This is a genomic window from Pseudomonas sp. FG47 (assembly GCF_057809115.1).
In genome coordinates this window covers 224,833-275,615 of the sequence record NZ_JBMDJI010000002.1, presented here as the reverse complement: position 1 = coordinate 275,615, position 50,783 = coordinate 224,833, and the positions used below count along the sequence as shown (strand labels likewise).

The window sequence follows — 50,783 nt, the reverse complement described above, 5'->3', positions numbered from 1 at the left end:
GCACGCCCATCGCCTGGTGGCTGGCGCGCACCCGCTCCTGGCTGCGCGGGCCGATCGGCGCGGTGGTGGCCCTGCCCCTGGTGCTGCCGCCGACGGTGATCGGCTTCTACCTGCTGCTTGCCCTCGGGCCCCATGGCTGGATCGGCCAGGCAACCCAGGCCCTGGGCCTGGGCAGCGTGGTGTTCAGTTTCACCGGCCTGGTAATCGGCTCGGTGGTGTACTCCATGCCGTTCGTGGTGCAACCGCTGCAGAACGCCTTCGGCGCCATCGGCCAGCGCCCGCTGGAAGTGGCCGCCACCTTGCGCGCCAGCCCTTGGGACAGCTTCATCCACGTGGTCCTGCCGCTGGCCCGCCCCGGCTTCGTCACTGCCAGCATCCTCGGCTTCGCCCATACCGTGGGCGAGTTCGGGGTGGTGCTGATGATCGGTGGCAATATCCCCGACAAGACCCGTGTAGTCTCGGTGCAGATCTTCGATCACGTCGAGGCCATGGAATACGCCCAGGCCCATTGGCTGGCCGGGGCCATGCTGGTGTTCTCCTTCCTGGTGCTGCTGATGCTCTACGCTGGCCGCCGCAGCAAGGCTGGCTGGAGCTGAGATGAGTGCATCGATACAGGCGCGGCTGAAACTGGCGCGCGACGACTTCACCCTGGATGTCGACCTGCAACTGCCGGGACGCGGCATCAGCGCGCTGTTCGGCCACTCCGGCTCGGGCAAGACTTCCTGCCTGCGCTGCCTGGCAGGCCTGGAGCGCGCCGCCAGTGCCTACATCGAGGTCAACGGCGAGGTCTGGGAAGACAGCGCCCGCGGGTTTTTCCTGGCCCCGCACAAGCGCCCGGTGGGCTATGTGTTCCAGGAGGCCAGCCTGTTCCCGCACCTGTCGGTGCGCGGCAATCTGGAATTTGGCTGGCGCCGCGTCGCGCCCGAGGCGCGCAAGATCAGCCAGGAACACGCCTGCCAGCTACTGGGGATCGGCCACCTGCTGGCGCGCAAGCCGGCCACGTTGTCTGGCGGCGAGGCGCAACGGGTCGGCATCGCCCGGGCCCTGCTCAGCAGCCCGCGCCTGCTGTTGATGGACGAACCCCTGGCGGCCCTGGACAGCGCCCGCAAGCGCGAGATCCTGCCGTACCTGGAGCGCCTGCACGACGAGCTGGACATTCCGCTGATCTACGTCAGCCATGCCCAGGATGAAGTGGCCCGCCTGGCCGACCACCTGGTGCTGCTGGAGCAAGGCCAGGCCCTGGCCAGCGGGCCGATCGGCCAGACCCTGGCCCGCCTCGACCTGTCGCTGGCCCAGGGCGAGGACGCCGGCGTGGTGCTCGAAGGCGTGGTGGTCGGCCATGACCCGCACTACGGGCTGTTCGACCTGCGCCTGCCCGGCAGCGAGGGCCCACTGCTGCGCATCGCCCACCCCAAGCTGCATGTCGGCAGCACCCTGCGGCTCAAGGTCCAGGCCCGCGACGTCAGCCTGGCGCTGACCGCGGACACCGCCTCGAGCATCCTCAACCGCCTGCCGGTTCGGGTGCGCGAGTGCCGCGCCGCGGACAACCCAGCCCATGTCCTGGTGAGCCTGGAGGCCAACGGCAATGCCCTGCTGGCGCGCATCACCCGCTACTCGGCTGAGCAGCTCGGCGTGCAGCCCGGCCAGCGGCTGTGGGCGCAGATCAAATCGGTGGCGCTGCTCGGCTGAGCAACAACGAGGCGGCTGTTGTCCATTGCAGCACCACCACTGCCTGGATCGCGCCCATGCCCGACTGCCCGCTGCCCGCCGCGCTGCACTATGTCGATGACACCCAGCCTGGGCTCAGCCGGCGGCGCTGGCGTGAGCACTTCCATTACTACGACGCCCAGGGCCAACGGGTACGCGACGCGCAGACCCTGGCCCGCATCGCCGCCCTGGTGATCCCCCCGGCCTATACCGATGTGTGGATCTGCGCCGACCCGCAAGGTCATCTGCAGGCCACCGGGCGCGACGCCCGCGGGCGCAAGCAGTACCGCTACCATGAGCAATGGCGCACGCTGCGCGACCAGCACAAGTACGGGCGCATGCTGGCGTTCGCCGAGGCCCTGCCGACACTGCGCAGGCAGTTGGACGCCCACCTCGCCCGCCCCGGCCTGGACCGCGAGAAAGTCATGGCGCTGGTGATCAGCCTGCTCGACAGCACCCTGATTCGCATCGGCAACCGCCAGTACCTGCGCGATAACCGCTCCTATGGGCTGACCACCCTCAATACCCGCCATGTGCAGGTCAAGGGCAGCACCCTGCGCTTCCAGTTCCGTGGCAAGCGCGGGGTCGAGCACAACGTCACCCTGCGCGACCGGCGCCTGGCCGGGCTGGTCAAGCGCTGCATGGAATTGCCCGGCCAAGCGCTGTTCCAGTACCTCGACGAACAGGGGCAGCGTCACAGCGTCGGCTCCACCGAGGTCAACCAGTTCCTGCAGCAACTCACCGGCGCCGACTTCACCGCCAAGGACTACCGCACCTGGGCCGGCAGCAGCCTGGCGTTGGCGCTGCTGACGCCGCTGGCCTGGCAACCGGACAGCGAGGCCAGGCGCCAGGTCGCCGCGACCGTGCGGCAAGTGGCCGCGCACCTGGGCAACACCCCAGCGGTGTGCCGGCGCAGCTACATCCACCCGGCCGTCCTCGAGCACTTTCACCTGGGGCGCCTGGCCGGGCTGCCCCGCGCCCGCCAGCGCCAGCGCCTGGAACGCGAGGAGGTGGCGCTGCTGCGCTTCCTGCAAGCGCTGGAGCCCTGAACGATCATTGACGCCGACTATTTACCCCATCGAGCAGAGAAATTTCCCATATGAGGCCAAGCCCCCTATCCTTGCCACCGAGCACCTTCGCCGACGGCCATCGCCGCATGTCGTTCGGCCCCTGCGACTAAAGACCGGCTACAGAATTTGTCTGCCGGGGAATTACTATCCGCCGAAAGCGTCTTTAATGAGAAGGAAGAGGGACAGGCTCCCACCGTTGGGCACAATGGCCCCGCGGTTTTCTACACCACCAAGGAGAACTACATGCTGATACTCACCCGCAAGGTTGGCGAAAGCATCGTCATCGACGATGACATCAAAGTCACCATTCTGGGCGTCAAGGGGATGCAAGTGAGGATCGGTATCGATGCACCCAAGGATGTCCAGGTGCACCGTGAAGAGATCTACAAGCGAATCCAGGCCGGCAGCCCCGCGCCAGAGAAAGGCAACGACGAGCAACACTGAAGCCTGCCGCATCATGCCGCACGGATGCGCCTGATCCCTTGCCCGCCCACGCGGGGTGCCACTTCGAGCCTCAGCGCTCCAGCAATTCCCGCACCGTGGCGATCATCCGATCGATGTCGAACGGCTTGTCGAACACCGCCGCGAACGCGTCTGGGCTGACCCGCCCCTGGCTGGCCTGGGCGCCGCTCATGAGAATGACTGGCAGGTCTTTGAGCCGCGCGTCACCGCGGATCGATTGCAGCAGTTCTTCGCCGTTCTTCCTGGGCATCATGTAGTCGGTGATCACCAGGTCCACATGCTTTTCCGCCAACGCCTCCAGGGCTTTTTCCCCATCACCGGCCTTTTCCACCAGGTAGCCTGCGTCCTCCAGGGCGAAGCCGAGGATATCGACTATCAGGTACTCGTCGTCGACGATCAGGATGGTGTTCATCCCATCAGCGATCTCCTTGAGTGGTCGCCGAACCGCTGAGCACCCCGCTGGCACCGTCGAACGCCCTGGCAAGGCTGATGCCCGTTGCGCCCAGGTTCAATGCCTGCAAGGCCGGGTCGTGGTCACTGTCACGCACCTTGACGATCGACAACGCCCGGTGCAGTTGCGCGTCGAGCTCGGCGAAGCGCATCAACACCAGGTTGTCGACGATACTGGACAGGTCCGGGGCCGGCGCGGTGATTTCCGCACCGAAGATATCGCGCATTTCCCAAGTCAGCAGCACAGTGACGCCGCGGCCACGCAACTCGCCGGTCAGCGCACGGAAGAACGCGTTCAGCCGTGCCGGCTCCATGGCCAGGCGGCCGAATGCGCCAAGGCTGTCGATCACCACGCGCCTGGCGCCCATTGCGCTCACCTGTTCCAGCAGCCGAGCAGCGACCTGGTCCAGCAGCCCCTCGGTGGTCGGCTGCCAGCTCAACTGCGCTATGCCTCGGTTTTCCAGAGCGGCCAGGTCGTAGCCCAGGGCCGAGGCCTTCAGGCGCAAGCGCGCAGGTGTTTCGTAAAAACCGAAATGCAAGCCTGGCGCCGCCTCGCTGGAGGCTGCAAGAAAAGCGATGCCCAGCGCCGTCTTGCCTACCCCCGACGGCCCCATCAACAGGGTCACCGAGGCTTCGGCCAGGCCACCACCGAGCATGGCATCCAGGTCGGGCACACCGCTGGCGACCCGGTTCAGGGTCTGCGCGCCCAACTGGCTTGGCCGGCTGTAGAGCGCTTCCAGGCGCGGATACACCTGCAGCCCGGCATCGTCGATCAGGCATTCGTGACGCCCCGACAGCGCCGCGCTGCCCCGCGTCTTGCGCAACTGCAGCTGACGCAGCGCAGTGCTGCCGAGCAACTGTTCGCTCAACTCGATCACCCCGTCGACCATGGTGTGCTCCGGGCTGCCCTCCTCCAGCCGTGCGCTGGTCAGCAACAGCAGGGTACAGCCGGCGAAGGCGGCGTGGCCTTGCAGTTCGGAGACGAACTTCTTGGTGTCGAGGCTGGTTTCAGCGCGCGAACGAGCATTGAGCAGGCCATCGACCACCAGCAACGTCGCCTGCTGCCGGGCGATCTCCTGGCGCAACAAGCGCACCACGGCATCCAGGCCCTCCTGCTCCAGCGTGTCGAAGGCACTGACGAACTGGATGCTGTCGCCGACCAGCGTCGGGTCGAAGAAGCTCAACGTCGACAGGTACTGGAACAGGCGCTCATGGGACTCGCTGAGCAGCGTCGCCACCAGTACCCGTCCGCCATCGCGCACATGATTGCAGGCCAGCTGGTTGGCGAGGATGGTCTTGCCCGCGCCTGGAGGGCCCTGGACGATATACGAGGCGCCCGCGACCAGGCCGCCCTTGAGCAGCGCATCGAGCCCTTCGATTCCGGTGGGCAGGCGTTTGAGAGGCTCTACCATGGCGGTCTATTCCTCAGTCGCCAGCGGGTCGGCACACGCTGGCAGGTACAGGCTCATGCAGGTGCCGACTCCAGGCTGGCTGGTCACGCCAATGGCACCCAGGCTTTGCCGGGCGAAACCATAGGCCTGGCTCAGGCCCAGGCCGGTGCCTTTGCCAAAGGCCTTGGTGGTGAAGAAGGGTTCGAATATTCGCGGCAACACCTGGGGGTCGATGCCCTGGCCATCGTCATGCACTTCGAAACGCACGAAGCGCCCCTGCAGGCCTTCCACCTGCCCGGCCAACTCCACGCACTCGACCACCAGGTGGATGCACCCTGCGCCCTCGATCGCATCACGGGCGTTGAACATCAGGTTGAGCAGGACCATCTGCAACTGCCCGGCGTCCACCTCAATCATCGGCAGGTTATCCGCGACCTGCTGTTGCAGTTCGATATCCCGGGGCAAGGCATGCTCGAGCAAGCCGCAGGTCGCGACAATGACCTCGGCCGGTGCCAGTCGGGTGACGCTCAACTGACGATGGCGGGCGAAGCTGAGCAATTGCCAGGTCAGTTGCGTGCCGCGCTGGCCGGCGTCGAGGACATGTTCAAGCAAACGCCGGATGCGCGCCGGGTCCTGGCTGTTGAGCGCCAGCCGCGCGGAACTGAGGATAATGGTCAACAGGTTGTTGAAGTCGTGGGCCAGGCCACCAGTCAACTGCCCCAGGGCCTCGAGTTTCTGCGCCTGGAACAGCTGGGCGCGCATGGCATCGAGTTGCAATGCCGACTCACGGCGATCGGTGATGTCGCGGGTGACCTTGGCCAAGCCAATGACCTGGCCCTGGCCGTCGCGAATGACATCGAGCGCCGCCAAGGCCCAGAACTGCGTGCCATCCTTGCGCACCCGCCAGCCCTCATCCTGGGCTCCGCCCTGGTCGAGGGCCTGCTGCAACAAGCGTTGTGGGCGCCCATCGGCGCAGTCCTGGGCGGTAAAGAACAGCGAGAAATGTCGCCCGATCACCTCATCGGCGCGATAGCCCTTGATACGCTCGGCGCCCGCGTTCCATGACACCACATGGCCAGAGGGGTCGAGCATGTAGATAGCGTAGTCGACCACCGCCTGAACCAGCTGTTCATAGCGCGCCTCGGACATGACCGATGGGGAGGTGCGGCCTGTTGCAACCATGCGAGCTCCGCAAGCACCGCGAAAGGACATATTGAGCGTAGTCAAAAAGTCCCGCCAAGGCCGGGTGTCAGGCGACGACCGTCAGTTATCGCGCTCTATCAGCGATGGCATCAGGCGCCGCGGCATCGCCACTTTCAGCAACCACAGGCCAATCAGCATGATCAGCCCGCCACCGCCCAGGGCCATGAAGCGCTGTGGCTCGGGGTGCTGCGGGTCGAAGCCCAGCATCAGCAGGTAAGCGCCCAGGCTCATGAAACCGGCATACAGGAACGCCCCCACCAGGCACACCTGGATGAACAGCAGTCGCCAGAACAACTTGGGACGCACGGTGCGCCCGGCGGAATTGGAGGGAGTCCCTGACATGGTGGCACGCTCAATTGGATCCAATGGCCCAACAGTGGCGCAATGGCAGCAATGTGTCAATTGGCCTATAGTGCCCCGCCTCATGCACCCCGGAACCCGAGATGATGTCGAACCTTCGCATGCAAGGCCTGCAGGACGACCTGCTGCGCACCGCCAGCGAACTGGACGAGCTGTGCCAAGCCCTGGACGGACATACCCAGTACCTGCGCCACTCGGTGCACCAGGCGGATGCCACGGCCATGCACAGCCATGCCCAGGACCTGCGCCACAGCGCCGACGACATGCGCCAGATCGCCGACGCCATCGAGCCCTGAAGTCGGCGAGCGGTTGACGCTTCTATAACAATGGGTTATAAAGCCGCCTTGATTTGCAGGCCCTTCTGCCCATGAAGCGCAGCGGTCAAACGTGCGAGTGTGGTGGAATTGGTATACACAGCAGACTTAAAATCTGTCGGCGTGAGCCTTGCGGGTTCGAGTCCCGCCACTCGCACCATCTTTTGTCGATGAAGGCGCCTTGTCAGGCGCCTTTTTCGTAGGCGAATCTATTGCGTGAGCCGACCTGCAAGCAATGCGCCATGTAGCTGCTAGAGTGGACAATGTCCCTGTCCACCGGAGCGCCGCCATGCGCTATACCCTGCTCGAAGGTCAACGCGACCTTATCCTCCTGCTTGCCCGCATCCTGCTGATGATCCTGTTCGTGGTGTCCGGCTGGGGCAAGCTGACCGGCTTCGAAGGCACGGTCGGCTACATGACCTCGCTTGGCGCGCCGGCGCCAACGCTGGCGGCAGGCGTGGCGGTGATCATGGAGTTCGCGGTCGGCATCCTGCTGATTCTCGGCTTCTATACCCGCCCACTGGCCCTGCTGTTCGCCCTGTTCGTGCTCGGCACTGCGCTGCTCGGCCACCCGTTCTGGAGCATGGTCGACCCCGAGCGCAGCGCCAACATGACCCAGTTCCTGAAGAACCTGAGCATCGTCGGCGGGCTGCTGGCCCTGGCGGTTTCCGGCGCTGGGCGCTTCTCCCTCGACCGCCGTTGAGCGGCTGCCCACGCACGATGGCCGCGACCTTAGGGCCTGTATGACATGTTTCTGCGCGAAGGCCAGACAAGGCGAAACGTGGGAGCCAGCGCAGTGTACTGGCGTACATGAGCATTCCCAGCCCCGTTTCAACTCAGCATGGGCGAGTGCAGATACATTTCGTACAGAGTCTAGTCGTCGCAGTCGTCGTGCCAGGCCGGGTGCTCATCATCATCGAAGTCGTCGAGCAGCTCCTCGTCTTCTTCCACATCATCCATCGCACCGTGGGCATCCGCCTCAGGATCGAAATGGTCGTGGAATTCGTGATCGAGCAAATGGTCGTGCTCAGGTTCGGGCAGCTCGTCTTCGTCGCGCATCGCAGGCTCCAGTAACAACAGCCCGCCTGTATAGGCCGTTCGGCATGCCCGGTCAATCTTTCCCACCGTTAACCCTGACTTAACCGACAAGGCGCAGGTTAGAGGCTCTCCCTTCAAAACGTTCTTGCCCGCCACTGCGGCGGGCTTTTTTCTGTGCCCGTCAACCCCCTGTCGGCCCGCCACGGCTTTCCTTGAACTTGGTCCCCCTTCCCGGGGCTCGCACAAGAGCAGGACTTCTTAACAAGGAGAAACAGCAATGGCCGTGAACATCGACAACCTGACCATCACCACCCCGGTCGCCAAATCAGCCACCAACCCCGTCGCCCTAGAACTGACAGGCGCCCAGGCCCTGACGACCTTGCCGCAGGTGGTCAAGCGCCTGGCCGATGGCACTGTGCGCCTGATGGCGCCGACCCGTGGCGCCGCAAGCAAGAGCACCCACCGCACCCGCTGCGAATGGAAAGAACCCATCTACTGGGCCCTGGGCAGTGCCAGGCGCCACCACAACCACCAACGCATGCTGTTGCAGCAGGTCAACACCGCGCAGAAGGTGGTGATCGCGCAGATGCACGTGAAAGACGACGACAGCCCGGCGATCAAGGTGTTCTGGAACAAGGGCAAGATCACCCTCGGCTTTCGCCAGGACTACAACCAGGTGACACCAGTCAACAGCACCCTGCTCGCCGAAGTGCCGCTGGGCGCCCCGTTCGATATCACCATCGACGTGAGCGCGGCAGGCGCGGCTACAGTGACAACCGCCTGCAATGGCCGTAGCGCCAGCACCGGCGGCTTGCAGTTGGCGCCGAGCTGGAGCGGTCGCACCTTCAATTTTCACGGTGGGGTGTACAACCAGATGGACTTCAGCGATAGCACGCCTGCCGAGGACGCTTCGGCATGCGTGATCAGCCAGCTTGACTTGACTCATCAGTAAGTGAATTGGCCCACTCCTTGGCGCGGGCACGATCAGCGACTGCGGGTCGATCAACCACCAGGCCATGCTCGGAAGAGATCGACCCACGGTAATACGCCATGGAAAAGCGCAAGAACGATGAAAAATTCAGTAACGGTTATTGAGGCCTGAAAGCCATGGCCTTCACGAAATTCTGACATTCATGAAGGCAGACTGGCCTGGCTTCGATACGTTCTGTTCAACCCGCCACCTTGGCGGGTTTTCTTTTTTCTGCTGTTTTGTTCTTGAAATGTCTGCGCGTTGACAACTTTTTCACCTGGGCCATGGCATGGTGAAAGCTCATCCGTGAAACACTTGGCCCGCCCTCCCCAGCGGGCCTTTTCTTGCCCGTTGCATAGCCCCTAGTCGAATGCCCCCTCGAGCACTTCGTAAATAAGGCCAGTCGCGACCGCGACCAGAATCAGGTCGACACCTACCTGCATCCACTCATACCCTTGATAACGCGGCAACTGACCCAGCAGCCGGCCATCCAGCTTTTTGGCGATACCGGGCGGCAACGGTTTGCCGCGCGCGAGGTTTTTCTGGATGCCAGGCGGCAGTGCCGGGCTCGAGCCCCAGTAGCCACGATGGCCATTGAGGATGTCAAACACATGGCCCCGATCAATCGAAGGGCCGCCGTTGCGGGTGTGGCTACCAGCATCGTGCTTTCCACCTGAATTACCATGCTGTTGCTGACCTTGGCCATGGCCCTTGCCATTACCGGGGTCGGCAAACGACAAGCAAGGGGTCAGCGCCAGCAATATCACGGTCGTGCATGCAACAATTGTCTGATTTCGGCTCATGCTCTGATCCTTGGCCACAGAGAGATAGCTTGCACTGTAGACCACGGCGAGTGCTGCTACGCTCATCCGGGTATGTCGCTCATCAGGGAGAAGGTCATGAGCTTCGACTGGCACGCGGGGCCGATCACCCGCACAACACCGCTGGACAAGCACTATCGCAACACGCAAAAGGTCAGGCGGTTTCTCATCGGCGAATGCGGCGAGGCCTTCAAGTTCGACCGTGCTTTCATGGCGTGGATCAAGAGCGGGGCAGCGACCACCATGGGCGAGGTTGCTGATCACTGGCTACACACGCACAGTTGACGCGTGCCGGTCCGCGAATGCTTGGCATAGCGTGTAATGAATGCTGAACCACAACATGGGCAACTTGGCTCAACTGCCCTGGCACTGGAAATTCGGGTAAAGCCCGAAGGGCGATCACCAAGCCTAAGCGCAAGCGCGAATAAGGCTTGTCGGATACGCTACAATCTTTCGCTTATTTTCTCTTTGCAGCCTGGTTCATCGATAACGCTCTGGCAGCTGGTCGAGCAGCCACTAAGTGCCTGACGCCCCTCTTCAACTGCTCTGAACAAGGCGGCCGAGTACGCTTGAACTCAACGATAGATTCAGTTTTACCAAGGATTTGCTCTGTGTTTTCCGTCCCCAGCATCAATGCATTATTCACCGACCGAACGACAGTACAGGAAGCAGCAGATAGCATAGCCAGCCTGTACCGAGTGCCGTTGCTCGCTTTTGCCGTTCGCCCAGCGCTGATTGGCGCGGCCATGGCTGCGATCCTGTGGTTTCCCTTCGGTGTTGCCGGCATCGCCGGAGGCATGCTGCCTATAGCACCTTTTACCTGGATCCACTATCGGCGATTCAGCAAATCACGCAAGGCCGTTGAGGCAGAGATGGTGGGCCGGCTGCTGCTGGGCCTGAAAGCGCTGGATATCCCGCAGGGAGCAGCCGAGGCCATGATAGGCCTGTGGCTGAACAACACGCGTCGCGGGTTTACCTTCGATATCGATAGGGAGATTCGCCTGTACGATGCAACCCTATCGCCAGAAGCCATTGCCCGCCGAGAAGCAGAAGCAAGTGTGCGTCGTAATGAATAGCCGGTGGTCCCAGCCAACATCAATACCTGCTGGCGCCCCCTAATTCGCGGCGTTTTTGGGCCGTATTGGCAAACACCACACCAGGCAATAATAAAAGACCTCGGCGAACACCGAGGCCTGATCCCTGTCACGAGAAAGCAGGGCAAGAACGAGTGGCTGCTAACACCGGTCTTCGCGGTTTAAGGCAACAGATCGTAGGTGACGCAAGCGCGACTTGGGGCGCCACCGTTTGCAGTAATCCAGAGCCCATACCCAGCAGGAATTTGCACCTGATAGGGGAGCTGCTGAACAGCGCCAGGCCCAAGTGTCACAAGAACAGGTTTTCCGACGGTATCGGTGGCGCTTTTAGGAGCCACAGTGCCTGTAACAAGACCGGCCCAGCTCGCCCCAGTAAGCGAGCAAGTGCGAATAACAGCGCCAGCTACGTTGTCAGCAGGCTTGATGATCGCGTCAATGCCATACACATCGGTAGCGTAGGACTTTGCACCAACAGTTACTACTTCCATTCTTTCACCTTTTAAGTCGACTGATTTTGCGGAAAATTCCGCTTCCATGTCGCTCAAAGGCGATCGCTTTTTGCTTTTCCACGGAGAACCCAGGACGACGTCAGAGAACGCACACCTGCAGCTACCGAGACAGGCGTATAATCTCATCAATACACTGTACATGCAACCAGTGTTTTAATTCCTGATCGCTACCTGCTGGCCAGCCAAGGTTGCGTCGGAAATCGAAAAAGAGATCACGAAACGCGTTTACAGGCGCGTCGAGGAGATTGTCAGCCCTACAAAGTAACAGCTGATGCGGAAACGATGACTGATTATGCGGAAACGATCTGCTTTTCTCGGCGCAAAGAAAAACCCCGCAGACCTAGATCTGCGGGGTTTCGAATAGTGGAGGCCGAGGTCGGAATCGAACCGGCGTAGACGGATTTGCAATCCGAGACTAATTTTCTTTATTTTCAGTGACTTAGACTAAAATCGATTCCGCACTAAAGCTATACCTGTGCGCCTGGAAGCCTTTAAATTCAAGGCGCACAAATCTAGTTGCGGAACTGTTTTTCACCCCTCCTCCGGCGTTCTGCCGACCACGATCCGTCCTAGCTCGTCCCTCTCCCACTCCTCTGCAGATTCATACCTGAGCAGGCCGATGGCCCATGCCTCCTCGTGCTCCAGCAGCGCCCAGGTCCTTGCCGCCTCGGCAAGCTCCAGCATGTCGGACAGCGGGCCAGCATCGACCTCTCGCCTGCGGCTGGCCGCATAGGCCATTTCGTTGAGCACTGCTGCCTTCACTGGTGATCCGGTAGGTATCCACCGCTACCTCCAGAAGGCCGTCGCGACCAGGCAGTACAAAACAGTAATGGCACTTCGACACTGCGCAAGTTTAAGATCTGTCGGCGACAGTAATCTCACAAGGAAATGCGTTTTGAAGAAGTTCATCTGCTCCCTGGCCTTGATCGGCATGACCTCCCACGTAGCTGCTTCCGAGGCTACCCCATCGCAATTTACCGTCCCTGGCTCCTCCGATCATGATTTCGCGGTGGCTTGCTGGGATCAGGGAAAAGCCACCTTCACGATCAACAAAAGTAAGAACAACGATTACAGGAATGCTCGCAACATCGTATTCACCGACATGAGTGGCGGGCGGGTAGCTATTAGCCTGCTGCACGGGTTTGGAAATGCCGACAAGCCGAGCACCTACCTCACGTCTTCGACTGAACGGTGCGAGGCCTATCAACAATAAACATGCGCTGGACTTGGTCGAGAGGACCATGGTGGCGCGGCTTACTGCCAACTCGGATTCAACGACAGGCTGAAGCCGCCGCCTCCAGCTGCTTCTCGTATCCGATCCGCTGCCGACGCTCAGTAGCCGTTCGCCGTGAATGCGAAGTTCGCAAGACATAGCAGCAAAGCGGTGCATCCCAAAAGCGTATCGATAATGCATCGACGCCTCAGTCGTTCACCTTGCTCACGAAGGGTAGCGTCCGCCAACCCTTGATAACGGCGCTTGTACAAAAATGACATCATCTTGAACTCGACGCCCGTCTTGAAATAGACGGGCCCCTTGGTCCCAGGCAGGAACTCGGGACAGCGCGAGGTCAAGTCGCCCAGATACTTTCTGAAGCAGTACTGCGTGATCAGCGCCCTGATGAACCCGACTGCAAACACCAGCAACATCAGAACACGAGTCCAAACGGCCAAATCCTTCACAGCTCACCCTCCTCTACCCGGCTGGCCTTGTCAGGCCATTATAGGACGCTTCACAGGCCAGGCCGGCTATTCGACTGCGCTCAAGCGCTTTCGCGAAGACTCCCGCCATTCGGTCAGCATCTTCAAGCAATCCCCCAAGCACTCCGGCGGCAGAGGTTCCTGCCTCGCGCTGCTGGGCAGCAATGGTATCGCAGGTGGCTCGATGGCCGGCGCGCAGTCGGGCGATTTCACCGCGCAGCCCGCCAGCAGCAGACTCAGCAGCAGCGGCGCGGCCTTGGGCCAACTCCAGTTTTTGTCGTGCACTCTCACCCTCCTCGTCCGCCACAGCTTGGCGGCGCTGTTCTTCAGTTCTGGCCTGGGCTGTCGCGCGCCGATCTCGCTCGGTCACCTGCAGGCGGTAGCCGGCCAACTCAGCGCGTGCTGCGCTGGCATCAGATTTCCCCGCTCCCACTCGAATTTCCTGGCCTCCAGCGACCAGTACCAGGGCGATCAGCCACCAGCACCAGACAGGCACCGCGTCAAGCCAGTTCACGCCAGCACCCGCACAGCTAGGTCATAAAGCGCTTTCCGCTCAGCTGCGCCATGCGGCACACGGCCAGGCTGGCCGGTATTGATGATGCTGCCGATATCGCTGAAGCGGCCGGCGTCGGCCAGTTCGTTCAGGCCATGGGTGGCCCACCACCAGGCAGCAGAGTTGGCGGCGTGCTCGGGCTGCTCGAGAAGTTCCGGTTGCTCGAGCAGTGGCAGGCCTAAGCCCTGGGCCGCGGCGCGGTAGTTGTCCCGGCCGGTGAGCTGGATCAGGCCTCGACCCCGGTACCGCCAGCCATCGCCGGAGGCCTCGAGGCCGTTGCCCATGCGCCCGCCGTAAACGCGGTTCGCGATTTTCTCAGGCGTCCGGGCGTAAGTGCCGGCGGTCTGCGCGGTGAACCGGGTGGGCCAGGTCTTCACTAGGGCCTCTGCGCTGTAGTTCAGGTTCTCGATCAGGGTGCGCAGCTGGCCTGATTCATGGCCTACCTGGGCCAGGAAGGCCGCCTGCCGCACTGGGCTATTGATCTTCCAGCGCGCCATGGCGCGGTTCAACGCGGGTACAAAAATGCCCGCGACTGGGCGGGCATTCGGGAGGATCTGCAGCAGCTGCTGCTCTGTGATCGGCATGCGGGTTTTCTCCAGGCAAAAAAATACCGCCTCTGGGGCGGTCGGGGTCTGGTTCGGGTCGGTTACGCGGGGCGCACGGGCCGGTGGGCGCTGTCGGGCCAGCCTTCGGCGCCTTCCTTCCAGCGGCGCAGCGCGATCCGGTACTGCCGCCAGTCGTCGATTGTGCCGGGCGGTGCGTCGGGGTCAGCGTCTTCGATCATGAGGAGGATCTCGGCGATTTTCGAATACTCTTCGTCTCGCAACTTCGCCTCTACGGCGGACGGATCAGGGGCGTAGGCGCGCTGTAGGTAATCGATAACCTCCTCGTCGGTCATAACTTCCATTCCGTCTTTCAGAAATTCATCATGCGGACGCTGCCTGCTGAAGGCGAAGATGAAGTCGGTACCGTTCCAGTTAGCCGGCTTGTAGTAAACCATGTCCGGATCCGGCCGAGTTTGATCCCAGTTTGAATTTTCCACGAAATTTACCTCAGCTCAGATACGTCAGGACCAATGAATGCCCCTGGCTGGTTTGCGGTCAAAACATAGTTCGCACCAGCCGGAATGGTCGCGACAAGACTGATAACTCGACCCGCGCCAGTTGCATGCCCAGAATACACCGTGCCATCACCTGTCCCGGTAATGAATAGCTGGATCAGCATACCGTCAGCACCCGCAACGCACGCGAACGACAGGATAATTGCCCTTCCTGTATCGTTGGTGTAGGTAACATCGCGCAGCCTTGTGACTTTCGTGTAGGTCTGCCCGATACCAAGCGGCATGGTATTAGCCCAGGCTCTCCATACGCCTCCTTCCTTAAACCTGATTCCAATTCCGCCGCGGGTGGCGCTGGATATGGCGATCTGAGAAGCCTCACCTGGTCCACGGCTCATCGTTAAGATGGAGCCCGCCACGATCCATAAAGGCTTGTTCGTGGTAGAGGCGTTGAACGATTGAACGCTGCCAGGTGTTGCGGTGTTAGCGTCGGAAAGAAGGCCGGCACTCTCGGCACCCATGCCCATGAAGCCAGACTGGAGCACCTTTCCTGCTGTCGTGTCGTACGGCCCGGACACAACATCCTTGGTCGCTGCGCTGCCAAGGCCCAGGTTGGTGCGGGCGGCTGGAGCAGCATCGGCACCGGTGCCGCCCTTTGCAACGGGCACAATGTTCTCGGTTGCGACAGAACCAAGACTTGCAAGCGTTTCCCCCCACTGCTCTACGATCTGCCGCAGCCGGTCAGCCGACTCCTTCACGTAGCCTTGCATCGGCGCCAGCCCGAAGGAGCCTGCCGCCACAGTGGCCCCCTGATAGGCTGGAAGGATGCTCAGCACAGTTGCGCTGGCGATGTTCGCGACTTCGTACCACCTGCCATCAGGGCCTTGGAACGCATCCCCTACCCTGGCATTTAGTGCGAAATCGGTGGAGGTACCCGAAACAGTGGTTTGGCCGGTCGTTACCGAGACCGTACCCGATCTATACCAAGGCATTAGAGTTTCCTTAAAGGGGTTTCATGGGGCGGGAGGCAAATAGCGTTCTGCCATTGGCAGTTAGGGGGTTTATCCCAGAGGCGTTATCGCAATACATCTGAACAATTGCGCGATTGCCTGGCAGAAAACCTCCGAAGTTCGCGCGAAAAGGCTGAGTCGTAGCGGCGATGTTTGTAACTGAAAAGAGTGCATTGGCGAGAACGTAGTCGGCAAAGCTACCGGTCCATCCCATCTGCTGGCTCGGAGCGTAATACCCAGAAGGACCAGTTATAGGTGGACCGGCAGAAATGAACTCATTGGTTGCTGGCTGGCTGTTGAGTAGCGACAAATTTGCTGTAGTGACAAACGTACGGTTACCCGAAGCATCTCTAACAGATGCTCCATATGCATCAACCGCCGTATTTGGTGCCATGTAGCTAGCACAGAACCATCTGATCTGCATGTAATCATATGCGGCACTACCATGGACTTGCGGCTGCGACCACTGCCTTAGGCGGAATCCTGTCCAGTTGCCTGGTCCGCCCTTGATTGATAAATTCCCAACCATCATGTAATCGACCGCATTCAAAAATATTAGCGGGCGCTCATAAGTCGTAATTGGTGAGGGGAACGTAACGTCCCCCCATCGAATTTCTTGAGCCTGCTGACCTGGCCGCCAATAGATGCCAATCTGAAATGATCCGTTGTAACGAACCGAAAGAATCTTATTAATGGAGTCGATCTGCGTCCGCACATCGTTATTAAATGTACGGATACCATAACTTCCCGGCGCAGAGAATGGCTCGCCGCCTTGAGACAGGATCATCACTTGCCAGGTTCTGGTCTGAGGCTGACGCAGTTGCAGTTGACCAGTGGAGTACCAGGCTTGCGGCGACCAGGTGCTCTCGCCCAGGTCCTGCAGCGTATCAACGACAACGAATGATTGCGCCTGAATCTCGGGGATTGCGATGTACTGATCGAAAGCCCCGTTGCCGGTCACCTGCATCATCTTCAACGAGCGGATCGGCGTGACCGTTGTATCAAGAGTGATGGCCCCGGACGCATCACGTGTTCGGAGCCCATACTGCGCACTCATGCAGTCATCCTCCCAAGCGCAGCACGCTCGATGTAGTTCAGGTCGTAGACGTAGATGCCTCCGTTGTTGATCAGCGTCGAGCCGCTGCCGTCCTGGCCGCGCAATGTGAAGGTTCCGGTCACCATGTTCATCTCGATCAGCGGCCGGCCTTGAGAGTCGACCGCCTGGGAGCGAAGTGTCATCCCGAGAATGAGCTGCTGAATGAAGGCGGTATTGATGAAGGCGGTGTTGACGAACATCTGCCCATCCTGGAACACAAACAGGTTGGCCTCAGGACCGCTCAGGCCGTTGGCGATGACGACCTGGTCGGCAGACATAATGATCTGGCCAACACTGCCGTCACTGCCCTGAACGATGCCCGTGGCCACCTTCTTGCCGTTGACATTGGTCTCGGTCTTCCAGGAGGAGATCGCGGACACCTTGCCGTCGATGCCAGCAACGACTTCATCAGTTCTCTGGATAGACGACTTGGCCTCACCCACCTGAGCAGTCAGGGTTTCCGTGCTGCGAGCGAGGGCCTGGGTTTCGGTTGTCCGAACCTGGGACTCGCGAACGATCGCCGCTGTTGAGGTCCACAGCTTGATTGCGCCAGCGAGCTCGCCCTCGGCGTCATCATCGCGCGACGAGGCCCGTAGAACCTGAACGCTTTCCGCCGTAGACGTAGCCTTGCCGCCCACCTCTTCTATCTTGGCCGTGTTGGTCTGTACCTGCTGAGCCAGGCCGTTGGCCGTCTCAATAGACTGGCCAACGTCGATCCAGAACGCCACGTTTGGCGGGGCATTGGCGCCGCTTGGGTCCGCCGGCACGGCATGCACTGCCTGATAGATACGGCCGTCGCCCACGACCATCTGGCCTTCCTCGTAGGCCTCTTCCTTGTTGTAGGCCTTCAGGCCATCCAGCGCGTCGATCTGGTCCTGCAGGCCATCGATCTCTTCACCCAGTACGGGCCCAATCTGCCCTCGCTCAATCTTCCCTTTGAGCGCCTCGAGCATCGTGCTCACGTCGGTCGAGGTCGATGCGGAGATCTTCAAGTACCCGCTCACACCGTAGGCGTTCCTGGCCCTGATGAAGTAGTAGTAGTTGGTGAAGAAGGCCAGGCCGGTGTGCGTCAGGCTCAGGCCCTGCCCCAGATACTCAGCCTGCGATACCGGCGCCTGCGGGTCCATGGTGTAGAAGTACTCGTAGGTGCCGCCGTTCAGGCCGTGCTGCACGTTGCTAGGCGCCAGGTTGATGCTCTCGATTGTCGATGTCACCACGCAGGCTTCAGGCACGGGCGGGCCGTCGATGTTGACGGTGATGCTCGCCTCGCCCGAGCGCGCCAGCGGCCCAACTGCGGCAACACTCATGGTGTAGTTGCCGGACGGCAGGCCGGATAAGGGCAGCTGCAGCGTAGTCTCCGGCACCTGGTGGGCCTGCACCGCAGCACCAGCCTGACGCACAGTCACAGCGAACCCTGTCACGATCCCAAGTGGACGATCCCAACTGAGCACACCCTGGCTAATCTCGGCGGTTTCGTCCTGGGTCCACGCCAGATTGGTGGGAGAACCAAGGCCGCCAGCCGGCATGTTGATGAAGCCGATCGGGTTGTAGGGCTTGCCAACGGCATCGTCGAAGATGGCAGGGTCATAGACCTGCAGCGATGCAGTACAGCCCTCGCTTGTGCCCATGGACCAGCCAGTGACAATGAATTCGCCAAGGATGTTCAGCGAAGGCAGGTTCGCGCGCACCGCTCGCCCCGGACGGCAGTTGTAGCCCAGCAAGTTGAGCGGGACGTTGATTTCTCCGCCCGCACGGCGCCGGCGAAGCTCGATATTGGCCAGGCGCTGGGCCTGGTATGGGTTGGTGACGTAGGAAAAGGCCAGGGTTTCGGCCGCCTCTCCACCATCTGCAACCACCCACTCGGCAACGCTGACTTCGGGGTAGTCGGTCTCGGTCCAGGACTGGGTGGTGTCGGTGAAGGTGCCGCGGATGGTGTTCACCGCAGCGTCATTGGTCGGTTCGGTGCTGCCAGTGATAGTGCCGATCACCATGTCCTCGGTGATCTCGAAGTCCCACGGGCCGTAGTAGGCACCGGCCTGGAACATCCAGCGGCCGCCCACTCGGATGACCTTGCCACCGCACGCCGCCTCCAACTTCTGCAGAACGTTGGTGCGCTGCTCGTCGGCGCCGATAACGCAGCTGCTGCGGTAGCGCGGGCTGGTAGTGCCGTCAGGGTTAGCCACCGACTCGTCGCACACGTTCGCGCCGCTGGCGAAGGTCTCGAAGACGATCTCATCGTCAGGCACGCCGCAGCGATTGCGCAGGAACCACAGGATATGCAGTGCGGTATTCTCGCTGTAACCGGACATGCCGGTGCGCGGGTCGTAGAGGTCGTTTCGCCCGCGCACGACGAAGCGTGCATCAGGGATGCCCGAGGGGAACTTCTCGGCGTTGTACCGCAGGGACAGGCGCACGAACGACAGACCGCGCCCGATCTGCTCGTCCTTCCAGTCTGGGCAGTTGGCCTTGAGGAAAGCGTTCACCTGGGTCGGATTGACCACCAGTTCGTAGGTAGCGTCCGAGCCGTAGGTGTTGATGAGCTCCTCGCCGAGATAGATCTCCTCAAGACCATCGACGGCTCCTTCACAGAGCACGTACACCAGGTGCAGCCATTCCCCATCTCGCTGGGTGCCGGCCTCTTCCTGCGCCCAGACCAGAACACCACCGGTGCTGACTTTGCCCAGAATGAAGCGTGCCGGCGCCTTGGACGAGCGCACGGTCTGCGCCGAAGGTTCGTTATCGCGCAGCGGCGACTTGGTGTTGAGCTTCTCCTGCTGTTCCGAGGCATAGAACGCCAAGCCGGCGCCGATAGCTGCGCCAATTGGGCCGCCCTGGGCGAAGCCGATAACTGCGCCTACGGCGATCTGTGCAATCTTCCTGACGCCACCGGACATTATTCAACTCTCCAGACTGCAAGCGGTTCGCACACCACGCGGGCCACCCCGTCGTCAGTGGTCGCCCAGAATTCGTTTGCCCAGTACACGGCCATGGACCGGCCTCCGGGCGCCTCGTACATGGCGATGTCGCCGCGCTGGATGAACGCCGGCGCCACCCGGGTGAAGCAGGCATCCCAAGCCGCCTCAAGGCTGCCGTGGTTCTTCTTCAGCGCTCGCTTCGCCCCGGCCTCGGTCCTGTACTTGCCCCGGTACGCCGTAGCCGGATCAACCCCGCAAACAGCGATTGCGCAGTCCGCCGCGAACAGGCAGCAGTCGAATTCACCCCATGAAAAAGGCCGCTCGGAGGCGGCCTTGATCACTTCGGTAAGACGTATCGTCCAGTCTCGATTGCGCATCGCTATTTCTCGTAGTTGAAGGTCGGCGCGTCCTTGCTGGAGCCCCAGTAGATCGGCCACTCGGACAGCTGAGCGACGGCGTAGAAGAAGCGGTCACCCTGATGCCGGGCGCGGTGGTTCTCGTCGGTGAAGCGCTCGGTGCCTGTTCGACTCCACTCCGCCATCCGGTCCACGATGGGGACCATGATCTTGTTGCCGTCCTCGCCGTTGCCGGCGTAGGAGAAGGTGGCCGCGTCCATGCGCCCGGAGAACAGGATGTCGACGGCGTAATTGCCCGCCTCGTCGAACACCACGAACAGCAGCTTGCCCGAGCGACCACGGCAACCGCGGATGTTCGTCTCGGTGATGATGTAGCTGTCCAGGCCGTTCAGGCTCAGCTCAACGGACATCGGCGAGTTGGAGTTGTCGCTCTCCTGCGACTGGCCGACCTCGCCGAACTGGCCAACCCCGAGGTAGGTGATGCCGTCGATTACCAGGTCGCCGGTACCGGTGTGGGCGTACACAGGCCCATCCTCGAAATCCAGCTGACAGGCGTACACCGTGAGAAAACGCCCGGTGGCGATGATATCGACCACGCTCTGGCTGAAGGGGAACGACGAGGGCATCAGAAAGCCTCCCTGAACTGGTAGCTGCCGCTGGAAACGACCTGGCGCACGGTCATGGCCCAGGTGTCCTGGGTCATGCGCATTTCGGAGTACGGATTGAGGTATTCGATCGCCGCTCCCGGTGCCAGCGTGCGCCTGATCCGCTTGTTGAGCGGGACAGTGGCCTGGCCCTGGGCAGTGGCGGTGACCGGGCGCACCACTTCGAACATCTCGCCGGCAACCGTGAGGTAATCCCCTGGGGCAAACACCTGCGCACCGGGCGCGGCGCCGGCGACCTGCATCGAGCGTGACTGCGCAGTGCCGGTTACCACGGTGAGGCTGCCGACGCTGTTCGAGCGCCGCCTGGTCAGCGCCGGCATGTTGAAGGTGCCGAACATCCCATCCAGCTCACCCAAGAACGCCGAAAGCTGACGCTCCTGCGCCCGAGTGAGCAGACCGAAGGTCAAGGTGCACTGCCAGTACGCCCCAGGCTGCCCAACGATCTGCTGAGCGTTGGACAGCGTCGAGGTGAATGCCCGGCTGTTGTTGACTATTCCCCATGTCATTTCAGACACGGGCAGCGATGCCGGCCATTCGAGTGCCATGCGGTTACTCCTTGAAAATCAGTGTCTAGAGCTTGTGGTCTTCGCTGAGCGTTCCATCGGGACCGAGAAGCTCTGCAAAAGATCGCTCGAAGGCGACTTTCATATGGTCGGTGCACCTGCCTATCAGCTCACGAATATCAGGCCCGACCTCATCACCGCACTGCAGTACTGCAATGATGCGGCCCATGATTTCGGCATTGAGCTGAGCCCTTTGCCGCCAAACATGGGGCTCAACTTCTCGGTCGACGCCCTCGAAGACTACGGGAGCGATAGCAGTACTAACTGCCGCTACCAACTCCCCAACGTCCAAATCAGAAATTTTCAACGGCTTCTCCTTATTAGCTGCATTACGGCTCCATTCTGCTTGAGGTCACGCAGCACCATATCGTACCCACCTCTAGCCCCACGATTCGCGCCATCATCAGCGGCCTGTCGGAGTTGCTCCACCATCGCTTGATCTGGGCTCCCCTGGAAGTGGAAGTGCTGCTCAATGACTGGGAGATTCAGAGGTGAAGAGGATCTGCTCGCTGTGGAGGCCGCGCTTCCCTCAACCATGCCCCCGCTGGCGTACCCCTTCTTGTTGAGCCGGTCGAGGTGGTCGCGCATGCCCGGCTGGCTGACGACCTCCTTGCGAACCACGTACTCCCCGCCGTGCACGACACCCTTCGGCTCGAACTTGCCGCCGTCTCCGGTGTAGCCGCCAGCCGCGAAGCCAGACCGCGAGATCGTCTCGCTAAACCCGGTCATGGTGCCGCTGCCGGCCGCCGCCGCGCCCCCTCCTCCGCCAAGGAACCCCAAGGCCGAACCCAGGAAGCCTGCCGCGGCCTGGCGCACCTGAATCCGGATGAGGTCGGCCACCACCTGGTCAGCGAAGTCCTTGAAGGAAAGCTTGCCGGTCTTCACGAAGTTGACCACGGCGTCTTCCATGTTGCCGAAGGCGTTGCTGAACAGATTGCGAGTCTGCCCCGCCACGTCCCGGGCACTGTCCATGTAGTCCTGGAATGCGCCGCGGGCGCCGTTGCTCCAGTCGGCCTGGGCCTGGTCGATCTGTGCCCACCCTTCGCGCTGGGCAGCCACGCGCTTCTGGAGAAACTCGCGCTCGATGTCGATCTGCGCCTGCAGATCCTGCCGCTGTTTCTCACCCTGGGCGTTGGCCAGCTCGGTCTGCAGCTGCAGGATACGGTTGTTGGTGTCCTGCTCGATCCGCAGGCGCTCCTGCATGCGCGTGGCGTCCTTCTGGCCCATGCCGACGGCGTCCGCCTGCGCGGCGTACTCCATACGCTGGGTGGCCAGCTGCCGCTCCATCTGCGACCGGTACTGCTCGGCCTGGGTCAGGCCCTGGGCGCCCTTGATCGCCGCGGCATAGTTCGTCGAGGCCTGCGCCAGCGCCTTGCCGTACTCCTCCTGGCTTATCTTGCCCTTCTTGAAGGCCAGATCCAGCTGTTGCTGTTCCTTGGTCAAGGCGCGAGCGGCCTGGGACGCTGGGTCGTACTGAGCGTAGAGACGGGCGAAGGTGTTTTCGGCTTCAGCCACGCCGCGGTTTGGGTTCTTCGGAGCGTTCTTCTTCGCCTCGCGCGCCTTGATGTCGGCGATTTCCTTCTCGATGTTCTTGCGGGCAACCGCGTACTTCTTCTCTTCTTCGGCAGTAAGTCCGCCAGCCTTCACTGCGTCAGCTCTTGCCTTGTCGAGATCAACCAGTTGCTTACTCAGCTTTTCCGTCTGAGTTTGCGCACTCTTGAACGTCGAGTTGATGACGTCCACGCCTTTCTTTCCGGCGTCGTTAATGATCCGCGTCGATGTACCTTCCCAAGCTTTCCAGGAGGCGTTGGCGATCTGGCCTTGAAGCTCAGTGGCACGCCTCTGGAGCGCCGCCATGCTTTGAGGGTTTATCCCCATAAGGCTCGATGCGGCAACACCGTTCTGGGCAATGCTCTTTTGTGCGTCAGCGATTTCCTTGTAGACCTCGGCAAGCTCCTGCTCTGGGGTTTTCTTGCGGCCGACATCAAGCATCGCATCCCATGCCCGCTTTGCCCGCGACGCAAGGGAATCCCAGGCGCTCTCGAGCGACCCCAGGTTGCTCTCCATCTCGCTGGCCCTGCTTGTCAGGGTTGAGGCATATGCCTCTGTCGCCACTTTTGCGGCGTCGATGGTCTTTCCTTGCTCCTGCAGTGCAGCGATGTTCGCGTACTGGGTCGCAGTGAGGAAATTCAGCTCTTCATCCAGCTTCTTTACTGCTTCTACCGGACTCTTGGCTATATCGTTGAAAGTCTTGACCACATCCGATATGTCTGCGCCGGTTTGCTTCGACCATGCGAGAGAAGCCCTCGTGATCTGGGCGTACATCGGTGTCAGCTTGTTTCCTGCGGCAGCGAGCTGCTCCAGAACCTCGGACGCCGCTCCGACTGTCGATTGCGTTCTAGCAACCTGTTCAGCCAGGCCCGCCAGTTCGTTGTAGCTGGTTCCGGCCGCATTGCCGTTCTTGATAATGGAATCCGTTAGTCGGTCCGACTCTTCCGAGCCCTTGTAGTAGGCAAGACCAAGCGTAGCAGCGGCTGCTGCTGCTACCGTGAACGGATTCACCAGGCCAAGGACATATCCACCCAGAGCGCGTGCAGCAGGAATTGCGCCACCAAACATATCCTTGAGCTGCCCGCCCTGCTGCAGAAACACGGTGAGCGGTGCTTGGCCGCCCTGGAGGCTCACAGCAATATCGGTGAACTGCGCTGGCACTCCACGCAGCGCAGCCTGGTATGCCTTCGCGGACATGCCGGCCCTATTCATGCTCGTGGTTGTTTCACCAAGTTCGTCGCGCATCGTGTTGATACGATTGGTGTACTCAACGAAGGTATCACTCTCAACAATTCCAGCCTTCTTGTACTTGGCGAGCCTTTCCTGCATCTCGTCTAAACGACCCAGAGCTGCGACTGACGGGTTGATCTGACCGAGTAGCTGAGAAAGGGCCTTGCGCTGATCAGAAAGGCTTTCCGACACCCCTTCAGCGGACGCTGCCGCAGCATCCCCGGCCCTCTCCATTTGCTGCAGCGATCCAGTGAGGTCATCCGCATTTCGCTTCGCCCCACGCGAGTCAATGGTTACGGCAAGGCGCGATTCTTGAGCCATCACTTTCTCCAGGCACAAAAAAACCCGCCGAAGCGGGCTTTTGATTTGTTTTGCTCAGCTAGCAGCAAGCTCGCTTCCGCAATGTTTGCACTTGATCGCCTCAAACTTGACGTCTTCAGCGCAGAATGGGCAGGTTTTGGTCTGTGCCTTCACATCCGGCTGCGCAGCAGGATCGCTTGCAGGCTGAGGCGGAGCGCTAGCTGAATTCGTCTCTGGCAGCTTGAACGCCCATACCAGCGCGACAACCCACCCAAGCAGGGTCCAGCCCAGGAATAAATTCACCAAGGCAATAGACGCAATATTTGTGTGCCCACGAAGCTTCGCTTCAATGGTTGGCAACATGTAAAGAAGTGGCACGGTCACTAGGCCTGAGAACACTACAAGGTGACCGAAGGCGTTCAATTCATCACTTGGAATCGAGCCCATGCTGACGCTGTACGCCGCGAGGAATGCGAGAACCACGAACCTCAATGCAAACATTGTTCATCCCTGCTGAATGTATATGGCTTGATGCTAGCATTTCGGACCATGGCAACCAACACCATCTGCGCCAGCCGGCGCTCACCGATAAGCGCCATCCGCCCCACGCCCATTTGGTCTACCCTTACCCTCCCCAACCACTCACATGAAGGGTGCGAAGATGCCCGACGATGAGAAGCGGAGATTTGCCGAGGCGCTGGAGCACTGGGCGGAGGCTGTGGGTGCGATCCGCGCTCGGGAGCGGGCCGAGGCCATAGCCCAGGTCGAAGAGCTACGGAGCATGCACCTGATGCGGGCTTTTCACACCAGCGCGCTATGGGAGCACTATGCTTGGAGGCGCCGCGGTCAGGGGTGAGCCAGATGCAAAAAGCCCAGCGCGGGGCTGGGCTTGCCGTGACCATTAAGGATGACTACGCCCTTCAACGCTCCAACCATAAACCTCTTTTCGACAATCTACTGTCAGATCATCCAGGTGAGGCTTGATATCTAGATACCCAATCAACCTCAATAACTCTTTGGCTGAATCGCGCAAGGGCTGCCACTCGCAGTGATCAAATATAAACCAGCTGTCACAATGAAACGCATCGTCAGAGAGGCCACTGCATGAATGCCAAAGATGCTGGAGATCAGATCGAACTTCACTTGGCAAGGCGCTTCCGCACACGGTTAGCGCGTCATTCAACGGCAACATCGTCATCGACCAAGCTTCACATGCTGGGCAATACGGAATAGCCTTTCGCTGCTCGTCTGCACTCATCGCGAGAAACTCAAGCGCAGGTATCGCTTCACATACAGCGAGTACCCGCTTGTATTCCTCCTGCCCATACCACTCCCAAAGTCTCGCTGAGAACTCCGTCATGAAAGGTGCCAATCAGTCGCTATCAAAACTCGCATACCGTTCCCCCATTTAGCTTGGCGGGACTGTAGCACTGGAGGATGAGAAGCAAAAAGCCCAGCGCGGGGCTTGATCGCGCCGAGCTGAGCTTTCAGCTATGGCTTGTGAGAAATATCGACACTGAATGTGTCATCGCCTACTGGCGTCACCGAACAGCCGGCAAACACTTTGCTCCAGAATGGTCCAGCATCGTTGACCACCATCAGAGAAATTTCCATGATCCCTCGTGATCGGAGCAGTCCCACTAATTGCCTCGCTGCTGCGAAGCCTAGTCCTACATCACGATAGGGGCTGAAAATCACCAAGGCGAACAGCTCACCGGAACCTCCTCGGTAGGTGCAAAAACCTACTGCTTCCCCTGACCTCTCAACCAGGTAAACCTCCTCCCTCAGCATCGGGGCTCCAAAGCTGACCAGCCCAATACTTTTGTCAGGATCAGACGAAAGCGTTGCCTGAAGACTGGAAATTTCCGCGTCTGTCGCCAATCGGATGCTGACACATGCTGACATATCGGGCCGCTCTATTTGGAAAGAACGGCAATTTACCATTACGTCATATCAACACAATTCCACTTATACCACCTCCTGTCCGCCCATCCAGCGTGGATGGAAAGTCAGTACCTAGCTCGCACGGCGCCGTAGTAGCTTTGTGCCTCCAACGAACTGCCCCAGTCCGTTGCCGGAAAGCCCATGGACTGGGGCTCAATGCGATAGGAATTCCAATGAGCAATGACCCAAATCTTCACGCTGGCGCAGCCTCCACAATGGCTGCAGAGACAGCGATGTGTGCGCTCATAGCTGCACTCAAAGCGGGTGGCGCACTAAATACAGATATCTTCAAGGCGAAGCTAGAGGAGCTGGAGAGCATCCAGGCTGGGTGCGATAGGCTTAACCAAGCCCACTACGACAAGGTTATGAAGTTGTATGTTGCTGCCGCCGAAGGTAGGCTGCCAGCGCCTCAGCTCTAGCCACCGAAGCACAGTCGGACCTAGCATCGCTTTGCCCCCTTCGATGGCAAGCGATGCACCTGAATCCTGCCTCTTTATTATCAGTTCTGCTCATTTGCTCCCCCTGCGGCCTGGCCGCGTCAGTCGTTGCTGTTCTGCTCCGCCCAGTTGGTGCGGAATTCTTCGTCCAAGGCGAACACCACGGCTTCGAGCTCATCGCGATCGATGGCGGTCGGGTGCCTGGCCAGGTACTCGCTGACCATGCCCGCCGTGATCGGCGCCGGCGCGGCCATCATGCCGACGTACTGCCGGGACCGGCTTATCGCGTTGTAAGCGTCGAGCAACTGGTCTGTGACCGGGTCAATCTCCGGGGCCGCTGGTACCGCATCTACGCCGCTCAGGCGTTCGCGTTTCCAGCGCTTTTTTTCGTTCTCTTCGCCCGCCCAGTCGCGGCCCCATCGGTAGACGGCGAGAGCTTTCCCACCGACTCCTTGATGCGCTCCTCGACGCGGTTGGCGATGTCGACGCCGGTGCGCAGGGCGAGGAAGTAGACGCTGGGCATCTGCTCGATCAGGGCCTTGCCGAGCTCCGGGGTGTACGGCGCCGGCTCGCCCGGGCGCTCGGCTACATCGACGCCCTGCCAATCCTTGATAAGGTGGTGTGCCACCAGGTCCATGTAGAGCTCGTCGTCGACCTCGATCTCGGCCTGGGGAATCAGTGCAACGCTGAACTGCTTTGTGCCGACGCCGGCCTGGGAGTCGACTGCCGCCAGGTGTCGGTTGATCAGCGCGCGGTGCGATCGGTACACGGGGTCGGCGGCGGAGCCGACCAGGATCTTGGCGCCAGGGGCGAACTCGACCCAGCGCTGGCCGTGGAGGTCCAGCTCTGGCTTGCGAGCAATGGTGAATCCCATGGTCTTCCTCTGCGGTAAAAGGCCCGACACGCACCGCAGGGCGTGCCGGGCAATGGTTAAGCCGTGACGGTGATCGCCGCGGTGCCTTTCTTGGTGCCATCCACGGTGCTGGTGGCGGTGATGGTCGCGGTGCCGGCGGCCACGCCGGTCACGACACCGGAGGCGCTTACGGTGGCCTTGCTCACATCGGAGCTGGACCAGGTTACGGTCTGGGTCGCACCGACCGGTGCCACGCTGGCGGCCAGGTTTGTGGTAGCGGCCACTGCCACGCTGGCGGTCGACGGAGCCACGGTCACGCCGGTAGGCGCTGGCGGTGCCGGGCGGCGGGTGATGGTCGGCGACACGCGGCGGGCGGTGTAGGCCAGTTCGACCTGGATGATGTCGGTGGCGCCGCCATCCGGCCAGGACCCGCTGATTTCCATTTCGGGGATCAGAAAGTCGTAGGCGCCGTCGGCATTGCCCAGAGTGAACTCGAAGCTGATCGCGTCGCCAGTCTGCTGCTTCTTCCACAGCTCGTAGGCCGTCTTGGCCCAGCTCAGGGTGATGCTGCCCGACGGGGTGAAGGTGGTCGGGATGATGTTGCCGGCGAATGGGTTGCCGTTGCCGATGCAGCGCTGGGTCTGGACGGCGTTGTCGAACTTCAGGTTGAAGGTGTCGACGCAGACGTTGTTGTCGCCGACCTGCACCCCGTTCAGCTTCAGGCCGGAGACGTCCTTGAAGCCGTAGCGCCGCTGGAAGGCCTCGGCCACCGGCGTGAGGATGAAGTTGGTGTCGTCGTCCTTGTCCTGCCATCCGGTCGCGGCGAAGGTGGTGGTCACCTCGATCTCGCCGTCGTTCGGCACCTGGATGTTCATGGTGGCGACCTGGGCGCCGGTGGCCTTGCCGGCGATGCCGACATCCGCGGCGTAGTAGCCCAGGCTGAAGCTGATCCGGTCGTTGCCCATGGTCAGGACGTTGCTGTCCCAATCCTTGCCGAAGCAGGAGGCCATGAACTCGTCCAGCGCGCCGAAGCGCATCTTGGTGCCGACATCGCCGGCCACGTCCACGGTGGTCTGGGCGGTACCCTGCGACATGCGGTCTTCGCCGATCTCGTTGTTCTCGGCGGTGTTGTAGGTGGGCCCAACCCCAAAGCTGGTCCGTGTCAGCACGTTCCAGGGGCCCGGAGGGGTGGTGCCTGGCGTGACTTCACGAATCCAGGCGGTTGCAACCTTGGCACCACTCGACATGGCGTGTTTCTCCTATCAATAGGCGTAAAAAAACCGCCATGTGGCGGTGCATTGGTCTTGTTCGGTTCAGGCCGCATCGAGGCCCAGAGTCATCTGCAACTGGTCACGCCAGTATTCGACTTGCGCCTCAAGTGGAGGCTTTTTCCAGCGGTGCTTGGCAAGCTCTCTGCCAGCAAAGCTGCCTCGCTCGTTCTGGTCCTGCAGCGCCTTGCAGGCTCGGTCGAACTGCTGCTTTTCGTTCAGCTCGCCGCGCAGCAGGGCGTCAATGTGAAGGTCACACCAGACAGCAAACTTCAGGTCGAGCCACCGAGCAAATGCCACTGCCAGCTTCGGATGAAACCATGTGCCCCCGCCACGATCCGAGCGCGCCTTGCTCGTTTCTACAAGTGATCCAGCGTCACATGTAAGCGCCTCAGCAAGCGCATTGAGGTATTCCTTTGTCTCGCCCTGCTTCAGCCAGTCAACCGGCCGCTTGCCGAATCGCTTTGCCACATCGGTGGCATTGATCCAGCCTTCACTGTTGAATCGAACAGCTTGGCCTTGGTAGTGAAACGGAATGACGTTGCTCTCGATCATCTGTGACACCTCGTTCATCAGGTGAATAGATACGCAGCCGGGGCGGACGGATGAACGAACATCCACCGTTCGGCTGTACGGGCCTAGGCTGCGTGTTTGGTTGCCTTGCGGCAGAAATTGGCGGCCTCAGTAGGCCCGGTATGGAATGGACAGGCTGACCTGGTACCAACCGTGGCCGTCGTCGCCGATGGTGCTGGCTGATGCCGCGTAGCACTCGAATGGCCCGGTCGGGTCGCTGTAGAACTCAAAGTGCTGTACCAGCGTGTCGGCGGCCTTGGTGATGGCCAACGTGCCCTTGTAGCTGGGCACGAACAGCTGAACGATGATGATGCCGGTGCGGCGGACGCAGGGCCCGATGCCGATCTCCGGCGCGCTGGACAGGCCAGGTACATCGGCCAGCCTGGCCCAGATTGGTTTGCCGGCCGGGTCGAATGGGGCGCTGTTGTTCGGGTAGTCCACTGCGCCAGCCGGGATACCGGCCCACTGCTGCATGCGACCTATGACGATGGCGCGGATCTGTTCGAAGGTCATGAGCTGTAGGCCTGGGAAACGCCGTTGAACGACACCGCATAGACGCCGCCGGGCGCCTGCTTCGAATGACCGTCCTCCAGCGCGGTGGCGTATGGAAGGTTGTTCTGGATATAGACCTGCGTGTACGGCGCCAGGCCGCTCATCACGGATAGGCCGCGCTGGATGGTCTCTGACCCAGATGGATCGAGGTTTTCGCTACTGGCGTACACCGGCGCGCCCACGCTTACGATGTTGTTGCCACGGAACCGGCCGGTATCGACTGGTGATCGCAGCACGATTTCGTTGAGCATGGCCAAGGCAATCACGCGCACCCTCTGCGCCAGCTGATCCTCGACCACGCCCGCGAAAGCGCTCGGCGGAGTGCTCCATCCCCTGCTCTTGGCCATGGTCACTTCCTCAGCTGGATCTCGTAGTGGGCCTTGGCCGGATCGATGCCGGGGCTGACGATGCGGTATGTGGTCGGCTCGCCAGCGATCAGGTCGGGAGCCGTTATCTGGTGGCCAACCGATGGCTTGTCCGTGAGCTCATTGACCAGGCAGATCAGCAGCACGTCGCCGACCAGGATGTTCAGCCCGTCGATGCGCCGACTGTCGTAGCTGTCGAACACGCCGCGCCCGGTGTAGGTCACTGGCTGGGCCGTGGTCGTTTCGCTGACCGGGTCCCATACGCCAGGGCCCATGTAGGAGCCGGTGAAGGCCTGCACGGCATCGGCCAGATCATCGTCGAAGGCCTCGGCCAGGTCGGCCTGAATGTCGTCGCGAATACCCATGCCCTAACCCCTCGACACACGGAAAGCGAATGGATTGCTGCGCCAGGGCGTGAGTAGGGCCAGAGCCAGCTGCACACATGCAGGCTGTGCGGCCGTGCTGGTCTTGTCGATCGAGCCGAAGGTCTTGCTGGTAGATACCGACCCAGCCTTGACGGTCTTCGCCTCGAGCGAGCCTTCGGTCTGCTGCTGGTACAGCTTGCCCTGCGAGGCGCACTTGGCCAGACGGGAGCCGGCCTCCTTGACCTCGTCAGGGATGTTGTCCATATCGATGCCGACCAGGTTGAGCGCAGTCAGGTAGGCATTCGCCTCGAACACCGCCTCGTTCTTAAGGTCGTCAGTCGCCCAGCCAGCCCCGAGGATTCTATCCACGTCGGCCACGGTGATGTAGGTAGCCATCAGACCTCCGCTTGAGTAAGTGGGGCCGCAGCCCCGGTGTTACTGCTGGTTGAGCTCGGCGACCTGCTTCTGCAGCGACTCTTTCGAGGCGTTGGCGCGATAGGTGACGCCAGCGGCATCCAGCTTGGCCTTCAGCGCCTCGACCTCGGGATCGGCAGCTGCAGCTTTCAAGGCTTCGATCTGCTTCAACAGGTCGGCCTTCTCCTGCTCCAGGTGGACCACCTTCTGAACTTCGCCGTCGCGCTCACGTTGCAGGCTGGCGATGCCGACATTGACCGCATCGAGAACCTCGAACAGGCAGCCAGCGGTTTCGCCGAGTTCGCCGCCAGGTCGCTCCAGGCTCTGCGCTGCGAACGATTCGACGATCACATCGATCGACGCCAGTTCGGCGGCCAGTTGGTCGAATTCCTCCTGACTGCTGACTCCGCCAGGCTCAACCAGCACCGCCACCTGGGTCAGCTCGGGGCGAATGGTCACCTCGGGGACGTCTTTTGCCTCACCTTTCCGGTTCTCGGTCGAGTTGGCGTCCACGATGACCAGCCCGCTCTCCTTGGCTAGCGCCTTGATGTCTCCCTGGTACTGATGGAACGGGCCAGGCAGGTACCAGATGTTGTTCTTGCTCATGTTCATGTCCTCAGCGGGCCAGGCCTGAGCCCAGCCCGCCATCAGGGTTACTTGGAGGCGTCACCGATCAGAGCCACACCGGCGGTGTGCTTGATGCTGGTCGCGGTTTTGTCCCAGTTGGTGCCGGTGGCGATCTCGGCATCGGTTGGCGACTTGCCGCCGTTGGTGGTGTCCCAGGTGTAACCCTTGAGGCCCAGGCCGAAGGTGTAGTCCACCTGCAGCGTGGTCTCGATGCGCTCCTTGCCGTTGTTGGTCTGGACGTTGCTGATCAGATCCCGGCCGTCGTGCACCAAGGCGGCGCCTTGAGCCAGGGACAGGATGATCTCCTTGTTCGGCGTACCGGTCTGCATCAGCGCCGGGGCATCGGTGACCACCGAAACCTTGCCCAGGATGTCGACAACGCGGACGTTGCCGGCCTGGAACAGCTGCTCGGAGTTGGCCAGGGCCTGGCCGATCAGCTTGTGGTAGGTGGTGCCCTGCATGACCTGGGTCACCAGGTTCTGGCTGGCATCGCCGAACTTGGCGTGCGCGTTGTTCAGCGCGCCCTGCGAGATGCCGGCGGTGGCAGACACGTCGTTGACGGCAGCTGCCTGGGCGGTGATCGCAGCGACCAGGGCAGCGATGGCGGTGTTCAGCTGGTCCTTCAGAAGGATCTCGGCGAAGGCGCGCGATGCGACCTCGATGCCTTGGGCGGTAGGTCGCTCCAGCCAGGTCATCTGCGATGGCTCGTAGCGAACCGGGCCGAAACCGCCGGCCACTTTCACCGAGGAGTTTTTCAGCTCGGTCAGGTCGGTGATCGGCGCGGTGCCGTTGGCAGCGTAGCGATCGACGCGGCGCTGGGCAGCGGCCAGGGTCTGGAAGAACGACTCTTGGAGGAAGTCGCCGGTGAAGCCGTCCGGGGACAGCACGATGGCGCCGCGGCTTGCGGCGTTGAACGCAACGAGCATCTGGTCCAGCGTCTCGATGGTCGCCGGCATGATGAAGTCGTTGAAAACCTGCATTTGAGACAGGGACATGGGTGTTTTTCCTTATTTCAGTGGGAGGTCTGGGAACCGGCTGGCGATCGCCGCCGTGCGTTCCTCTTTGGTGCCGCCGATGTTTCCTTTTGCGGTCCCGCCGCCCTTTCCAGCACCCCCGGCCCCGCCGCCGGATGCCTTGCTACCAGCGATCAGTGGGCCAAAGGCCGGATCGTTGGTGAATTCTGCTTTCAGCTCGTCCAGCGTTGCCGCTGAGAGCTTGCCGGCGGTGTCCAGCACAACGACGGTTGGTTTACCGTCGCGCTGCTCTACGCTCAGCCTGCGTTCGATATGGGGAAGCAATGCCTTGGCGCTGCCAGGTACAGCCAGAGCGGTCGCGATCTCGGTGGCAGTACGCCCTACAGTCAGATCCCGGATCTGGCTTTGCAGGGTGTTACGCTCGTTTTCCAGCGCCGAACTCAGCTCGGCTTCGCGGCGGCTGTACTTCTCGGACCAGGACTTTTCGAGCTCCTCGACGTTGCCAGACTTGCGGGCGGCCTCCTCGGCCTCGGCGCGCGCCTTTTCTTCGGCCTCGCGGCGGGCTTTCTCCGCAGCCTTCTTCTCGCCCAGGAGCTCCTCCACCTTGGCCTTCAGGCCGGTGACATCCTCCTGCTGCGGCAGACCATCGATGCCAAGGACGAACTTGCCGTCCTTCTCGACATACAGGGCTGCTACCGATTCTTCGACGCCTTCGAGGCTGTCCAGTTGGAATTTCAAGGTCATTGCTGTCTCCCAGAGACGTTGAGCAGGCCCTGCCTGCGGGCATAAAAAAACCCGCCGAAGCGGGTCTGTAAATCTCATCTTTTAGCAGTCATAAACCATTCGTATAACTTCAGCAGCATCAGGTCCATATGGATGCTGGTCGCGAGCAGTCAATACCAAATCCCGCAGGCCTGCCCCGAACTGCTTGGCCAGAACATACAAGTCAGGGTATTTGACAAGAAATCTAAAGGTCGCCTTTGAATATCTATCCATTCGACCGTTGGAGATTGATTTCCGGATAGTCTTATTGAGACGCGCAAGCTGCGCCCTGGCAGCACGTGGATCTTTCGCGTCCAGAGCGCATTTGTAGTAGTAGAGACAAAGACCTAGATCGTACTCTTCTGATACGGTCGGCGCGTAAATCATGGCTACCTTCATAATCCATTATGGGGCTAGGACGATACCAAACCCGCCTTATCAAAGGCCATCGGCTCGCGCTCGCGCAGCTCTTTGAGGGTCATGGTTCTGCCTTCGTCATCAACGAATCGGTCGATGGGCAGTTCGCCCTTGCTGAACAACTCGTAGCGCGCTGGCCCGAGCACGTCCTTCTGGAACGCTACCGGCTGCCGGGCGAGCCATTCGCCATAGGTGGTCTGGCTGCTGACCTGCTCGGCACCGTCAGGGCCGACCGCTGGGCGAGTTGATCCGGGTATATCACGGGCAAACTCGTCCTTGAGCACCGGTATCTCGGAGGTCCGGCAATTCCAGTGGAATGGCGGAGACGGCGCAGTCATGGGCACCACCGTGCCGTCCAGGGCGCGGCATAGCGGCGTTGTCCTGCCATCCAGAGTGGCCACCCGGCGCTTCCCCTTGAGGATGTCGTCGTTATTGTCCATGACCTGCTGTCGGGCGGAACTGGCGATATGGTTGGTCATTGTCCGGACCAGCGCGCCAGCCTGGTCGCGCTGCTGTACGCCAAGCGACGTGAGCCGCCGGCTGATCTGCCCGGTCGTCTCGCCCAACGCCGACCCCATGCGAATCTCGCTGATGATCTCTGCGCTCTTCTTGGTGCCGTACTGGTCGAGCGCACCGGCGATGCTGATGCGCTGCCGGCCCTTGCCGACCTCCAGGTCGAGCGGATCGGACAGCGCTGCGGCGGCGACCTGCTCAATGCTCGGCTTGTTCAGCTGCACGACCGTCTTCACGACCTTGCCCAGCAGGGTCATGTTGAACTCGGCCTCATAGCCGCCGAATTCCATCAGGTCGAGCACGGCCTGCTGCTTCATCTCTCCGTAGACGCCCGCCAGCTCGCCCTGGAGCTCTTGAATCTGCTTTTCGTACCGTTGGGTGCCGTAACGGCTCAATCCTTCTGATACGCGAGATTTGGCGGTGCTGATGGCCTTGGTGATGAACTTGGCCAGGCGTTTTAGGCTGCCCCCGGCGTAGCGCTGCACGTGAACCTGGTGGCGAGTCGCTGCGTCGGACAGGTAGCCGTCACTGCTCATCCTCGACGCCTCCGGTGTCGTTGCCGGTCACCGGCGGCTGCTCTGCAATCTCGTCGTCGATCAGCTCATCAGTGCGGTCAGCCTCAAGCACGCCGCCCTGGCGCAGATTGGTGCGCAGGTCGGACTTCGCGATCAAGCCCTGCTGCCAGAGTTGAACCTGGGCCAGGATGTCCTGAGCGGTCATCGCCTCGTCGAAGAACGATTGGTTGAGCCAGAACACAGTCCCGACTTCGTCAGGCTCGCCCATCATGAAGCGCTCGGCGTCGAGGATTGCCCGCTTCAGGGCCTCAGACACGTTTCCGGCGATGGTGCCCAGCACGCTGTTGTCCGAGCTGTACCGGATGCGCACAGCCTCAGCTGTCTCGGCGCCGCCGGCCTTCTGGACGATGCGGGCGCCGATCATCAGCATCTGCTCTTCCTTGTCCTTCATCAGCGTGCGAGATAGCTGGCTCTCGCTGGCCTGGACAAGCTTCGCGTCACCGGACTTGCCGAGGTTATAGCCCCGGGTCGATCCGATGTGCATACCGTTCGGGTTCACCTTGGCGAACTCGTCGGCGCTGATGTCGGTGGTGATGAACAGCGTAGGCTGGCTGCTGATGAACCCGCTCTCCTCCACCGTGGCGCTGTTGCCGTAGTGGAGGATGTTTACGTCGGCCAGGTCTTCAAGCGGAGACTTGTCGATGCTGGCGTCGTTGTCCTCAGCCCCGTAGAAGCTGAAGAGGATGTGGTCGAATGGCTGACCGTTCTTGTCGAGCGGCTGGGTTTCGGTATAGGTCTTGCCGTCCTTCCCGTAGACGCGCTGGACGTACTTGCCATCGATCAGCAGCAGAACCCTGTACTGGGTATCCTTGGTACGGTCCAGGCTTTCCGAACTGAACTCGGATACGCACTCGAGCAGGCAGACGTAGACCAGGCGCAGCACGCCATCAATGACCTGCTCTTCCCAGTCGATGATCGAGGTAGCGCCGTAGTGGTGGATCAGCGCGCGCCGGCCCTGCATGTCGGCCATCGACGACACGCCATCCACTTCCGGGAAGTCCACCAGGAAGCCGCCGCGGCCTGTATCCAGGCACTCACCCACGGAACGCTTGGAAAGCTGCTCCAGGCTCGTGCCGTCGCCACTGGCGTTCTCCTTCAGGTACTCCACTCCGGTGGGCAGCTGCAGCTCGGCTGTCTTGCGGAACACCGCGCCCAGCAGGCCGGTACGGGTGCGCCCGGTGATGTTCAGGAACATCGCCCGCTTCTTGTACTGCTTGTACCGCGCCAGGTTCTCCGGGGACTTGTTCTCCGGGTCCGGCATCGGCAGGTATTCGTCGTGCTTGCGCACCTCGCGGGCACCGGCCACGCAGCGCTTGACCAACTGCCAGCCGGGCAAGGCCTCCGAGTACTCTGCCCGGGGTATGAAGTTCGGCATGGGTGGCCTCAGAAAGTGAACGTGATTGGTACGTGGGTGACCGGCCTGCTGATTGGGTAGTCGTGGTGGATGAAGTACCCGCCAGCGTCGTTCGCATGGTCCACGCCGGATTTCTTGTCGGGCTCACCGTTTGGCGCCCACACCTGCTGCTCCAGGCCATCCGCATAGGTAGGGCAGCGCAGCGGGTTGATCAGGTATCGACGCTCGCCATTCGCATTGCAGAACATCGCGTTCATGGCGTTGATTCGGTCCTTCACCGGCGGGTTGGCATCGGGCGCGATCACAGCGAATCCGGCCTGCCGGAGAATGGCAATGTCCGTCTCGCTGGCATTCACTGACTTGCGCGACCCGCCCGAGGCATCGGGGTAGATCCTGATTTCGCAGGTCTTCTCGTAGTCGCGCCCATTGTGCCGCCAGTATCGCTCCTTGATTCGCCGGATCATGTCCGGGGTATCGAAGCCGTCGATCAGCTCATCCACCGCCCTGGGCTTGCCGTCAGCACGCTTGACGTGCGTGATTGCCGCCATCTTGCCGACGTTGAAGTCCATGCCGATGAACAAGGGCTCGCCTGGCTCGACGGTGTCAAAGCAGGAATTCAGCTTACGGTCGTAGGCGTGGTAGATCGATCCAGCGTTCAGGTTGACGAACTGGCCATTCAGGTAGGCCAGGATCAGCTGGGCCGGGTATGACTCCATCAGCGACGGGATGTAGTCAGGCGGCAGGTTCAGTTCGTTGTCGAACGTGCTGGCTTGCACCAGGCCATACATGCCCTGCAGGGCCGGCTTCTCGCGCAGCTGCTTCACAAACTGCTGATAGACGAACTTGAACCCCTCGGGGGTCGTGGTCACGTCCACGCCATTCTTCAGCCCGGGCACGTTGTAGCGCATCCGGGCAATGATCTTGCGCCAGGCGTGCTCAGCCTTCAGCGCGGGGAGGACATCGAGCTCGTCGACCAGGGCGTGCCCGATCTTGAAGCCGACGATGGTCTGAGGCTTCTCCATCGAGCGACAGATTGTCGTGCTGCGGTACTGGCCACCGCTGTAGAACTCGACCTCCTTGTCGCTCTCCTTCGTCTTGACCTTCAGGCCCCAGTCGAAGGCGACCTCCTCGATGGTCGGGAAGAAGATGTCGCGAATCTGCGGATAGGTCGGGGCGAAGTATCCGGAGTCAATCCGAGGCCACTCCCAGACGTGCTTGCACAGTGCTGCGCAACCTACCCAGGTCTTACCCGAACCGAACCCGGCCACGAAGCCGCGAAACTTGTTCTCCATACGCAGGAAGCTGGCCTGGGGCACGTTAAGTGACGGCATCAGGCTTCCTCGCATCCACCACGTCGACCTGCACCCGGGTGGGCGGCACGTTGTCGTGGGGATTCTCGTTCTTGGTCTGGCGGTTCACGTAGACGTCGCCAACCTCTTTGGCCGCTTGCTCCAGGATCTGGAGGGCCAGGCCATAGTTGCGCATGCCTTCGACCTTCTCGACCATCCTGCCCAGCGCCCGGAGGCGGTAGGCGCGGTTTGCGATGGGAATGTCCGCCGTCTCCTCCCGGAACCGCTTGCGGGTGTCCTCGAACAGAGTCACCCAACGCTTCGCCAGGCCTTTGCCGGAGTACTTGGTGGGGTCGTGCGTCTCCACCTGCTGGCGGGTCACCGTGATGCTGAATTCTTTCTGGACGGCCTCTACCACCTGTGAAGGCGTGTCGAAGCACGCCAAGGCCTGAACGATAAAGGCCTTCACGTCACTACTGAGGGCTGCCATAGGCTTTCATCCGTCCAGAGCCTGTCCAGAATCACGCCGACTTGAGCAGACAGGTTCCGCAGGCCCTCGAAATGTTGATCTTGGCCACCTCGGGCGGCCTGCTTGCAGCGTCGATCAGCTGCTGTACGTCTTCGCTGGCACCGTAGCGCCTCACCACGCCGACGAACTCTTCGACGTCATGGCCGCGCAGGTAGAGCTTGGGAAGCCCTTCCTGGGTGAACTTGGGCGCGCCGTACTCATCCGTCGCCTGGGCGATGTGGTAAAGCTCGTGTTCGACTAGGGCGCAGAACTCAGCGTCGGTGCACTGGACGCAGTAGTCGGCAGCCAGGGTGATGAGGTAGGTCGGCTCCTCGCCGAACCACTCCCGCATCTGCTGCTCTTGCCGGGCCTTCTGCCATCCGCCAGCGCGGAACATAAGCTGCTCGGCTTGGCCAAGTACCACCCGCCCCTGCTTGGCGAACCCAGTCGATGCCCAGAGCACGCCAATGTTGGAGTCGATCAGATGGGCATGTTCGGGATTATGGATGCTACCGGTGTCGGCGAGTATCTCGCTTTGGACCCAATCCCACACACCAGCTGCCGGTTGCAGTGTGAGCCATAGGGATTCGAGCAGGTCCACTGGTGGCTTGGGCCTGCTCATAACAGTACTCCGAAGTAATAATGATCTAACTAAAATGGGGGTTTGATCTGAAGAAGATTCTCGTCAGGCTCAAAATTTTCGTCCCCCACAAACAAATAGTTACAGGTTATTTTGTTTCGAAAAACTCGGATTTTCAGGTGAGGCAATGCGGCCACTACCGCCAACGCAGCGGCGGGATCGTACTCATCAATATTCACTCGACATATCTTGTCTTCAGCATCTGAGATCGCTTTACCGATGTTTTCCCAGTGAAATGTTTCCACCAGTCGAAGACGAGTAAAAATCGGCTCCCCCCCCGGAAATGCGAAATTATCGCAATCGACACGTTCCAGATACTGTCCCGTATCTACTAACTGGTACTGCCGAACAGGGAGATCAGCTCCACCTTCGCTAACCTCGATTTCACAAACCTCGAAGTGCTTGTAGTTTTCAACAACAGTAAACTTACGAATAGATTTCCTAATCTGTTTGCTTTCCATTGTGCGACTCCATTCTAAAAGAGCACCAATGATAGCCAATTCACACCACAGGGTAAAACTTAGAGGCTGCGCCGCTTAACCTCGTCAAGCGCCTTGTCACAATGCAGGCAGTGCCCGCAATTCAGCGTCCGACATAGCCAGATCTTCACCTGCTGCCAGTACGTGACGATGAAGATGTGCCGAGCACCGGCCAGGGCCAAGAAGGCCAGCAGAGTCGTGCCAGCCACCGAGGGCACGAAGAAGATCCGATCACTGCGGGCCAGCACGGCATACCCGCTCAGCGCGATAACGGCGTAGATGATCTTGCCAATCACCCCGTCCCGCACCTTCCCACTCAGCACGCACCAGGTCGCCCAGATGGCGATCATCCCGGCTGAGGCGGCGTTGATGTATTCGAGGATCATGCACCACCTCCCCCGAACCTGGATTTGATCAGGGACCAAAGGTCGGCGGCCTTGATAGCACGGTGAATGGCGGCGATGAGGGAGCCGCCGAAGGTGCCCAAGAGGAAACCGACACCAGCAACGCTCCGAGGCTCTACGATTCCAAAATAGGCGCTGACCATTCCGGTCAGGTAGTGCGCACAGGCAGCTCCCGTGGACAAGAACAGCAACCAGGCCTTTCGGTCTGTCAAGTCATCCCGGTGCCACCAACTGGCGACGACGGCCCCGATGAGACCCGCAATAGCCCAGTCGAGTTTATCGAGCAGGCGGTGAAATAGCTCCATGCTCGCGACTCCATAAACTGGGGCAGGAGAAACACCACAAAATTGTTGTAATACCACAAATATGTTGTATACTGAGACCTTCAAGACAACAGAGACGAGGTGATGAAGTACAGCGAGTTCAGGCGATGGTTAAAGGCCCGAGGGGTGATTTTCGAAGCCGGCAAAGGAACAAGCCACTTCAAGATCTACTACAACGGCAAGCAAACGGTCTTTGCGGACCACGGCGCCAAGGAAATGAAAGAGCCAACCCGCAAAGGAATCATCAAACAGCTGGGGCTTGAATGAGCCCCAGCTCACTCGTATTCATCACCGATGACATTCAGAGAGCCGCCGAGCGGAGGGCTAGAAATGTTTGATTACCCCGTGACTATTCACGAAGACGAAAACCCAGGCGTCGCCGTAACCTGCGATGACCTGCCAGAATTCAACAGTGCAGGTGACGATCTGGCAGATGCGCTGCGTGAGTCTGTGGACGGCATCGAGACCGCCCTGTCGATCTACGTCGATCAGCGTCGTGCGATTCCGCATGCCTCAGCTCCACAGCCTGGTCAGCATGTCGTACGACTGCCGGCTGTGACTGTGGCGAAGATTGCGCTGTGGAACGAAATGATGGAGCGCGGTATGCGTAAGGCCGATCTGTGCCGGTTGCTGGGCGTGTCTCAAACCCAGGGCGATAGGCTGGTCGACTTCCTTCACACCTCAAAGATGGAGCAGCTTGAGACCGCCCTTGCAGCCCTGGGCAAGCGACTGTCCGTCACCGTCGAGGCGGCGTAAGGGCGCTGCGGCTAAGAGGCCTATTGAGGGCCTATTAAAGACGAAGCAAAAGGCTGGAAACAGTCAACCAACGCACTGTTTTTTATTACATTCATCGGCCGTTAATGGCCTGCCAAGGAGAAAGCAATGGCTGAACTACGCGCGTTTGAAATCACCTACACCAAAAACGAGGAGCGGAAGACCTTCGTGGTACAGGTTGCCAACTTCTACCAGGACGATGAGTGGCGACTGGTAGCTACTCGTTTCAAGATCCCAAATCGAGACCTAGACCAGGGACAGGAGCCAGAAACCTGGAAGTCCAAGTGCATAAGCTCCGGCTACACCGACGTCACATTTGTCGAAACCCCATAAAGAAAAACCCGGCTCAATTGGCCGGGTTCTTTTCGTCAATCATCAACACACGCAGGAGTGACAGGATGAGCAAATAATGTTGCATCGTTGCACGGGTGTCAAGCGGCATCCGCCATCAAAATGCCTTCCTCCTCAAGGACCATGCTAGACGCCGCCAACGCCTCTGCCACCATCTCGTCCAGCACATTCTCGATAGCCTTCTTCCAGCGCCAGTAGGTGGTCCGATTCAGGCCCTGCCCGTCCCAGGTGTTGATGTCGTAGAACTCGGCCGGCAGCACGATCATGTCGGTGGACCGCTTCACGTACTGCTCGCGGCGTGCCCGGTCTTCGCCATCCGCCACCGACTCGCCGGCCAGTTGCTTCCGCACGGCATCGGTAAGTGCATCAAAATCAGCGCGATCACGGGCAGATCTGCTTGCCACCTCTCGGCCGGACTGAGCCTGCACGCCCTTCACCGGCGGAATAGCCCAGGCGGTGACCGCCTTGTACCGGAACAGGTTCGGCGCCTGAGTGGCGATCAAGGGCACGAGCTTGCCGATCGCCTCCACCTTCTTGGCCTTGTGGGTCGAGAACCTGGCCGTCAGTGCATTCCAGTGCCGCGGGATCAGCTTGCTGTGGAGCCGGGCATGCACCCAGCAGTCAACCAGCATTGCCGCATCCTTCCCGGTGATCTCGCCCTTGAGCTTGGACGCCTGGATCTTCGGCTCGAAGTCTCCACCACCTACACCGCTCACGGTATCCGCCGCCAGGGCGCGAACCACTGCTGCCAAAACGCTTTGGTACTTCATTGGCCGTTCTCCTTCTTCCGGCGATTCGCGATGAGCTGGGCGCGGGTGACGCACCAGGTGGAGCTGATGAACATGGCCAGCAGGAGCAGGCCGACGATTTGTTCGGTGGTCCAGGTCATGCTGCTGCCTCCTGAGGCTGAATTCGGACGCGCACAGCGCCGCCCTTGGTCGTTTCCTTGCTCACCCTGATCTGGGTGGCGAACACGTTGTCGTCGATACCCAGGGCATCTGCCAGGCCGTCACGGCCTGCCTTGAACATCGCCAGCAGGTTGTCGTCGTCGCGCCGGCGGCGATCTGGCGGCACGAACTCGAGCATGAGCAGTGCTTCGCCCTCTGGTGCCTGGATACCCGCTCGCCTGGCCAGGAGAAAGCAGGCGTAGCGATAGGTCTTCGCCGCCTTGCTCTTCCTGGCCCAGTGCACCCTGGCGTTAGGGCTGCATGCGGCCGGCGGCCACGGTAGTGTCAGTTCCATCAAGCAGCCCCTTTCACGGTCAAAATTCCTGCCCGGATCAGGGCCTCATGAGTCTCAGCGATAGCCCGGGGCACATCGGACCAGTCCACCTCGCCTTTCCCTCGGCCGTCGAGCACGTCATGGCAGGCGCTGCAGGCGTATACCGCCACGGTGTCGAAGCCCTTCATGCCCATGCCCTTCTGCCCGCAAGGCAGGTGGGCCAGAACGGTGGTCTCCGGGTTGAAGTTGCAGGTGCCAGGTATACGGACAGTGCAGTCCTGGCCCCGGGCGCTCTCGCGCAATTTCTTGGATACGACGCGCATCAGTACTGTCCTCCCCACCGATCTGGCTCAGTCCAGCGCACGCCATGCTCGGCGCCGAATGCGTGCATCACTTCGAACAAGTCGCTGAACCACTTCTGCGACTGCTTGCGGGTCGACACGCCCAGGACGACAAACCCGCCGTCGATACCCGGTACCGCGTCCTGCTTCTGCACCGCCGCGCTGAAAATGTGCTTCCAATCCTCGTCGGTGAGCTTGCGGCCGTACCAATCCACCTGCTGGGATACGTCGCGGAGCATGGCCCACATCTTTCGGTTGCAGGCGTCGGGGCGCTTCTCGTCCTTGATGACCACCACCTTGGGCTTGGTCAGGTCGATGGCGTGCAGGGCGCCGTAGAGGCGGTTCAAGTCCTGGGGGCTGCGAAGGGCGAACTCAGGCACTTGCCACCTCCTGCAACTGTTTCTCCGCGGCGCGCACCCGGGCGGTGAGCTGGCTGATCTCATCCAGAAGGCCCAGCGCGACCTCCTCCACCGTCGTCTCGCCGAGGAACTCGTCCAGGGCATCCGTGTGGCGCTCTAGTGCGTCACTGCCGGCGCGCCAGGAGGCGACTACCGACCACAGCAGGGGCTGGAGCTTTTGCTTGTCGATGGTCATGGCGCCACCTTCAGGCCTTGGGCCTCGATGGACGATACGACCTCTTTCCTGCTCGGTCGGAAATGATTTGGCAGCTCCACCACCACGGCCTCGCGGCTGGCCTGCCAGCCCGCCTCAAACGCCCGCTGGTATGCATCCCGCAGGTGCCGTGGCTTGCGGCGCACGAACTCGGAAAACGCATCGCGCATCTTGTTGGTGTCCATCAGTGCTTCTCCTCGGCAGCTTCGATTCGCTCTTCTTCGCAGTAAGGGCATGGCTCCATGATCGGCTCGGGCGGCTGCCAGTAGCCTTGGTCGGCATATCGCCCGGTGAAGATCTCGCCCTGGTCGTGGCAGCGGCTGCAGACGGGCATACGTTTCTCGGCGGAACTGTTCACACCCCCTCCCCGGCCGGCTGCCCGGCGCGCTCAAACTCAACGTGATACCCGCGCTTCTGGCTGCCATCGACCATGACGACGCGGCGGTCGGCGCCACGGGCCACGCGGACGATTTCCTTGCTTTCAACGACAACTGCGAAACCATCGGCCACCAGCGCATCTACGGTTTGCTTCTGCGGGCTAGTCATCACATAGCCTCCTTGCGCAGACGGTGCGATTCGCCGGAGAACACCAGACCAATGCCGCGACCTTCACGCAGGCGGTCCACCGAACGCTCGCCCAGTACTTCGCCCAGGCGCGCGGCGTCGAGGTTGGAGATCACGATGGTTGGGCGCTGGTCTTCGTAGCGGCCGTTGATTACGTTGAACAGGGTGGCCAGCTCGTACTCGCTGGGCTTGGTGGCGCCCACTTCGTCGAGGATCAACAGGTCAGGCTCAACCAGGCTGGCGAAGGCCTGGGCCTCGGTGTAGCCGGCCTTGTCGCCGTAGCTGCCCTTGATGAACTGCAGCACGGTGCTGACCGTGCGGTACACGGCGGTCATGTTGGTGGTGGTCGCGACCTGGGCGGCGATGGCGGCGGCCAGGTGGGTCTTGCCGGTGCCAGGCGTGCCGGTCATCACGATGCAGCGACCGTCTTCGCGGTGCTTGGCGAACTGGTCGGCGTACTCGCGGCACCGGGCCAGGTTCCGCTGCTGGGTGTCTGTCTCTGCGCGGTAGTTGGCGAAGGTCTTGCCTTGGAACCGGCGCGGGATCAGTGCTGCGCCCAGCTTGCGCTCCAGGCGGGCGGCGGCGCTGCGCTCCCACTCGGCCTGCTTGTCGGCCACTTCTTGGGCGTCACGCGCTTCCTGTGCGCACTTCGGGCACCCACTCTGGCCGTTCTTGCGGATGATAACGGCGAACGCACCATGCTGCTCGCACTGGCCTTCCTGCTTGGCGATCACGCCCAGGCGGCGCTCGATGTCGTTGATGGCGAGGTCCACGGCGCTAGAAGTCATACGAGCCGTCCCCGCGGGCGGTCATGCCCTGCGTGTAGTCGATCTGCTGGAAGCCGTGGTGGCGGGACTGGGCGGCAGGCTGGCGGCTGTCGCGAATGCGGTTGATCACCCAGGATGCCTTGAACCCCTGCCACCCCGCCGACAGGGCTTCGGTGATGGCGTCCGATGCCGAGATCCCGGCTTCAGCGCATTTGGCCAGTTCAGCATTCACGGTCGACCAGACGGTTGCGGTCACGGCGGCCTTCTTCGCCTTGCGCTGGGCAAGCCAGTCGGTCAGCAGCTGCTCGGGCACCTGGTGGGGGTTGTCGGCCAGCAGGTTGGCCAGGCCGAACGGAGCCTTGCGATCAGGCTTGGCCGGCTCAGCCTGGGGGGGCAATGAAATATCTTCCGAAGGAAGATTTTCATAGGGGGTTTTATTCTTGGAATAGAGAAGGGAGTCGTCGGTTTTGGTCTGTTTCGAGGTAGATCCGATTCGGACGATTTGAGCCGAGTCAGACGATTTGGTCTGTTTCGGATCTTCAACAAATACCCACTCTTTCGGGTCACACAGACCGATATCGCCCCGGGCGCCGCCGTCACGGAACAGCACTCGGCGGCGCAGCAGGCTTGAGATTGCCTTGGACACGGTGTCAGGGTGGATATGGGTGGCCTTGGCAATCGCCGTGGCCGGGATGCGCTGGGCACCTTCGTTGAAGTTGAAAGTGGCTTTGGCCACGTACAGCACGATCTTCATTTCGCGCGCAGACAGGTCGATAGCCATCAGGCCATCCATCAGCTGATTGTCCATCCGGGTAAACCCCCCGGTATTGCGTAGTGGGACGATGTTTGTCATGATTCCTCTCACACATTGCTTCATCGAAATCGCCGACCTGCACGTCGGCTTTTTTGTGCCCGTTAGGTCCGCTACTTGTAAGTGCGAACCCAAAGGGAACCGAATCCGAGAAAACCCGCGCATGCGCGGACTTTTAATTGCACCCTCGGGCTTATCAGGCCCTGATCAGGCCCGACGGTGGAACGGCGTCACCGAGCCTCGAGGATTTCGCGGCTTTGTCCTGGCTGCCAACTCACGACGCATCAACTCGGCGGCAAGCGCTTCAGGAGTTACCCCTCTGCGCTCGGCCTCTCGCTCAAGCTGGTCCATCATTCCTTGGTCAAGCCCGACCTTTTCAGTAGGCATGGGCCCTCCTCCGGGCCTTCAGGCCACTTCTTGTTCAGCGGTAGTCTCCGAAGACAGGGCAGCCAGCTGCGCCTCCAGCAGCTCACGGCACAGCACAGCACGCTGCGTACGGTGAAACGTCGCCAGCGCCTGGATCAGGTTGAAGGTGTCCTCATCGACCCGGACCTTGATCTCACGGTCATGCAGGTGCTTGGGGTTGGCGTACATGCGGGGATTGCTCCTTGCTGTTGAAGGTGGTTACGCGGCGCCTTTCAGCGCTTTTCTGGCGAATGGGATGAGGTCCGGGCGCAGGCCGGCGATGGTGATCTCGCCGTCCGAGGCGTCCTGCAGTCGTTCGGCGAGTTCGGTAGAGGCCTTCCGGTGACCACCTGCGAGCTGCCAGAGGTGGCCAACAGTGGTCTTCGCGTCGGCTGCGACCTGCTGCCGACGTTCATTCGTGGCCCTGCCCAACCAATCACGGAGGTGATCATTCATGAGGGTTCTCCTTACACATAGAACGAAATTTAGCTCATGGCTAATTTCAGAGCAAGGATAATTTAGCTTTGCGCACATTTAGCAGTCAGCTAAACACTGGCATTCTTCGCGTCATGGATATCTACGAGATTCGCAAGCACAACCTGGTCAAGCTGATTGGCAGCCAGAGAAAAGGCTCCTGCGCCGAGCGCTGGGGGATGGCGCCTGCGCACCTGAGCCAGATCCTTTCGGACAAGACCGCGAAGAACTTGGGCGACGATGTGGCCCGGCGGATCGAGGGCATCGAAGGACTTCCCCGCGGATGGTTCGACTCGATCCCTTCGGATGATGAGTCCCGCACGACCGCCCCGGGCTCAGATGCCGGCGGGAAATCGGCCGCCGACCTGGTCAAACAGATGCTGGCGAAGAGCGGCAAGGGGATTCCGGAGGAGACACGGCAGCGCTTGTTGGCGGCAGCCGAGGAGCCGGCGGCCACAAACGTGATCAGCACCGACTTCTCCCGCCCTGGCCTGGTGGGTGATGAGGTGTGGATCGCGCACTACGACATCCGCGCGGCAATGGGTGGCGGCCAGGCGGTGCAGGACTACCCGGAAATGCTCCAAGACGTGCGCGTCAGTCCGCGGCACCTGCGCGAACTCGGTGTCGAGTTCACCGAGCACTTCCACCTAAAACTGGTCACCGGCTGGGGTCAGTCGATGGAGCCCACGATCAAGCACCGGGACCCGCTGATCGTCGACGTCAGCATCCGCGAGTTCGTCGGCGATGGGATCTACCTGTTCTCCTGGGGCGACCATATCTACATCAAGCGTTTGCAGATCGCGGACGAGGATAACTTCGAGATGATCTCGGACAACAGCAAGCACAAGGACCGAATGATTCGCCGGGAAGAAACCTACATCCAGGCTCGCGTGCTACTGGTCTGGAATGCTCACCTCGTCTAGCGCATCATTGCCATCAAATCCAAGTTGCGAGGGCCTAGACGGGCTGCGAAGCAAAGCTAAATAAAAGGTTTAAGAGATGTCTATTAAGGAAGCAAATGACATGAAGGGTCGTCACGACCTTACCGTGACAGCTGAGGATTTCGCTGAATTTCTCAGAGAAAAGACCCCTGACTCTGTATGTCCCGCCTGTGGTTGCGATGAATGGACTGTCATATGCCCTCCTCAAGAGGGTGATACGCTGAACGCATTTAGGCTTAGGCTGATACTTCAAGATGGCCCGAGACCGGCAAGCGTTTCCGCATTCGCAATCTTCTGCGACAATTGCGGATACATGCGTTGTCATTTATCTCGGCTTGTGAAGCGCTGGGCTGTGGCGCAGCAGCTTGAACTTGATCTAGCGGGCGAAGAAAGCGGTCTCGAGGACGACTCGAATGACTAGGTTTTCAACTTGCGATCACGTTAAAGATGGATTCGCTAAAGCTGGCCCGTCGTTCAAGGTTGCTTCCGCACCCTCGCCTCAACCTGAGGATGACATTCAGAGGAAGCCTGTCCATACTGATCGCATGAACGACATGACCCGCGAAGAGATTGACACAAAACTACAGCTGATCGAGGAGCGCCTTGATCGGAAGGTCTCTGACATCGCCAAGTCAGTGAGCGATTTCCAGGCAGCAAACCATCGCACGGTGGAGGCTCTTCAGAATGCGAAATGGTGGGCTATTGGTACCGCCATTGCCGTTCTGGCGGTTTTCATGGGCACCTTGCAGTGGGGCCTATCAGCCCAAAAGGAAGAAAATGCTCGCTTCAGCGCTTTTATTCGAGAGGATGTGAAGGCCATCGGCGATGATGTGAAGGAAATATCCAAAGCCGTGACCGAAATGCGTATTCGCTCAGAGACAAAGGCCGAAGCATCAAAGAATTGACCAAAGCCCGCTTCGGCGGGCTTTTTCATTCCTTTCAAAAGGGCGCTTCCGCCTCTACCGGCTCACCATCTTCATAGCCATCCCTCCTGCTGACCATCTCATGGATGTCGTCCGCCCTTTCCCACTGCCGGATCACCGATCCGTCATCGCAAAAGGTCATGTCCAGGCCGTCAGTCTCTGACAGCAGCTCCATGATCGCCTCCCAATCCTGATCACTATCCGTGTCCAGGCGATGGATCAGCACTCTCCTCCCCAGCTGCGCGAGCGGCGAGTTGATCATCGCCGATACCCGCAAACCCAGGCGCTCCAGGCCGGTCAGTTCGGGGCGCGCGGCCATTGAGGTGTCTTCGAGTACTGCTGCCATTTCCTACCTCCGCTACTGTATATCCGTACAGGTGTATCGGAATCATAGCTCAGTGCTAAACGAAGCGTAAAGGCGAAGCCGCTGGCAAAACGGTTCAGCAGGCTGTTTGTCGCCCGGCGAAAATAATTTAGCTCTGAGCTATTGACGACATTTTAGCTTGCGGCTAAATTTTACCTCAAGCAGTCACCAACCAGGGACTGCCCAGGCCCTCACAGGCCGCCGCTCTTTAGCGACACACCTTGCCGGATCGATACCGGCCCAGATTCAAAGGCAGCGATGGACAGGCCTCAACAGTCCAGAGGGGTGGCAACTGCCCCGGGCGTGCAGCGTAAAGCGCCGAGACCAGTTATCCAGCGGGAGAACAAGCCGAAAGGCCCGCGGCTGGAGGAACAATCAGAAATTGCCGCGCAACTGACGCCAGTAGCGGGTCGCGGCAGATTTCCTCGATGCCCTTCTCACGAGGGGTATCAGGGAAATCAACCATCGACAGTTTTGGTCAAGATCTATACCGATCCGCGAACATACGATCCAAATGATATGATTGGCGGTTTTTGCAGAAGGAATACCCTATGAAAGGCTTACCAACCATCGCGCTGATTGCCTGGCTGATCGCATCCTGGCTCACCCATGTAATTGTCTGCTTTAAGACCGCAAGCTGGGGATTCCTGATTGCTGGCGCTCTCTTCTTCCCGGTCGCTGCCGTGCACGGAACCGGAATCTGGTTCGGCGCATGGTAAATTTCGAGGCAGCTCTCTGAGCTTGTAAGTCTCGATAAATAGCCCGCTCTATGCGGGCTTTTTCATGCCTGCGATTCACTGATGCCGCTTCGAAGAGGCGGTATCGGGAATTCACTGGAGGAACACAGCATGAACAAAGTCCTTCGCATCACCCTAGCCGGAGAGCGCGAGGTGTTCGCCGACAGCGACTTGGCCGCCTGCATTCGAGAGGCGAACCGCATCAATGCCGAGCGCGGCTATACCAACGGCGTTTGCGTGGTTGAGCTGGAAGACGGCCAGCGCATGGCCGCTGCTGACTGCAAGGCGGCGGCATGAACTTGCGCGACCAGGGCTTCAAGTTCTGCATCAGCCCAGACAAGACGCAGGGCCAATGGCTGCACCCAACGGTGTTCAAGGTCATGCATTCCGACTGGACCGATGTAACCGAATGGCCGACTGAACAACTGCTGGCCTACCTGATGCCGGCGCCGCAGCAACAAGAGCTGTTCGCGGCATGACGATTTCACTGGCTGGCCTTGGAGACAGGGCCAGACGGGAAATCAACTGGTAGCGGAGCAATTGAAGATGACCACGATTATCCAAGACCGCTTCGATAGCGGCGCCCAGGTGAGCCTGGAGATGGACAAGAACGAAGGCGAGCTGTTCGTCTTTCACTGCCCGGCAGGTCAAGGCTGCAAGGTCAGCAAATGGCCTCTGGATAGCTACCACATGCCGATCGCGATGGCTCATTACGAGCAATGCATGGAGCTGGAGCGAGCCGCTTTCGAAGTCTACTCCACGTCAGCCTGACGTTAACTGCCCATCAGTGCCCGCCCATGCGGGACTTCATCACCAGCGCAGAGCGTCCTGCCCCACATCAGTTAACGGGGATACAGTCAGGGCGTTCTGCGGTGTTGATGAATGCGCAGGCTGCTGGCTGCGCGGAAAGACATGCCCCGGCTGGATACGATGCGAGATCACAATCGCCTTCAGTGGTGAAGTAGCAGGGCCAGTCATGCCGGAGATCAGCGCCGGCCATCAACACTACCCATCCCTTGACTGCCAGGAAAGACTGGCCCGATGCCCTGCTCCCCATCGCAGGCTGCATCGGGAGCCACACTGAACGCGAGTTGATCGCCGCGAATTGTGAGCGGGGTAGCGTCTCGGCCTTTGCTGAGGCGTCCCGGCACCCGGTTTGCCCCGGAGTGTGGCTCCCGATGCATCCCGCATCCCCTTCTTGAGTGCCGCTGCGATTCCAGCGTGCGATCACTGGAGGACTCGCCATGTAACAGGACAGCGCGCCGAGGCCTTCCAGCTCGGCACTGCCTTAGAGAGCAGCACTCTTGATGAAAGCCCGGGCAATCCTCGGGCTTTCACGCTTCGCATCCCCTTCCCTTCACATACGACCGCATTGGCAGGCGCCAGGCCACCTTTCACGGTGGGTTTGGTCACCCGCGCCTGGCTCCTGGCCAATGCGGTTGCCGAGGATCACCAAAATGCACCACTGCACCGAAACCC

The 50,783-nt window shown here is 60.7% G+C and carries 75 protein-coding genes and 2 tRNA genes (2 of these 77 only partly in view); 21 read left to right on the top strand and 56 right to left on the bottom strand.

What is annotated here, in order from left to right; all coding sequences use genetic code 11:
• The 4 genes from modB to csrA all read left to right on the top strand — a co-directional run.
• Positions 1-596: the 3' portion of a molybdate ABC transporter permease subunit gene (gene modB, locus ACODS5_RS04240; RefSeq protein WP_134693682.1), read on the top strand. It extends 85 nt beyond the left edge of the window; 596 of the gene's 681 nt are visible here — the last part of the coding sequence; its start codon lies off the left edge, out of view; it ends in the stop codon at positions 594-596.
• A gap of 1 nt (position 597) precedes the next feature.
• Positions 598-1,689, top strand: a complete 1,092-nt coding sequence (modC, locus tag ACODS5_RS04235; protein WP_489108014.1) for a molybdenum ABC transporter ATP-binding protein — start codon at positions 598-600, stop codon at positions 1,687-1,689.
• Positions 1,690-1,745: 56 nt separating this feature from the next.
• Positions 1,746-2,756 carry a DNA topoisomerase IB gene (locus ACODS5_RS04230; RefSeq protein WP_489108013.1) on the top strand — a complete coding sequence of 337 codons (1,011 nt, stop codon included), beginning with the start codon at positions 1,746-1,748 and terminating at the stop codon, positions 2,754-2,756.
• A gap of 264 nt (positions 2,757-3,020) precedes the next feature.
• Positions 3,021-3,221 (top strand): carbon storage regulator CsrA, encoded by a 201-nt coding sequence (gene csrA / locus ACODS5_RS04225; protein ID WP_134693679.1) that lies wholly within the window; start codon positions 3,021-3,023, stop codon positions 3,219-3,221.
• Positions 3,222-3,291: 70 nt separating this feature from the next.
• Here the strand turns inward: csrA and ACODS5_RS04220 are convergent, their stop codons facing one another.
• The 4 genes from ACODS5_RS04220 to ACODS5_RS04205 all read right to left on the bottom strand — a co-directional run bounded on the left by ACODS5_RS04220 (position 3,292) and on the right by ACODS5_RS04205 (position 6,625).
• Entirely contained in the window at positions 3,292-3,651 is a 360-nt protein-coding gene (locus ACODS5_RS04220; RefSeq protein WP_134693678.1) for a response regulator, read from the bottom strand.
• A gap of 4 nt (positions 3,652-3,655) precedes the next feature.
• On the bottom strand, positions 3,656-5,101 hold the full coding sequence (locus ACODS5_RS04215) for an ATPase domain-containing protein (protein ID WP_489108012.1): 1,446 nt from the start codon (positions 5,099-5,101) through the stop codon (positions 3,656-3,658).
• Between the two features lie 6 nt (positions 5,102-5,107).
• Positions 5,108-6,262 carry a two-component system sensor histidine kinase NtrB gene (locus ACODS5_RS04210; RefSeq protein WP_489108011.1) on the bottom strand — a complete coding sequence of 385 codons (1,155 nt, stop codon included), beginning with the start codon at positions 6,260-6,262 and terminating at the stop codon, positions 5,108-5,110.
• 81 nt (positions 6,263-6,343) lie between these two features.
• On the bottom strand, positions 6,344-6,625 hold the full coding sequence (locus ACODS5_RS04205) for a hypothetical protein (protein ID WP_134693676.1): 282 nt from the start codon (positions 6,623-6,625) through the stop codon (positions 6,344-6,346).
• A gap of 101 nt (positions 6,626-6,726) precedes the next feature.
• On the opposite strand from ACODS5_RS04205, the gene ACODS5_RS04200 reads away from it, so the two are divergent.
• From ACODS5_RS04200 to ACODS5_RS04190, 3 genes are all read left to right on the top strand, one after another.
• The gene (locus tag ACODS5_RS04200; RefSeq protein ID WP_134693675.1) at positions 6,727-6,939 is read left to right on the top strand and encodes a hypothetical protein; all 213 of its coding nucleotides are present in this window, start codon (positions 6,727-6,729) and stop codon (positions 6,937-6,939) included.
• Positions 6,940-7,032: 93 nt separating this feature from the next.
• Positions 7,033-7,117: transfer RNA gene (locus ACODS5_RS04195), tRNA-Leu, on the top strand.
• A gap of 129 nt (positions 7,118-7,246) precedes the next feature.
• Positions 7,247-7,660: a DoxX family protein gene (locus tag ACODS5_RS04190; RefSeq protein WP_489108010.1), complete on the top strand. Its 414-nt coding sequence runs from the start codon at positions 7,247-7,249 to the stop codon at positions 7,658-7,660.
• A gap of 170 nt (positions 7,661-7,830) precedes the next feature.
• Here the strand turns inward: ACODS5_RS04190 and ACODS5_RS04185 are convergent, their stop codons facing one another.
• Positions 7,831-8,016, bottom strand: a complete 186-nt coding sequence (locus ACODS5_RS04185; protein ID WP_489108009.1) for a hypothetical protein — start codon at positions 8,014-8,016, stop codon at positions 7,831-7,833.
• 256 nt (positions 8,017-8,272) lie between these two features.
• Between ACODS5_RS04185 and ACODS5_RS04180 the strand changes: the two genes are divergently transcribed.
• Positions 8,273-8,947 carry a polysaccharide lyase family 7 protein gene (locus tag ACODS5_RS04180; protein ID WP_489108008.1) on the top strand — a complete coding sequence of 225 codons (675 nt, stop codon included), beginning with the start codon at positions 8,273-8,275 and terminating at the stop codon, positions 8,945-8,947.
• Positions 8,948-9,327: 380 nt separating this feature from the next.
• On the opposite strand, the gene ACODS5_RS04175 is transcribed toward ACODS5_RS04180, so the two are convergent.
• On the bottom strand, positions 9,328-9,768 hold the full coding sequence (locus ACODS5_RS04175; RefSeq protein WP_489108007.1) for an anti-virulence regulator CigR family protein: 441 nt from the start codon (positions 9,766-9,768) through the stop codon (positions 9,328-9,330).
• A 96-nt stretch (positions 9,769-9,864) separates the two neighbouring features.
• On the opposite strand from ACODS5_RS04175, the gene ACODS5_RS04170 reads away from it, so the two are divergent.
• Positions 9,865-10,071, top strand: a complete 207-nt coding sequence (locus ACODS5_RS04170) for a DUF6434 domain-containing protein (RefSeq protein ID WP_134692851.1) — start codon at positions 9,865-9,867, stop codon at positions 10,069-10,071.
• 326 nt (positions 10,072-10,397) lie between these two features.
• Complete coding sequence (locus ACODS5_RS04165) at positions 10,398-10,862, top strand: hypothetical protein (protein ID WP_489108006.1); 465 nt, start codon at positions 10,398-10,400, stop codon at positions 10,860-10,862.
• A gap of 179 nt (positions 10,863-11,041) precedes the next feature.
• Here the strand turns inward: ACODS5_RS04165 and ACODS5_RS04160 are convergent, their stop codons facing one another.
• The 3 genes from ACODS5_RS04160 to ACODS5_RS04150 all read right to left on the bottom strand — a co-directional run bounded on the left by ACODS5_RS04160 (position 11,042) and on the right by ACODS5_RS04150 (position 12,169).
• A complete protein-coding gene (locus ACODS5_RS04160; protein ID WP_489108005.1) occupies positions 11,042-11,425 on the bottom strand; it encodes a hypothetical protein in 384 nt (127 codons plus the stop codon).
• A gap of 328 nt (positions 11,426-11,753) precedes the next feature.
• Positions 11,754-11,834 (bottom strand) — tRNA-Cys (locus ACODS5_RS04155).
• Between the two features lie 86 nt (positions 11,835-11,920).
• Positions 11,921-12,169 carry a hypothetical protein gene (locus tag ACODS5_RS04150; protein ID WP_489108024.1) on the bottom strand — a complete coding sequence of 83 codons (249 nt, stop codon included), beginning with the start codon at positions 12,167-12,169 and terminating at the stop codon, positions 11,921-11,923.
• Between the two features lie 115 nt (positions 12,170-12,284).
• On the opposite strand from ACODS5_RS04150, the gene ACODS5_RS04145 reads away from it, so the two are divergent.
• Entirely contained in the window at positions 12,285-12,602 is a 318-nt protein-coding gene (locus tag ACODS5_RS04145; RefSeq protein ID WP_489108004.1) for a hypothetical protein, read from the top strand.
• Between the two features lie 119 nt (positions 12,603-12,721).
• Here the strand turns inward: ACODS5_RS04145 and ACODS5_RS04140 are convergent, their stop codons facing one another.
• From ACODS5_RS04140 to ACODS5_RS03980, 33 genes are all read right to left on the bottom strand, one after another.
• Entirely contained in the window at positions 12,722-13,069 is a 348-nt protein-coding gene (locus ACODS5_RS04140) for a hypothetical protein (protein ID WP_489108003.1), read from the bottom strand.
• A 13-nt stretch (positions 13,070-13,082) separates the two neighbouring features.
• Positions 13,083-13,601 carry a DUF2514 family protein gene (locus ACODS5_RS04135; RefSeq protein WP_489108002.1) on the bottom strand — a complete coding sequence of 173 codons (519 nt, stop codon included), beginning with the start codon at positions 13,599-13,601 and terminating at the stop codon, positions 13,083-13,085.
• Positions 13,598-14,224, bottom strand: a complete 627-nt coding sequence (locus tag ACODS5_RS04130; RefSeq protein WP_489108001.1) for a glycoside hydrolase family 19 protein — start codon at positions 14,222-14,224, stop codon at positions 13,598-13,600. Before ACODS5_RS04130 ends, ACODS5_RS04135 begins: the two co-directional genes overlap by 4 nt.
• 62 nt (positions 14,225-14,286) lie before the next feature.
• Positions 14,287-14,640 carry a hypothetical protein gene (locus tag ACODS5_RS04125; protein ID WP_489108000.1) on the bottom strand — a complete coding sequence of 118 codons (354 nt, stop codon included), beginning with the start codon at positions 14,638-14,640 and terminating at the stop codon, positions 14,287-14,289.
• Between the two features lie 47 nt (positions 14,641-14,687).
• Positions 14,688-15,689, bottom strand: a complete 1,002-nt coding sequence (locus ACODS5_RS04120; protein ID WP_489107999.1) for a hypothetical protein — start codon at positions 15,687-15,689, stop codon at positions 14,688-14,690.
• Positions 15,690-15,699: 10 nt separating this feature from the next.
• Complete coding sequence (locus tag ACODS5_RS04115; RefSeq protein WP_489107998.1) at positions 15,700-16,764, bottom strand: hypothetical protein; 1,065 nt, start codon at positions 16,762-16,764, stop codon at positions 15,700-15,702.
• A complete protein-coding gene (locus tag ACODS5_RS04110; protein ID WP_489107997.1) occupies positions 16,761-19,697 on the bottom strand; it encodes a phage tail tip fiber protein in 2,937 nt (978 codons plus the stop codon). Before ACODS5_RS04110 ends, ACODS5_RS04115 begins: the two co-directional genes overlap by 4 nt.
• Positions 19,697-20,095, bottom strand: a complete 399-nt coding sequence (locus ACODS5_RS04105; RefSeq protein ID WP_489107996.1) for a DUF6950 family protein — start codon at positions 20,093-20,095, stop codon at positions 19,697-19,699. The genes ACODS5_RS04110 and ACODS5_RS04105 overlap by 1 nt, the downstream gene beginning before the upstream one ends.
• A 2-nt stretch (positions 20,096-20,097) precedes the next feature.
• Positions 20,098-20,700, bottom strand: a complete 603-nt coding sequence (locus ACODS5_RS04100; protein ID WP_489107995.1) for a hypothetical protein — start codon at positions 20,698-20,700, stop codon at positions 20,098-20,100.
• The gene (locus ACODS5_RS04095) at positions 20,700-21,284 is read right to left on the bottom strand and encodes a hypothetical protein (RefSeq protein WP_489107994.1); all 585 of its coding nucleotides are present in this window, start codon (positions 21,282-21,284) and stop codon (positions 20,700-20,702) included. The genes ACODS5_RS04100 and ACODS5_RS04095 overlap by 1 nt, the downstream gene beginning before the upstream one ends.
• 25 nt (positions 21,285-21,309) lie before the next feature.
• Complete coding sequence (locus ACODS5_RS04090; protein ID WP_489107993.1) at positions 21,310-21,609, bottom strand: hypothetical protein; 300 nt, start codon at positions 21,607-21,609, stop codon at positions 21,310-21,312.
• Positions 21,606-24,404 carry a phage tail tape measure protein gene (locus tag ACODS5_RS04085; RefSeq protein WP_489107992.1) on the bottom strand — a complete coding sequence of 933 codons (2,799 nt, stop codon included), beginning with the start codon at positions 24,402-24,404 and terminating at the stop codon, positions 21,606-21,608. Before ACODS5_RS04085 ends, ACODS5_RS04090 begins: the two co-directional genes overlap by 4 nt.
• 54 nt (positions 24,405-24,458) lie before the next feature.
• Positions 24,459-24,884, bottom strand: a complete 426-nt coding sequence (locus ACODS5_RS04080) for a superinfection immunity protein (protein WP_489107991.1) — start codon at positions 24,882-24,884, stop codon at positions 24,459-24,461.
• Between the two features lie 990 nt (positions 24,885-25,874).
• A complete protein-coding gene (locus ACODS5_RS04075; protein ID WP_489108023.1) occupies positions 25,875-26,174 on the bottom strand; it encodes a GNAT family N-acetyltransferase in 300 nt (99 codons plus the stop codon).
• 691 nt (positions 26,175-26,865) lie between these two features.
• Positions 26,866-27,021 (bottom strand): hypothetical protein, encoded by a 156-nt coding sequence (locus ACODS5_RS04070; RefSeq protein WP_230015774.1) that lies wholly within the window; start codon positions 27,019-27,021, stop codon positions 26,866-26,868.
• Positions 27,022-27,122: 101 nt separating this feature from the next.
• On the bottom strand, positions 27,123-27,638 hold the full coding sequence (locus ACODS5_RS04065; RefSeq protein WP_489107990.1) for a hypothetical protein: 516 nt from the start codon (positions 27,636-27,638) through the stop codon (positions 27,123-27,125).
• Positions 27,639-27,694: 56 nt separating this feature from the next.
• Positions 27,695-28,864, bottom strand: coding sequence for a phage tail tube protein (locus ACODS5_RS04060; protein WP_489107989.1), 1,170 nt, complete (start codon positions 28,862-28,864; stop codon positions 27,695-27,697).
• Between the two features lie 66 nt (positions 28,865-28,930).
• Entirely contained in the window at positions 28,931-29,440 is a 510-nt protein-coding gene (locus ACODS5_RS04055; RefSeq protein ID WP_489107988.1) for a KilA-N domain-containing protein, read from the bottom strand.
• Between the two features lie 126 nt (positions 29,441-29,566).
• The gene (locus ACODS5_RS04050; protein ID WP_489107987.1) at positions 29,567-29,971 is read right to left on the bottom strand and encodes a phage tail terminator-like protein; all 405 of its coding nucleotides are present in this window, start codon (positions 29,969-29,971) and stop codon (positions 29,567-29,569) included.
• Positions 29,968-30,357, bottom strand: a complete 390-nt coding sequence (locus tag ACODS5_RS04045; RefSeq protein ID WP_489107986.1) for an HK97 gp10 family phage protein — start codon at positions 30,355-30,357, stop codon at positions 29,968-29,970. Before ACODS5_RS04045 ends, ACODS5_RS04050 begins: the two co-directional genes overlap by 4 nt.
• A 2-nt stretch (positions 30,358-30,359) precedes the next feature.
• Complete coding sequence (locus ACODS5_RS04040; RefSeq protein WP_489107985.1) at positions 30,360-30,740, bottom strand: glutamate 5-kinase; 381 nt, start codon at positions 30,738-30,740, stop codon at positions 30,360-30,362.
• Positions 30,741-30,743: 3 nt separating this feature from the next.
• The gene (locus tag ACODS5_RS04035; protein ID WP_489107984.1) at positions 30,744-31,136 is read right to left on the bottom strand and encodes a protein singed; all 393 of its coding nucleotides are present in this window, start codon (positions 31,134-31,136) and stop codon (positions 30,744-30,746) included.
• A gap of 39 nt (positions 31,137-31,175) precedes the next feature.
• Entirely contained in the window at positions 31,176-31,760 is a 585-nt protein-coding gene (locus ACODS5_RS04030) for a hypothetical protein (RefSeq protein ID WP_489107983.1), read from the bottom strand.
• 47 nt (positions 31,761-31,807) lie between these two features.
• Positions 31,808-32,776, bottom strand: a complete 969-nt coding sequence (locus ACODS5_RS04025; protein ID WP_489107982.1) for a major capsid protein — start codon at positions 32,774-32,776, stop codon at positions 31,808-31,810.
• A gap of 12 nt (positions 32,777-32,788) precedes the next feature.
• On the bottom strand, positions 32,789-33,499 hold the full coding sequence (locus ACODS5_RS04020; RefSeq protein ID WP_489107981.1) for a hypothetical protein: 711 nt from the start codon (positions 33,497-33,499) through the stop codon (positions 32,789-32,791).
• Positions 33,500-33,930: 431 nt separating this feature from the next.
• Positions 33,931-34,983, bottom strand: coding sequence for a minor capsid protein (locus ACODS5_RS04015; protein WP_489107980.1), 1,053 nt, complete (start codon positions 34,981-34,983; stop codon positions 33,931-33,933).
• On the bottom strand, positions 34,973-36,397 hold the full coding sequence (locus ACODS5_RS04010; protein WP_489107979.1) for a DUF4055 domain-containing protein: 1,425 nt from the start codon (positions 36,395-36,397) through the stop codon (positions 34,973-34,975). The genes ACODS5_RS04015 and ACODS5_RS04010 overlap by 11 nt, the downstream gene beginning before the upstream one ends.
• Before the next feature lie 8 nt (positions 36,398-36,405).
• Complete coding sequence (locus ACODS5_RS04005; protein ID WP_489107978.1) at positions 36,406-37,707, bottom strand: terminase large subunit domain-containing protein; 1,302 nt, start codon at positions 37,705-37,707, stop codon at positions 36,406-36,408.
• Positions 37,694-38,155 (bottom strand): DUF2280 domain-containing protein, encoded by a 462-nt coding sequence (locus ACODS5_RS04000; protein WP_489107977.1) that lies wholly within the window; start codon positions 38,153-38,155, stop codon positions 37,694-37,696. The genes ACODS5_RS04005 and ACODS5_RS04000 overlap by 14 nt, the downstream gene beginning before the upstream one ends.
• Before the next feature lie 31 nt (positions 38,156-38,186).
• On the bottom strand, positions 38,187-38,795 hold the full coding sequence (locus ACODS5_RS03995; protein WP_489107976.1) for a putative metallopeptidase: 609 nt from the start codon (positions 38,793-38,795) through the stop codon (positions 38,187-38,189).
• Between the two features lie 29 nt (positions 38,796-38,824).
• Positions 38,825-39,274: a hypothetical protein gene (locus tag ACODS5_RS03990; RefSeq protein ID WP_489107975.1), complete on the bottom strand. Its 450-nt coding sequence runs from the start codon at positions 39,272-39,274 to the stop codon at positions 38,825-38,827.
• Positions 39,275-39,333: 59 nt separating this feature from the next.
• Positions 39,334-39,678 (bottom strand): hypothetical protein, encoded by a 345-nt coding sequence (locus tag ACODS5_RS03985; RefSeq protein ID WP_489107974.1) that lies wholly within the window; start codon positions 39,676-39,678, stop codon positions 39,334-39,336.
• Positions 39,675-40,001, bottom strand: a complete 327-nt coding sequence (locus ACODS5_RS03980; protein ID WP_489107973.1) for an MFS transporter — start codon at positions 39,999-40,001, stop codon at positions 39,675-39,677. Before ACODS5_RS03980 ends, ACODS5_RS03985 begins: the two co-directional genes overlap by 4 nt.
• A 102-nt stretch (positions 40,002-40,103) precedes the next feature.
• Here ACODS5_RS03980 and ACODS5_RS03975 point away from each other — a divergent pair, with 102 nt between their 5' ends.
• From ACODS5_RS03975 to ACODS5_RS03965, 3 genes are all read left to right on the top strand, one after another.
• Positions 40,104-40,286, top strand: a complete 183-nt coding sequence (locus ACODS5_RS03975; protein ID WP_258685369.1) for a type II toxin-antitoxin system HicA family toxin — start codon at positions 40,104-40,106, stop codon at positions 40,284-40,286.
• Positions 40,287-40,349: 63 nt separating this feature from the next.
• The gene (locus ACODS5_RS03970) at positions 40,350-40,775 is read left to right on the top strand and encodes a type II toxin-antitoxin system HicB family antitoxin (RefSeq protein ID WP_489107972.1); all 426 of its coding nucleotides are present in this window, start codon (positions 40,350-40,352) and stop codon (positions 40,773-40,775) included.
• 126 nt (positions 40,776-40,901) lie between these two features.
• Complete coding sequence (locus ACODS5_RS03965) at positions 40,902-41,126, top strand: hypothetical protein (protein WP_489107971.1); 225 nt, start codon at positions 40,902-40,904, stop codon at positions 41,124-41,126.
• A gap of 98 nt (positions 41,127-41,224) precedes the next feature.
• On the opposite strand, the gene ACODS5_RS03960 is transcribed toward ACODS5_RS03965, so the two are convergent.
• The 13 genes from ACODS5_RS03960 to ACODS5_RS03900 form a co-directional block, all read right to left on the bottom strand.
• Positions 41,225-41,914 (bottom strand): hypothetical protein, encoded by a 690-nt coding sequence (locus tag ACODS5_RS03960; protein ID WP_489107970.1) that lies wholly within the window; start codon positions 41,912-41,914, stop codon positions 41,225-41,227.
• Positions 41,911-42,033 (bottom strand): hypothetical protein, encoded by a 123-nt coding sequence (locus ACODS5_RS03955; protein WP_489107969.1) that lies wholly within the window; start codon positions 42,031-42,033, stop codon positions 41,911-41,913. The genes ACODS5_RS03960 and ACODS5_RS03955 overlap by 4 nt, the downstream gene beginning before the upstream one ends.
• Positions 42,030-42,389 carry a RusA family crossover junction endodeoxyribonuclease gene (locus ACODS5_RS03950; RefSeq protein ID WP_489107968.1) on the bottom strand — a complete coding sequence of 120 codons (360 nt, stop codon included), beginning with the start codon at positions 42,387-42,389 and terminating at the stop codon, positions 42,030-42,032. Before ACODS5_RS03950 ends, ACODS5_RS03955 begins: the two co-directional genes overlap by 4 nt.
• The gene (locus ACODS5_RS03945) at positions 42,386-42,688 is read right to left on the bottom strand and encodes a nuclease domain-containing protein (RefSeq protein ID WP_489107967.1); all 303 of its coding nucleotides are present in this window, start codon (positions 42,686-42,688) and stop codon (positions 42,386-42,388) included. The genes ACODS5_RS03950 and ACODS5_RS03945 overlap by 4 nt, the downstream gene beginning before the upstream one ends.
• Complete coding sequence (locus ACODS5_RS03940) at positions 42,688-43,086, bottom strand: recombination protein NinB (RefSeq protein ID WP_489107966.1); 399 nt, start codon at positions 43,084-43,086, stop codon at positions 42,688-42,690. Before ACODS5_RS03940 ends, ACODS5_RS03945 begins: the two co-directional genes overlap by 1 nt.
• Positions 43,079-43,300 (bottom strand): hypothetical protein, encoded by a 222-nt coding sequence (locus ACODS5_RS03935; RefSeq protein ID WP_489107965.1) that lies wholly within the window; start codon positions 43,298-43,300, stop codon positions 43,079-43,081. The genes ACODS5_RS03940 and ACODS5_RS03935 overlap by 8 nt, the downstream gene beginning before the upstream one ends.
• On the bottom strand, positions 43,297-43,503 hold the full coding sequence (locus ACODS5_RS03930) for a phiTE_015 family protein (RefSeq protein ID WP_489107964.1): 207 nt from the start codon (positions 43,501-43,503) through the stop codon (positions 43,297-43,299). The genes ACODS5_RS03935 and ACODS5_RS03930 overlap by 4 nt, the downstream gene beginning before the upstream one ends.
• Positions 43,503-43,652 carry a hypothetical protein gene (locus tag ACODS5_RS03925; RefSeq protein ID WP_489107963.1) on the bottom strand — a complete coding sequence of 50 codons (150 nt, stop codon included), beginning with the start codon at positions 43,650-43,652 and terminating at the stop codon, positions 43,503-43,505. Before ACODS5_RS03925 ends, ACODS5_RS03930 begins: the two co-directional genes overlap by 1 nt.
• Before the next feature lie 20 nt (positions 43,653-43,672).
• Entirely contained in the window at positions 43,673-43,864 is a 192-nt protein-coding gene (locus tag ACODS5_RS03920; protein WP_489107962.1) for a hypothetical protein, read from the bottom strand.
• Entirely contained in the window at positions 43,864-44,670 is an 807-nt protein-coding gene (locus ACODS5_RS03915) for an ATP-binding protein (protein WP_489107961.1), read from the bottom strand. The genes ACODS5_RS03920 and ACODS5_RS03915 overlap by 1 nt, the downstream gene beginning before the upstream one ends.
• Positions 44,660-45,502: a replication protein gene (locus ACODS5_RS03910; RefSeq protein WP_489107960.1), complete on the bottom strand. Its 843-nt coding sequence runs from the start codon at positions 45,500-45,502 to the stop codon at positions 44,660-44,662. The genes ACODS5_RS03915 and ACODS5_RS03910 overlap by 11 nt, the downstream gene beginning before the upstream one ends.
• 363 nt (positions 45,503-45,865) lie before the next feature.
• Positions 45,866-46,054 (bottom strand): hypothetical protein, encoded by a 189-nt coding sequence (locus ACODS5_RS03905; RefSeq protein WP_023628611.1) that lies wholly within the window; start codon positions 46,052-46,054, stop codon positions 45,866-45,868.
• A 30-nt stretch (positions 46,055-46,084) separates the two neighbouring features.
• Complete coding sequence (locus ACODS5_RS03900; protein WP_088851912.1) at positions 46,085-46,321, bottom strand: helix-turn-helix domain-containing protein; 237 nt, start codon at positions 46,319-46,321, stop codon at positions 46,085-46,087.
• Positions 46,322-46,434: 113 nt separating this feature from the next.
• Here ACODS5_RS03900 and ACODS5_RS03895 point away from each other — a divergent pair, with 113 nt between their 5' ends.
• Both ACODS5_RS03895 and ACODS5_RS03890 read left to right on the top strand, forming a co-directional pair.
• A complete protein-coding gene (locus ACODS5_RS03895) occupies positions 46,435-47,262 on the top strand; it encodes a S24 family peptidase (protein ID WP_489107959.1) in 828 nt (275 codons plus the stop codon).
• Positions 47,263-47,834: 572 nt separating this feature from the next.
• On the top strand, positions 47,835-48,185 hold the full coding sequence (locus ACODS5_RS03890; RefSeq protein WP_489107958.1) for a hypothetical protein: 351 nt from the start codon (positions 47,835-47,837) through the stop codon (positions 48,183-48,185).
• Between the two features lie 34 nt (positions 48,186-48,219).
• On the opposite strand, the gene ACODS5_RS03885 is transcribed toward ACODS5_RS03890, so the two are convergent.
• On the bottom strand, positions 48,220-48,549 hold the full coding sequence (locus ACODS5_RS03885; RefSeq protein ID WP_489107957.1) for a DUF1654 domain-containing protein: 330 nt from the start codon (positions 48,547-48,549) through the stop codon (positions 48,220-48,222).
• 569 nt (positions 48,550-49,118) lie between these two features.
• On the opposite strand from ACODS5_RS03885, the gene ACODS5_RS03880 reads away from it, so the two are divergent.
• From ACODS5_RS03880 to ACODS5_RS03860, 5 genes are all read left to right on the top strand, one after another.
• The gene (locus ACODS5_RS03880) at positions 49,119-49,286 is read left to right on the top strand and encodes a hypothetical protein (protein ID WP_489107956.1); all 168 of its coding nucleotides are present in this window, start codon (positions 49,119-49,121) and stop codon (positions 49,284-49,286) included.
• A 129-nt stretch (positions 49,287-49,415) separates the two neighbouring features.
• Entirely contained in the window at positions 49,416-49,601 is a 186-nt protein-coding gene (locus tag ACODS5_RS03875) for a hypothetical protein (protein ID WP_489107955.1), read from the top strand.
• Complete coding sequence (locus ACODS5_RS03870; RefSeq protein WP_489107954.1) at positions 49,598-49,783, top strand: hypothetical protein; 186 nt, start codon at positions 49,598-49,600, stop codon at positions 49,781-49,783. The genes ACODS5_RS03875 and ACODS5_RS03870 overlap by 4 nt, the downstream gene beginning before the upstream one ends.
• A 67-nt stretch (positions 49,784-49,850) precedes the next feature.
• Positions 49,851-50,075, top strand: a complete 225-nt coding sequence (locus ACODS5_RS03865) for a hypothetical protein (protein WP_489107953.1) — start codon at positions 49,851-49,853, stop codon at positions 50,073-50,075.
• Positions 50,076-50,761: 686 nt separating this feature from the next.
• Positions 50,762-50,783, top strand: the start of a protein-coding gene (locus ACODS5_RS03860) for a hypothetical protein (protein ID WP_489107952.1). The gene runs 257 nt beyond the window's last position; the window shows 22 of its 279 coding nt (coding positions 1-22); it begins with the start codon at positions 50,762-50,764; the stop codon falls past the right edge of the window.

Coding starts and splice junctions, on each gene's coding strand:
- modC (WP_489108014.1), top strand. CDS start 598: ATGAGTGCATCGATACAGGCGCGGCTGAAACTGGCGCGCGACGACTTC.
- ACODS5_RS04230 (WP_489108013.1), top strand. CDS start 1,746: ATGCCCGACTGCCCGCTGCCCGCCGCGCTGCACTATGTCGATGACACC.
- csrA (WP_134693679.1), top strand. CDS start 3,021: ATGCTGATACTCACCCGCAAGGTTGGCGAAAGCATCGTCATCGACGAT.
- ACODS5_RS04220 (WP_134693678.1), bottom strand. CDS start 3,651: ATGAACACCATCCTGATCGTCGACGACGAGTACCTGATAGTCGATATC.
- ACODS5_RS04215 (WP_489108012.1), bottom strand. CDS start 5,101: ATGGTAGAGCCTCTCAAACGCCTGCCCACCGGAATCGAAGGGCTCGAT.
- ACODS5_RS04210 (WP_489108011.1), bottom strand. CDS start 6,262: ATGGTTGCAACAGGCCGCACCTCCCCATCGGTCATGTCCGAGGCGCGC.
- ACODS5_RS04205 (WP_134693676.1), bottom strand. CDS start 6,625: ATGTCAGGGACTCCCTCCAATTCCGCCGGGCGCACCGTGCGTCCCAAG.
- ACODS5_RS04200 (WP_134693675.1), top strand. CDS start 6,727: ATGATGTCGAACCTTCGCATGCAAGGCCTGCAGGACGACCTGCTGCGC.
- ACODS5_RS04190 (WP_489108010.1), top strand. CDS start 7,247: ATGCGCTATACCCTGCTCGAAGGTCAACGCGACCTTATCCTCCTGCTT.
- ACODS5_RS04185 (WP_489108009.1), bottom strand. CDS start 8,016: ATGCGCGACGAAGACGAGCTGCCCGAACCTGAGCACGACCATTTGCTC.
- ACODS5_RS04180 (WP_489108008.1), top strand. CDS start 8,273: ATGGCCGTGAACATCGACAACCTGACCATCACCACCCCGGTCGCCAAA.
- ACODS5_RS04175 (WP_489108007.1), bottom strand. CDS start 9,768: ATGAGCCGAAATCAGACAATTGTTGCATGCACGACCGTGATATTGCTG.
- ACODS5_RS04170 (WP_134692851.1), top strand. CDS start 9,865: ATGAGCTTCGACTGGCACGCGGGGCCGATCACCCGCACAACACCGCTG.
- ACODS5_RS04130 (WP_489108001.1), bottom strand. CDS start 14,224: ATGCCGATCACAGAGCAGCAGCTGCTGCAGATCCTCCCGAATGCCCGC.
- ACODS5_RS04125 (WP_489108000.1), bottom strand. CDS start 14,640: ATGGTTTACTACAAGCCGGCTAACTGGAACGGTACCGACTTCATCTTC.
- ACODS5_RS04120 (WP_489107999.1), bottom strand. CDS start 15,689: ATGCCTTGGTATAGATCGGGTACGGTCTCGGTAACGACCGGCCAAACC.
- ACODS5_RS04115 (WP_489107998.1), bottom strand. CDS start 16,764: ATGAGTGCGCAGTATGGGCTCCGAACACGTGATGCGTCCGGGGCCATC.
- ACODS5_RS04110 (WP_489107997.1), bottom strand. CDS start 19,697: ATGTCCGGTGGCGTCAGGAAGATTGCACAGATCGCCGTAGGCGCAGTT.
- ACODS5_RS04105 (WP_489107996.1), bottom strand. CDS start 20,095: ATGCGCAATCGAGACTGGACGATACGTCTTACCGAAGTGATCAAGGCC.
- ACODS5_RS04100 (WP_489107995.1), bottom strand. CDS start 20,700: ATGCCCTCGTCGTTCCCCTTCAGCCAGAGCGTGGTCGATATCATCGCC.
- ACODS5_RS04095 (WP_489107994.1), bottom strand. CDS start 21,284: ATGGCACTCGAATGGCCGGCATCGCTGCCCGTGTCTGAAATGACATGG.
- ACODS5_RS04085 (WP_489107992.1), bottom strand. CDS start 24,404: ATGGCTCAAGAATCGCGCCTTGCCGTAACCATTGACTCGCGTGGGGCG.
- ACODS5_RS04080 (WP_489107991.1), bottom strand. CDS start 24,884: ATGTTTGCATTGAGGTTCGTGGTTCTCGCATTCCTCGCGGCGTACAGC.
- ACODS5_RS04075 (WP_489108023.1), bottom strand. CDS start 26,174: ATGCTGAGGGAGGAGGTTTACCTGGTTGAGAGGTCAGGGGAAGCAGTA.
- ACODS5_RS04070 (WP_230015774.1), bottom strand. CDS start 27,021: ATGATGGCCGCGCCGGCGCCGATCACGGCGGGCATGGTCAGCGAGTAC.
- ACODS5_RS04065 (WP_489107990.1), bottom strand. CDS start 27,638: ATGGGATTCACCATTGCTCGCAAGCCAGAGCTGGACCTCCACGGCCAG.
- ACODS5_RS04060 (WP_489107989.1), bottom strand. CDS start 28,864: ATGTCGAGTGGTGCCAAGGTTGCAACCGCCTGGATTCGTGAAGTCACG.
- ACODS5_RS04055 (WP_489107988.1), bottom strand. CDS start 29,440: ATGATCGAGAGCAACGTCATTCCGTTTCACTACCAAGGCCAAGCTGTT.
- ACODS5_RS04050 (WP_489107987.1), bottom strand. CDS start 29,971: ATGACCTTCGAACAGATCCGCGCCATCGTCATAGGTCGCATGCAGCAG.
- ACODS5_RS04045 (WP_489107986.1), bottom strand. CDS start 30,357: ATGGCCAAGAGCAGGGGATGGAGCACTCCGCCGAGCGCTTTCGCGGGC.
- ACODS5_RS04040 (WP_489107985.1), bottom strand. CDS start 30,740: ATGGGTATTCGCGACGACATTCAGGCCGACCTGGCCGAGGCCTTCGAC.
- ACODS5_RS04035 (WP_489107984.1), bottom strand. CDS start 31,136: ATGGCTACCTACATCACCGTGGCCGACGTGGATAGAATCCTCGGGGCT.
- ACODS5_RS04030 (WP_489107983.1), bottom strand. CDS start 31,760: ATGAGCAAGAACAACATCTGGTACCTGCCTGGCCCGTTCCATCAGTAC.
- ACODS5_RS04025 (WP_489107982.1), bottom strand. CDS start 32,776: ATGTCCCTGTCTCAAATGCAGGTTTTCAACGACTTCATCATGCCGGCG.
- ACODS5_RS04020 (WP_489107981.1), bottom strand. CDS start 33,499: ATGACCTTGAAATTCCAACTGGACAGCCTCGAAGGCGTCGAAGAATCG.
- ACODS5_RS04015 (WP_489107980.1), bottom strand. CDS start 34,983: ATGAGCAGTGACGGCTACCTGTCCGACGCAGCGACTCGCCACCAGGTT.
- ACODS5_RS04010 (WP_489107979.1), bottom strand. CDS start 36,397: ATGCCGAACTTCATACCCCGGGCAGAGTACTCGGAGGCCTTGCCCGGC.
- ACODS5_RS04005 (WP_489107978.1), bottom strand. CDS start 37,707: ATGCCGTCACTTAACGTGCCCCAGGCCAGCTTCCTGCGTATGGAGAAC.
- ACODS5_RS04000 (WP_489107977.1), bottom strand. CDS start 38,155: ATGGCAGCCCTCAGTAGTGACGTGAAGGCCTTTATCGTTCAGGCCTTG.
- ACODS5_RS03995 (WP_489107976.1), bottom strand. CDS start 38,795: ATGAGCAGGCCCAAGCCACCAGTGGACCTGCTCGAATCCCTATGGCTC.
- ACODS5_RS03990 (WP_489107975.1), bottom strand. CDS start 39,274: ATGGAAAGCAAACAGATTAGGAAATCTATTCGTAAGTTTACTGTTGTT.
- ACODS5_RS03985 (WP_489107974.1), bottom strand. CDS start 39,678: ATGATCCTCGAATACATCAACGCCGCCTCAGCCGGGATGATCGCCATC.
- ACODS5_RS03980 (WP_489107973.1), bottom strand. CDS start 40,001: ATGGAGCTATTTCACCGCCTGCTCGATAAACTCGACTGGGCTATTGCG.
- ACODS5_RS03975 (WP_258685369.1), top strand. CDS start 40,104: ATGAAGTACAGCGAGTTCAGGCGATGGTTAAAGGCCCGAGGGGTGATT.
- ACODS5_RS03970 (WP_489107972.1), top strand. CDS start 40,350: ATGTTTGATTACCCCGTGACTATTCACGAAGACGAAAACCCAGGCGTC.
- ACODS5_RS03965 (WP_489107971.1), top strand. CDS start 40,902: ATGGCTGAACTACGCGCGTTTGAAATCACCTACACCAAAAACGAGGAG.
- ACODS5_RS03960 (WP_489107970.1), bottom strand. CDS start 41,914: ATGAAGTACCAAAGCGTTTTGGCAGCAGTGGTTCGCGCCCTGGCGGCG.
- ACODS5_RS03955 (WP_489107969.1), bottom strand. CDS start 42,033: ATGACCTGGACCACCGAACAAATCGTCGGCCTGCTCCTGCTGGCCATG.
- ACODS5_RS03945 (WP_489107967.1), bottom strand. CDS start 42,688: ATGCGCGTCGTATCCAAGAAATTGCGCGAGAGCGCCCGGGGCCAGGAC.
- ACODS5_RS03935 (WP_489107965.1), bottom strand. CDS start 43,300: ATGACCATCGACAAGCAAAAGCTCCAGCCCCTGCTGTGGTCGGTAGTC.
- ACODS5_RS03930 (WP_489107964.1), bottom strand. CDS start 43,503: ATGGACACCAACAAGATGCGCGATGCGTTTTCCGAGTTCGTGCGCCGC.
- ACODS5_RS03925 (WP_489107963.1), bottom strand. CDS start 43,652: ATGCCCGTCTGCAGCCGCTGCCACGACCAGGGCGAGATCTTCACCGGG.
- ACODS5_RS03920 (WP_489107962.1), bottom strand. CDS start 43,864: ATGACTAGCCCGCAGAAGCAAACCGTAGATGCGCTGGTGGCCGATGGT.
- ACODS5_RS03915 (WP_489107961.1), bottom strand. CDS start 44,670: ATGACTTCTAGCGCCGTGGACCTCGCCATCAACGACATCGAGCGCCGC.
- ACODS5_RS03910 (WP_489107960.1), bottom strand. CDS start 45,502: ATGACAAACATCGTCCCACTACGCAATACCGGGGGGTTTACCCGGATG.
- ACODS5_RS03905 (WP_023628611.1), bottom strand. CDS start 46,054: ATGTACGCCAACCCCAAGCACCTGCATGACCGTGAGATCAAGGTCCGG.
- ACODS5_RS03900 (WP_088851912.1), bottom strand. CDS start 46,321: ATGAATGATCACCTCCGTGATTGGTTGGGCAGGGCCACGAATGAACGT.
- ACODS5_RS03895 (WP_489107959.1), top strand. CDS start 46,435: ATGGATATCTACGAGATTCGCAAGCACAACCTGGTCAAGCTGATTGGC.
- ACODS5_RS03890 (WP_489107958.1), top strand. CDS start 47,835: ATGACCCGCGAAGAGATTGACACAAAACTACAGCTGATCGAGGAGCGC.
- ACODS5_RS03885 (WP_489107957.1), bottom strand. CDS start 48,549: ATGGCAGCAGTACTCGAAGACACCTCAATGGCCGCGCGCCCCGAACTG.
- ACODS5_RS03880 (WP_489107956.1), top strand. CDS start 49,119: ATGAAAGGCTTACCAACCATCGCGCTGATTGCCTGGCTGATCGCATCC.
- ACODS5_RS03875 (WP_489107955.1), top strand. CDS start 49,416: ATGAACAAAGTCCTTCGCATCACCCTAGCCGGAGAGCGCGAGGTGTTC.
- ACODS5_RS03870 (WP_489107954.1), top strand. CDS start 49,598: ATGAACTTGCGCGACCAGGGCTTCAAGTTCTGCATCAGCCCAGACAAG.
- ACODS5_RS03865 (WP_489107953.1), top strand. CDS start 49,851: ATGACCACGATTATCCAAGACCGCTTCGATAGCGGCGCCCAGGTGAGC.